The organism is Iamia sp. SCSIO 61187, from assembly GCF_019443745.1.
Taxonomy (GTDB): Bacteria; Actinomycetota; Acidimicrobiia; order Acidimicrobiales; family Iamiaceae; genus Iamia.
The window spans coordinates 1,529,619-1,585,780 of the sequence record NZ_CP050948.1; the positions used below are offsets into that span (position 1 = coordinate 1,529,619).

The 56,162-nt window shown below is 75.1% G+C and carries 51 protein-coding genes, 1 tRNA gene and 1 pseudogene (2 of these 53 cut by a window edge); 27 read left to right on the top strand and 26 right to left on the bottom strand.

Going from position 1 to position 56,162, the window contains the following annotated elements; all coding sequences use genetic code 11:
* A protein-coding gene (locus tag HC251_RS07460; protein WP_219944672.1) for a SpoIIE family protein phosphatase crosses the window boundary here: on the top strand, nucleotides 1–90 show its 3' end. 1,080 nt of this gene lie to the left of the window's left edge; the window shows 90 of its 1,170 coding nt (coding positions 1,081–1,170); the start codon falls outside the window, past its left edge; it ends in the stop codon at nucleotides 88–90.
* On the opposite strand, the gene HC251_RS07465 is transcribed toward HC251_RS07460, so the two are convergent.
* A complete protein-coding gene (locus HC251_RS07465) occupies nucleotides 77–529 on the bottom strand; it encodes an ATP-binding protein (RefSeq protein ID WP_219944673.1) in 453 nt (150 codons plus the stop codon). The two genes, HC251_RS07460 and HC251_RS07465, sit on opposite strands and share 14 nt — an antisense overlap.
* Nucleotides 530–573: 44 nt before the next feature.
* On the opposite strand from HC251_RS07465, the gene HC251_RS07470 reads away from it, so the two are divergent.
* Entirely contained in the window at nucleotides 574–912 is a 339-nt protein-coding gene (locus HC251_RS07470; protein WP_219944674.1) for an STAS domain-containing protein, read from the top strand.
* Between the two features lie 34 nt (nucleotides 913–946).
* Here HC251_RS07470 and hrpA read toward each other — a convergent pair whose 3' ends face one another.
* Nucleotides 947–4,984 (bottom strand): ATP-dependent RNA helicase HrpA, encoded by a 4,038-nt coding sequence (hrpA, locus tag HC251_RS07475; protein ID WP_255566628.1) that lies wholly within the window; start codon nucleotides 4,982–4,984, stop codon nucleotides 947–949.
* 300 nt (nucleotides 4,985–5,284) lie between these two features.
* Here hrpA and HC251_RS07480 point away from each other — a divergent pair, with 300 nt between their 5' ends.
* Complete coding sequence (locus HC251_RS07480) at nucleotides 5,285–5,743, top strand: SRPBCC family protein (protein WP_219944675.1); 459 nt, start codon at nucleotides 5,285–5,287, stop codon at nucleotides 5,741–5,743.
* Between the two features lie 57 nt (nucleotides 5,744–5,800).
* On the opposite strand, the gene HC251_RS07485 is transcribed toward HC251_RS07480, so the two are convergent.
* From HC251_RS07485 to HC251_RS07495, 3 genes are read right to left on the bottom strand one after another with little or no spacing between them, the layout of a single operon-like run.
* A complete protein-coding gene (locus HC251_RS07485) occupies nucleotides 5,801–7,336 on the bottom strand; it encodes a N,N-dimethylformamidase beta subunit family domain-containing protein (protein WP_219944676.1) in 1,536 nt (511 codons plus the stop codon).
* The gene (locus tag HC251_RS07490; protein ID WP_219944677.1) at nucleotides 7,329–8,489 is read right to left on the bottom strand and encodes a DNA glycosylase AlkZ-like family protein; all 1,161 of its coding nucleotides are present in this window, start codon (nucleotides 8,487–8,489) and stop codon (nucleotides 7,329–7,331) included. The genes HC251_RS07485 and HC251_RS07490 overlap by 8 nt, the downstream gene beginning before the upstream one ends.
* Entirely contained in the window at nucleotides 8,486–8,884 is a 399-nt protein-coding gene (locus tag HC251_RS07495; RefSeq protein WP_219944678.1) for a DUF3224 domain-containing protein, read from the bottom strand. Before HC251_RS07495 ends, HC251_RS07490 begins: the two co-directional genes overlap by 4 nt.
* A 63-nt stretch (nucleotides 8,885–8,947) precedes the next feature.
* Between HC251_RS07495 and HC251_RS26190 the strand changes: the two are divergent.
* A pseudogene (locus HC251_RS26190) lies at nucleotides 8,948–9,899 on the top strand (helix-turn-helix transcriptional regulator).
* Here the strand turns inward: HC251_RS26190 and HC251_RS07510 are convergent.
* The 3 genes from HC251_RS07510 to HC251_RS07520 all read right to left on the bottom strand — a co-directional run bounded on the left by HC251_RS07510 (nucleotide 9,896) and on the right by HC251_RS07520 (nucleotide 12,044).
* A complete protein-coding gene (locus HC251_RS07510) occupies nucleotides 9,896–10,498 on the bottom strand; it encodes a TOPRIM nucleotidyl transferase/hydrolase domain-containing protein (RefSeq protein WP_219944680.1) in 603 nt (200 codons plus the stop codon). The pseudogene HC251_RS26190 and the gene HC251_RS07510 sit on opposite strands and share 4 nt — an antisense overlap.
* Before the next feature lie 98 nt (nucleotides 10,499–10,596).
* The gene (locus HC251_RS07515; RefSeq protein ID WP_219944681.1) at nucleotides 10,597–10,791 is read right to left on the bottom strand and encodes a ferredoxin; all 195 of its coding nucleotides are present in this window, start codon (nucleotides 10,789–10,791) and stop codon (nucleotides 10,597–10,599) included.
* A complete protein-coding gene (locus HC251_RS07520; protein ID WP_255566630.1) occupies nucleotides 10,788–12,044 on the bottom strand; it encodes a cytochrome P450 in 1,257 nt (418 codons plus the stop codon). The genes HC251_RS07515 and HC251_RS07520 overlap by 4 nt, the downstream gene beginning before the upstream one ends.
* A gap of 277 nt (nucleotides 12,045–12,321) precedes the next feature.
* Here HC251_RS07520 and HC251_RS07525 point away from each other — a divergent pair, with 277 nt between their 5' ends.
* Nucleotides 12,322–12,633, top strand: coding sequence for an STAS domain-containing protein (locus HC251_RS07525; protein WP_219944683.1), 312 nt, complete (start codon nucleotides 12,322–12,324; stop codon nucleotides 12,631–12,633).
* Between the two features lie 57 nt (nucleotides 12,634–12,690).
* Nucleotides 12,691–12,765: transfer RNA gene (locus tag HC251_RS07530), tRNA-Cys, on the top strand.
* 24 nt (nucleotides 12,766–12,789) lie between these two features.
* On the opposite strand, the gene HC251_RS25950 is transcribed toward HC251_RS07530, so the two are convergent.
* Nucleotides 12,790–13,341: a hypothetical protein gene (locus HC251_RS25950; protein WP_219944684.1), complete on the bottom strand. Its 552-nt coding sequence runs from the start codon at nucleotides 13,339–13,341 to the stop codon at nucleotides 12,790–12,792.
* 79 nt (nucleotides 13,342–13,420) lie between these two features.
* Here HC251_RS25950 and HC251_RS07540 point away from each other — a divergent pair, with 79 nt between their 5' ends.
* The 4 genes from HC251_RS07540 (at nucleotide 13,421) to HC251_RS07555 (ending at nucleotide 19,562) form a co-directional block, all read left to right on the top strand.
* A complete protein-coding gene (locus HC251_RS07540; protein ID WP_219944685.1) occupies nucleotides 13,421–14,545 on the top strand; it encodes a DUF2330 domain-containing protein in 1,125 nt (374 codons plus the stop codon).
* Between the two features lie 41 nt (nucleotides 14,546–14,586).
* The gene (locus HC251_RS07545; protein WP_219944686.1) at nucleotides 14,587–15,021 is read left to right on the top strand and encodes a plastocyanin/azurin family copper-binding protein; all 435 of its coding nucleotides are present in this window, start codon (nucleotides 14,587–14,589) and stop codon (nucleotides 15,019–15,021) included.
* 184 nt (nucleotides 15,022–15,205) lie between these two features.
* Nucleotides 15,206–18,172, top strand: a complete 2,967-nt coding sequence (locus tag HC251_RS07550) for a proline dehydrogenase family protein (protein WP_219944687.1) — start codon at nucleotides 15,206–15,208, stop codon at nucleotides 18,170–18,172.
* A gap of 310 nt (nucleotides 18,173–18,482) precedes the next feature.
* Nucleotides 18,483–19,562 (top strand): hypothetical protein, encoded by a 1,080-nt coding sequence (locus HC251_RS07555; protein WP_219944688.1) that lies wholly within the window; start codon nucleotides 18,483–18,485, stop codon nucleotides 19,560–19,562.
* A gap of 91 nt (nucleotides 19,563–19,653) precedes the next feature.
* Here HC251_RS07555 and HC251_RS07560 read toward each other — a convergent pair whose 3' ends face one another.
* Nucleotides 19,654–20,766: an aminotransferase class V-fold PLP-dependent enzyme gene (locus HC251_RS07560; protein ID WP_219944689.1), complete on the bottom strand. Its 1,113-nt coding sequence runs from the start codon at nucleotides 20,764–20,766 to the stop codon at nucleotides 19,654–19,656.
* A gap of 95 nt (nucleotides 20,767–20,861) precedes the next feature.
* On the opposite strand from HC251_RS07560, the gene HC251_RS07565 reads away from it, so the two are divergent.
* Nucleotides 20,862–23,495, top strand: a complete 2,634-nt coding sequence (locus tag HC251_RS07565; protein ID WP_219944690.1) for an RND family transporter — start codon at nucleotides 20,862–20,864, stop codon at nucleotides 23,493–23,495.
* Between the two features lie 97 nt (nucleotides 23,496–23,592).
* Here the strand turns inward: HC251_RS07565 and HC251_RS07570 are convergent, their stop codons facing one another.
* Together HC251_RS07570 and HC251_RS07575 are read right to left on the bottom strand one after the other, a co-directional pair.
* Nucleotides 23,593–23,979 carry a hypothetical protein gene (locus HC251_RS07570; RefSeq protein WP_219944691.1) on the bottom strand — a complete coding sequence of 129 codons (387 nt, stop codon included), beginning with the start codon at nucleotides 23,977–23,979 and terminating at the stop codon, nucleotides 23,593–23,595.
* Complete coding sequence (locus HC251_RS07575; protein WP_219944692.1) at nucleotides 23,976–24,596, bottom strand: MBL fold metallo-hydrolase; 621 nt, start codon at nucleotides 24,594–24,596, stop codon at nucleotides 23,976–23,978. The genes HC251_RS07570 and HC251_RS07575 overlap by 4 nt, the downstream gene beginning before the upstream one ends.
* Before the next feature lie 55 nt (nucleotides 24,597–24,651).
* Between HC251_RS07575 and ung the strand changes: the two genes are divergently transcribed.
* Together ung and HC251_RS07585 are read left to right on the top strand one after the other, a co-directional pair.
* Nucleotides 24,652–25,320, top strand: a complete 669-nt coding sequence (ung, locus tag HC251_RS07580) for a uracil-DNA glycosylase (protein WP_219944693.1) — start codon at nucleotides 24,652–24,654, stop codon at nucleotides 25,318–25,320.
* A gap of 19 nt (nucleotides 25,321–25,339) precedes the next feature.
* Entirely contained in the window at nucleotides 25,340–26,221 is an 882-nt protein-coding gene (locus HC251_RS07585; RefSeq protein WP_219944694.1) for an LLM class flavin-dependent oxidoreductase, read from the top strand.
* Between the two features lie 94 nt (nucleotides 26,222–26,315).
* Here HC251_RS07585 and HC251_RS07590 read toward each other — a convergent pair whose 3' ends face one another.
* Together HC251_RS07590 and HC251_RS07595 are read right to left on the bottom strand one after the other, a co-directional pair.
* Nucleotides 26,316–26,720: a type II toxin-antitoxin system VapC family toxin gene (locus HC251_RS07590; RefSeq protein WP_219944695.1), complete on the bottom strand. Its 405-nt coding sequence runs from the start codon at nucleotides 26,718–26,720 to the stop codon at nucleotides 26,316–26,318.
* Nucleotides 26,717–26,992 carry a type II toxin-antitoxin system Phd/YefM family antitoxin gene (locus HC251_RS07595; protein WP_219944696.1) on the bottom strand — a complete coding sequence of 92 codons (276 nt, stop codon included), beginning with the start codon at nucleotides 26,990–26,992 and terminating at the stop codon, nucleotides 26,717–26,719. The genes HC251_RS07590 and HC251_RS07595 overlap by 4 nt, the downstream gene beginning before the upstream one ends.
* 70 nt (nucleotides 26,993–27,062) lie before the next feature.
* Here HC251_RS07595 and HC251_RS07600 point away from each other — a divergent pair, with 70 nt between their 5' ends.
* Complete coding sequence (locus HC251_RS07600; protein ID WP_219944697.1) at nucleotides 27,063–28,178, top strand: acyl-CoA dehydrogenase family protein; 1,116 nt, start codon at nucleotides 27,063–27,065, stop codon at nucleotides 28,176–28,178.
* Nucleotides 28,179–28,257: 79 nt separating this feature from the next.
* Here HC251_RS07600 and HC251_RS07605 read toward each other — a convergent pair whose 3' ends face one another.
* A complete protein-coding gene (locus HC251_RS07605) occupies nucleotides 28,258–29,229 on the bottom strand; it encodes a GNAT family N-acetyltransferase (protein WP_219944698.1) in 972 nt (323 codons plus the stop codon).
* 83 nt (nucleotides 29,230–29,312) lie between these two features.
* Here HC251_RS07605 and HC251_RS07610 point away from each other — a divergent pair, with 83 nt between their 5' ends.
* Nucleotides 29,313–29,738, top strand: a complete 426-nt coding sequence (locus tag HC251_RS07610; RefSeq protein WP_219944699.1) for a hypothetical protein — start codon at nucleotides 29,313–29,315, stop codon at nucleotides 29,736–29,738.
* Nucleotides 29,739–30,307: 569 nt separating this feature from the next.
* Here the strand turns inward: HC251_RS07610 and HC251_RS07615 are convergent.
* On the bottom strand, nucleotides 30,308–31,429 hold the full coding sequence (locus tag HC251_RS07615) for an LLM class flavin-dependent oxidoreductase (protein WP_219944700.1): 1,122 nt from the start codon (nucleotides 31,427–31,429) through the stop codon (nucleotides 30,308–30,310).
* A 108-nt stretch (nucleotides 31,430–31,537) separates the two neighbouring features.
* Here HC251_RS07615 and HC251_RS07620 point away from each other — a divergent pair, with 108 nt between their 5' ends.
* Complete coding sequence (locus tag HC251_RS07620) at nucleotides 31,538–31,777, top strand: hypothetical protein (RefSeq protein WP_219944701.1); 240 nt, start codon at nucleotides 31,538–31,540, stop codon at nucleotides 31,775–31,777.
* Nucleotides 31,778–31,783: 6 nt separating this feature from the next.
* Nucleotides 31,784–32,548 (top strand): alpha/beta hydrolase, encoded by a 765-nt coding sequence (locus HC251_RS07625; RefSeq protein ID WP_219944702.1) that lies wholly within the window; start codon nucleotides 31,784–31,786, stop codon nucleotides 32,546–32,548.
* A 45-nt stretch (nucleotides 32,549–32,593) separates the two neighbouring features.
* Here the strand turns inward: HC251_RS07625 and HC251_RS07630 are convergent, their stop codons facing one another.
* From HC251_RS07630 to HC251_RS07640, 3 genes are read right to left on the bottom strand one after another with little or no spacing between them, the layout of a single operon-like run.
* A complete protein-coding gene (locus tag HC251_RS07630) occupies nucleotides 32,594–34,399 on the bottom strand; it encodes a DUF2207 domain-containing protein (protein ID WP_219944703.1) in 1,806 nt (601 codons plus the stop codon).
* A 34-nt stretch (nucleotides 34,400–34,433) separates the two neighbouring features.
* On the bottom strand, nucleotides 34,434–36,224 hold the full coding sequence (locus HC251_RS07635) for a DUF2207 domain-containing protein (protein ID WP_219944704.1): 1,791 nt from the start codon (nucleotides 36,222–36,224) through the stop codon (nucleotides 34,434–34,436).
* A 3-nt stretch (nucleotides 36,225–36,227) separates the two neighbouring features.
* A complete protein-coding gene (locus HC251_RS07640; RefSeq protein ID WP_219944705.1) occupies nucleotides 36,228–36,821 on the bottom strand; it encodes an HhH-GPD-type base excision DNA repair protein in 594 nt (197 codons plus the stop codon).
* A 65-nt stretch (nucleotides 36,822–36,886) separates the two neighbouring features.
* On the opposite strand from HC251_RS07640, the gene HC251_RS07645 reads away from it, so the two are divergent.
* Nucleotides 36,887–37,849 (top strand): hypothetical protein, encoded by a 963-nt coding sequence (locus HC251_RS07645; RefSeq protein WP_219944706.1) that lies wholly within the window; start codon nucleotides 36,887–36,889, stop codon nucleotides 37,847–37,849.
* A gap of 73 nt (nucleotides 37,850–37,922) precedes the next feature.
* On the opposite strand, the gene aceE is transcribed toward HC251_RS07645, so the two are convergent.
* Entirely contained in the window at nucleotides 37,923–40,631 is a 2,709-nt protein-coding gene (gene aceE / locus HC251_RS07650) for a pyruvate dehydrogenase (acetyl-transferring), homodimeric type (RefSeq protein ID WP_219944707.1), read from the bottom strand.
* 263 nt (nucleotides 40,632–40,894) lie between these two features.
* On the opposite strand from aceE, the gene HC251_RS07655 reads away from it, so the two are divergent.
* From HC251_RS07655 to HC251_RS07670, 4 genes are all read left to right on the top strand, one after another.
* Entirely contained in the window at nucleotides 40,895–41,965 is a 1,071-nt protein-coding gene (locus HC251_RS07655; protein ID WP_255566631.1) for a ribonuclease H, read from the top strand.
* Nucleotides 41,966–42,188: 223 nt separating this feature from the next.
* Nucleotides 42,189–42,404, top strand: a complete 216-nt coding sequence (locus HC251_RS07660) for a hypothetical protein (protein ID WP_219944709.1) — start codon at nucleotides 42,189–42,191, stop codon at nucleotides 42,402–42,404.
* Between the two features lie 135 nt (nucleotides 42,405–42,539).
* On the top strand, nucleotides 42,540–44,372 hold the full coding sequence (locus tag HC251_RS07665; RefSeq protein ID WP_219944710.1) for a hydantoinase/oxoprolinase family protein: 1,833 nt from the start codon (nucleotides 42,540–42,542) through the stop codon (nucleotides 44,370–44,372).
* Nucleotides 44,369–45,958, top strand: coding sequence for a hydantoinase B/oxoprolinase family protein (locus tag HC251_RS07670; RefSeq protein WP_219944711.1), 1,590 nt, complete (start codon nucleotides 44,369–44,371; stop codon nucleotides 45,956–45,958). Before HC251_RS07665 ends, HC251_RS07670 begins: the two co-directional genes overlap by 4 nt.
* Here the strand turns inward: HC251_RS07670 and merB are convergent.
* Nucleotides 45,913–46,566 (bottom strand): organomercurial lyase, encoded by a 654-nt coding sequence (gene merB, locus HC251_RS07675; protein WP_370651283.1) that lies wholly within the window; start codon nucleotides 46,564–46,566, stop codon nucleotides 45,913–45,915. The two genes, HC251_RS07670 and merB, sit on opposite strands and share 46 nt — an antisense overlap.
* Nucleotides 46,567–46,666: 100 nt before the next feature.
* Here merB and HC251_RS07680 point away from each other — a divergent pair, with 100 nt between their 5' ends.
* Nucleotides 46,667–47,467, top strand: coding sequence for a transglutaminase family protein (locus HC251_RS07680; RefSeq protein ID WP_219944713.1), 801 nt, complete (start codon nucleotides 46,667–46,669; stop codon nucleotides 47,465–47,467).
* Between the two features lie 41 nt (nucleotides 47,468–47,508).
* Nucleotides 47,509–48,288 (top strand): SDR family NAD(P)-dependent oxidoreductase, encoded by a 780-nt coding sequence (locus tag HC251_RS07685; RefSeq protein WP_219944714.1) that lies wholly within the window; start codon nucleotides 47,509–47,511, stop codon nucleotides 48,286–48,288.
* A gap of 196 nt (nucleotides 48,289–48,484) precedes the next feature.
* On the opposite strand, the gene HC251_RS07690 is transcribed toward HC251_RS07685, so the two are convergent.
* The 3 genes from HC251_RS07690 to HC251_RS25495 all read right to left on the bottom strand — a co-directional run bounded on the left by HC251_RS07690 (nucleotide 48,485) and on the right by HC251_RS25495 (nucleotide 52,293).
* Nucleotides 48,485–49,162, bottom strand: coding sequence for a hypothetical protein (locus tag HC251_RS07690; protein ID WP_219944715.1), 678 nt, complete (start codon nucleotides 49,160–49,162; stop codon nucleotides 48,485–48,487).
* Nucleotides 49,163–49,245: 83 nt separating this feature from the next.
* Complete coding sequence (locus HC251_RS07695) at nucleotides 49,246–49,551, bottom strand: hypothetical protein (RefSeq protein ID WP_219944716.1); 306 nt, start codon at nucleotides 49,549–49,551, stop codon at nucleotides 49,246–49,248.
* A gap of 96 nt (nucleotides 49,552–49,647) precedes the next feature.
* Nucleotides 49,648–52,293: a LuxR family transcriptional regulator gene (locus HC251_RS25495; RefSeq protein ID WP_255566632.1), complete on the bottom strand. Its 2,646-nt coding sequence runs from the start codon at nucleotides 52,291–52,293 to the stop codon at nucleotides 49,648–49,650.
* A 132-nt stretch (nucleotides 52,294–52,425) separates the two neighbouring features.
* On the opposite strand from HC251_RS25495, the gene HC251_RS07705 reads away from it, so the two are divergent.
* Complete coding sequence (locus HC251_RS07705) at nucleotides 52,426–52,710, top strand: DUF427 domain-containing protein (protein ID WP_219944717.1); 285 nt, start codon at nucleotides 52,426–52,428, stop codon at nucleotides 52,708–52,710.
* A gap of 37 nt (nucleotides 52,711–52,747) precedes the next feature.
* Here HC251_RS07705 and rfbD read toward each other — a convergent pair whose 3' ends face one another.
* A complete protein-coding gene (gene rfbD / locus HC251_RS07710; protein WP_219944718.1) occupies nucleotides 52,748–53,608 on the bottom strand; it encodes a dTDP-4-dehydrorhamnose reductase in 861 nt (286 codons plus the stop codon).
* 9 nt (nucleotides 53,609–53,617) lie between these two features.
* Nucleotides 53,618–54,523, bottom strand: a complete 906-nt coding sequence (locus HC251_RS07715; protein WP_219944719.1) for a TIGR01777 family oxidoreductase — start codon at nucleotides 54,521–54,523, stop codon at nucleotides 53,618–53,620.
* Nucleotides 54,524–54,581: 58 nt separating this feature from the next.
* Here HC251_RS07715 and mscL point away from each other — a divergent pair, with 58 nt between their 5' ends.
* Together mscL and lpdA are read left to right on the top strand one after the other, a co-directional pair.
* A complete protein-coding gene (mscL, locus tag HC251_RS07720; RefSeq protein WP_219944720.1) occupies nucleotides 54,582–55,013 on the top strand; it encodes a large conductance mechanosensitive channel protein MscL in 432 nt (143 codons plus the stop codon).
* A gap of 174 nt (nucleotides 55,014–55,187) precedes the next feature.
* A protein-coding gene (gene lpdA, locus HC251_RS07725; RefSeq protein WP_219944721.1) for a dihydrolipoyl dehydrogenase crosses the window boundary here: on the top strand, nucleotides 55,188–56,162 show its 5' portion. The gene runs 429 nt beyond the window's last position; 975 of the gene's 1,404 nt are visible here — the first part of the coding sequence; its start codon is at nucleotides 55,188–55,190; its stop codon lies beyond the right edge, outside the window.

Below are 56,162 nucleotides of genomic sequence, written 5' to 3' on the forward strand. Positions count from 1 at the left end.
GCGGAGATGGTCGACCTCCTGGTGGCCGAGCTCCTGGAGGACGAGAAGACGCGCGACGACGTCTGCCTGCTGTGCCTCAGCCGGACCTGACCTCGGCGTCGCCGGCGTCGAGGAGGGCCCACACCGTCTTGCCGTCGGTCGCCGAGGGGCGGACGCCCCAGCTGGCGGCGAGGGCGTCGACGATGCGCAGGCCGTGGCCCCGGGTGCGCTGCTCGTAGGGGTCGACCGGGGCGGGCACGCCGGGCCCGTGGTCGCTCACCGCCACCTCGACGCGGCCGGGGCCGACGAGCCGGGCCTCGACCGCCGACGCCTCGCCGGAGTGGCGGATGGCGTTGGTGATGAGCTCGGAGACGACGACCGCCAGCTCCTCGTGCTCGCTGAAGCCCCAGCTGCGGGCGGCGTCGACCAGCCGGTTGCGGGCCTCGCCCAGGTGGGCCAGGTCGACGGGGACGTCGATCCGCACCGAGGCACCACCGTCGTCGACCACCGCGCCCAACTGCCCCCCACCCGGGGTCCCAACCCCTGCCATCGGCGTACGATGGGCCACCGAGCACCCGGCGACGAGGAGGATCAGTGGTCGAGGACGGCGGTGACTCCCCGGTCGAGACGAGCGCCCGTGACGACGGCCTTGCGGTGGAGGCGGGCGACGACGGCACCCTGCACCTGGTGGGCGGGCTCGACGCCGTGACCGAGGACGTGCTCCTCGACGAGGGCCGGGCGGCCGTGGCCGCCGGAGCCACCACCCTCGTGCTCGACTGCGCTGGCCTGCGGTTCTGCGACTCGGCCGGCCTGCGCGCCCTGGTGCTGCTCGGCCGGGAGGTCGGCAGCCCGCTCGTCCTGCGGAACGCCTCCTCGATGCTGACCCGGCTCCTCGAGGTGACCGGCCTGTCGCCCGCCTTCGTCGTCGAGTGACCGGCCTGGTCGGGTCCGACCCGGCCGGTGCTGATCAGTCGAGGTCGCCGGACCAGAGGGCCTCGAGCTCCGACGCCACCCGGCGGGGGCTGACCGCCACCTTGGTGCCGAGGGCCTGGGCGAAGAGGCTGACCCGCAGCTCCTCGAGCATCCAGCCGGCGGCCACCACCCGGGCCGTCACCTGCGTCGCGGTGAGGGCGCCCAGCAGCTGCTGGTACGAGCGCTCCAGGGCCACCACCTCGACGACGTGGGACGCGTCCCGGCCCGGTGCCTCGGGCAGCTTGGCCAGGCGGGCGCCGATGCCCTGGACGTAGCGGACCACGTCGGGCAGCCGGGCCGTCCCGGCGGTGGCGACGAAGCCGGGGCGCACGAGGCGGGCCAGGTGCGCCCGGGCGTCGTCCACCGAGGCGGTGAGCGTGGGGGCGGTCAGGCGGTCGAGCGCCGGCACCACCTCGGCCGCCGCCTCGAGGACCCGGCCGGCGTCCCGCAGCGTCCGGGACGCGGTGGTGCGGAGGTCGGCCCGGGCGCCGGCGACGACGGTCGCGAACCCGGCCTCGGTCCACGTCGCCCCGCCGTGGTCGGCCACCGTCGCCGTGGCCGACGCGGTGATGACGTCGCGGAGCAGGGCGCCGACGGTGATGTCGGGGAGGACGACGAGGGCCCGGCGGACGGCGTCGGGGATCTCCCGCTCCAGGCCCCGCACACCGACGGGCACGGCCAGCAGGACCAGCCGGCGGATGCCCGCGGCCATGGCCCGCTCGGCGGCGTCGGGCCGGGACAGCACGCGGACGGCGACGGCGTCGCCCTCGTCGACCAGGGCCGGGTAGCCCTCGACCACGTTGTCGGCGGCGACGTCGGGGGAGGCGTCGGCGCGGACGACGCGGGGCAGGTCACCGCCGGGCCAGGCCGTCAGCCCGGAGCGCTCCAGGCCCGGGTGCGCCAGCGCGACCGCGGCGGCGACGGCCCGCCGGACCCGGGACGCCACCAGGCGCCGGACGGCGTCGAGGTCCTTGCCGAACGCCAGCGTGGTCCCCCCGTCGTCCACCGCGAAGGTGAGGCGCAGGTGGGGTGGGACCTGGCGCACGTCGAGGTCGGTCGGGGCGACCCGGACCCCGGTGAGCTCGCGCAACACGTCGGCCAGGGCCTCGACCATCGGCCGCGCCTCGAACCGCAGCCGGTCGGCCGCCTCCTCGGCGGTGGCGGCAAGCGGGGGCAGGTCCCGGCGCACGGCCTTGGGCAGGGTGGCGACGAGGGCCCGGGCCAGGTCCTTGCGGTAGCCGGGGATCTGCCAGTCGAAGTCCCACGGCTCGACCCGGTCGAGCACGGCGAGGGGGATGTGGACGGTGGCGCCGTCGAGGTCGTCGTCGGGGTCGAAGCGGTAGGTGATCGGCAGGGCCAGGTCGCCCTGGTGCCACACGTCCGGGTGGGCGGCCACGTCCACGTCGGGGTCGTCGCCGACCAGGTCGGCGAGGGTGAGGGTGAGCAGGTCGGGGTCGTCGCGCCGGGCGGCCTTCCACCAGCTGTCGAAGTGGCGGCCCGACACCACCTCGTCGCCGACCCGCCCGTCGTAGAACCGCAGGAGCGTCTCGTCGTGGTCGAACAGGTCGGCCCGTCGCAGCCGGTCGCCCAGGGCCCGGGCCTCGTCGAGGAAGGCCTCGTTGGCGTCGACGAAGCGGTGGCGCGTCTCCCACTCCCGCCGGACCAGGGCGTGGTCGATGAACAGCTCGCGGGCGTGCTCGCGGTCGACGCGGTCGTAGCCGATGGTGCGACCGGGGACGATGGGCAGCCCGTAGAGCATCACCCGCTCGGTGGCCACCGCCCGGCCGCTGCGCTCGTCCCAGCGGACGTCGTCGTGGGACCGCTTGGCGAGAGGCCCGGCGAGGTCCTCGGCCCACTCGGGACGGATCCCGGCCACGCCCCGCGCCCACAGCCGGTTGGTCTCGACCAGCTCGGCCGCCATGACCCACGCCGGTGGCTTCCGGGCCAGCGCCGAGTCGGCGGCGATCTGGAAGCGCGCCCCCCGGGCGCCGCGGAACTCGCGCGTCTCGCGGTCGCGCATCCCGATCTGCGACAGCAGCCCGGCGAGGACGGCCCGGTGCACCTGGTCGGGCGTGGCCTCCTCGCGCCCGGGGACGATGCCCAGGGGGGCGGCGGCCCGCTCCAGCTGGCGGTGGAGGTCGCGCCACTCCCGGACCCGCAGGTGGTTGAGGAACTCGGCCTTGCACTCGCGCCGGAAGCGGTTGGACGTCAGCACCCGGCGACGCTCCTCGAGGTGGTCCCACAGGGCGACGAGGGCCAGGAGGTCCGACCCGGGCACGGCGAAGCGGCGGTGCATCTCGTCGGCCTCGCCCCGCTTCTCGAGCGGCCGCTCCCGAGGGTCCTGGATCGACAGGGCGGCGGCGATGACGAGGACCTCGCGCACGCACCCCTGGCGCTCGGACTCCAGGATCATGCGGCCCAGGCGGGGGTCGATCGGCAACCGGACCAGGCGTCGGCCGATGGGTGTGAGGCGGCGGGCGTTCGCCGGCGCCCCCGGCTGCACGGCCGGCGAGGCGCCAGCCGAGTGGCCCGGGTGGAACGCCCCGAGCTCCTCAAGGAGGGCGACGCCGTCGCGGACCGAGCGGGCCTCGGGCGGATCCAGGAAGGGGAAGGCGGCGACGTCGCCCAGACCCAGGTTGGCCATCTGGAGGATGACCGAGGCCAGGTTGGTCCGCAGGATCTCGGGATCGGTGAACTCCGGCCGGGCCGCGTAGTCCTCCTCGGAGTAGAGGCGGATGCAGATCCCGGGGGCGACGCGCCCGCAGCGCCCGGCCCGCTGGTTCGCCGAGGCCTGGCTGACCTCCTCGATGGGGAGGCGCTGGACCTTGAGGCGGTGGCTGTAGCGGGAGATGCGGGCGGTGCCGGCGTCGACGACGTAGCGCACGCCCGGGACCGTCAGCGAGGTCTCGGCCACGTTGGTGGCCAGCACCACCCGGCGGCCCCGGTGGGGGGTGAAGACCCGGTGCTGCTCGGCCGCGGACAGGCGGGCGTAGAGGGGGAGGATCTCGGTGTCGGGCCGGCCCACCGCCTCCAGGGCGTCGGCGGTGTCGCGGATCTCCCGCTCGCCGCTGAGGAACACGAGGATGTCGCCCGGCCCCTCGCGGGCCAGCTCGTCGACGGCGTCGACGACGGCCTCGGTCTGGTCGCGGTCGTCGTCGATGACGTCGTCGCCCTCCTCGGCCGCCACCAGCTCGCCGTAGGGCCGGTACCGGACCTCGACCGGGTAGGTCCGGCCCGACACCTCGATGATCGGGGCGCCGCCGAAGTGCGCCGCGAACCGGGCGGTGTCGATCGTCGCCGAGGTGATGATCAGCTTGAGGTCCGGGCGCTGCGGGAGCAGCTGGTGGAGGTAGCCGAGCAGGAAGTCGACGTTGAGGCTGCGCTCGTGGGCCTCGTCGACGATCAGGGTGTCGTACCGGCTGAGCAGCCGGTCCCGCTGGACCTCGGCCAGCAGGATGCCGTCGGTCATCACCTTCACGTGGGTGTCGTCGCCCACCCGGTCGGTGAAGCGGACCGTGTAGCCGACGGCCTGGCCCAGCTCGGTGCCCAGCTCCTCGGCCACCCGCTCGGCCACGGCCCGGGCCGCCACCCGGCGGGGCTGGGTGTGGCCGATCAGGCCCGACGCGCCCCGCCCCAGCTCCAGGCACAGCTTGGGCAGCTGGGTGCTCTTCCCCGAGCCGGTCTCGCCGGCCACAACGACCACCTGGTGGTCGGCGATGGCGGCCAGCAGCTCGTCGCGCCGCTCGGTGATGGGGAGCTCGGGCGGGTAGGTCGGGACCGGGAGGCTCTCGCGCCGGCGGGCCAGGCGGGCCTCGGCCGCCGCCACCTCGGCGGCCAGGTCCTCGGGCCGGGCCGGTGCCGGCCTCGGGCCCCGTCGCCGGCGACGGCCCCGCCCGCCCCGGGGGGCGCGACCGTCGAGCAGGTCGGTGAGCCGGGCCCGGTCGTGGAACCCGAGGCCGGCGATGCGGTCCCGCAGGTCCGCCTCGCTCGGTCCGGCGGCGGACGGCACGGTCGGCGGCGGGGGGTCGGTCACGGGAGCGTCGGCAGGGGAGGGGTCGCCGGGGGCGTCACCGGTCGGCCCGCCATCGTACGGCCGGCCCGCCGTCGCCCCCCACGGCGTTCATCGGACACGGATGGTGCCAGGCACCATCCGTGCGAGGGACACGGATGGTGCCAGGCACCATCCGTGCGAGGGCGGGGGTGCGGATCCGATCACGACCCCCGGGACGTGGCCGCCGCACCGTTCTGTCACCGCTGCCGGACACCGATGTCGCCTGGCGCGAACAGAACGGCGGTCTGCCCGGGACAGTCGCCGCGGTGGGAGGGTGGGGGTGTGGCGCTCGCACCGGTGGAGACGGACCGAACCGCCCTGGTCGCCGTCGACGGGGCCCGGCTGTGGGCGGTGCTGGAGGACGTCGCCGCCTACCCGGGGTTCTGGCCGTGGCTGCGGTCGTTCGACGGGGCCGAGCTCCGCCCTGGTGCCGTCTGGCGGGGCGTGATCGTGGTGGCCGGACCGCTGCGGCTGTCCATCGACGTCCACCTCGATGCCATCGCGACCGGTCAGTGCGTGGCCGCCCGCATCGCCGGGGACCTCTCGGGATGGGCCCGCATCGACGTGGCCCCGCACGCCGACGGCGCCACCCTCCGCCTCACCGCCGCCCTCCACCCCGAGCGACGGGACCTCCGGGCCCTCACCCGATGGGCCCGTCCCGTCGCCCAGGCCAGCCACGACCGGGTGATCTCCCGGGCCGTCGCCCAGCTCGCCGACCACGTGGCCGCCCCGCCGGTCTGACCCCGGCCCGGCGCCGGGCCGGGCTCGGCAGTCGCCGCGGGATCGCCGTCCGGGTGGCTAGCCCAGGCGGTCGAGGATGGTGCGGGTGACGGTCTCGACCTGGGGGTCGCCGTCGGCCAGGGCGGCGGCCCACTCGGTGCAGCCGACGGTGACGACGGTGCCGCCCCGGGTGTAGGTGCCGAGGACGGCCGACCCGTAGGCCAGGCGCTCGGTGGTCGCGGCGTCGTGGGAGCCGAGGACCCGCCAGGCGTGGAACTCGGCCTCGGAGAGCTCGTCGTCGGGGACCGGGCGCACCGCGGTCCGCCGGTCGAAGGGGGCGGCCGGCGCCACGGCCACGATCTCGAAGTCGGCCGGCGTGCCGTCCTCCCCGGTTGGCACGGGCCGCCCGTCGGGGCCGATGGCCATGGCGCAGCCGTCGCACTCGTAGCCGACGGCGGTGCCGGCCGCGCCGAGGAGGTCGCCGTACTCGAGCTCGGTGCCCGCCAGCAGCCAGTGCTCGGGCCGCACGACGGTGTAGGCGCCCGCACCCATCGGGGACCGCCTGCCGATCCGGTGGTAGCCGCCCCGGGCGAAGCTCACCCCGGTCATGTGGTTCTCGGGCCGACCGATCAGGGTGTCGGGCCAGATGGAGGTGAGGAGGTGCTCCCGGTCGGTGCCGAGCACCGGGTCCTCCTCGAAGCGCTGCTTGTAGGCGGCCATGGTGTCGCCGTCCTCGCCCTCCAGCCGCACCTGCCACCACGACGTGTTGCCCGACAGGAAGGCCACGTTGCCGCCGCCCTCGACGAAGGCCTCGACCGTGTCCCGCATGGGCCACGACCAGTACTCGTCGTGGCCCACGCTGAGCAGCAGGCGGTGGCCGTCGAGGGCGTCGGGCCGCTCCAGGTCGGCGTTGGTGCAGACGTCGACGTCGTAGCCGGCCTCCTCGGCCCAGGCCAGGAACGGGGCCTCGTAGTTCGGCCACCCCGAGGAGCCGGCCCACTGGGTCAGGGCGTTCTCGAGCAGGTACGTGACGTGGGTGTGCATGCCGACATCGGGCGGGTCCAGCACGGGGACCCGGCGCCCGGCCCCGCCCGGCTTGTGGAGCAGGCCGCGGGCCAGCGGCCGCCGGAACGAGGCGGTGACGTTGCCGGTGTAGGTGTTGCCGCCCCCGACGTCGTTGTAGGCGTTCCACGTGTTGGTGCTGAGGGCGACGAGGATCGGCGCCCGGGTCGCCGGGTCGTCGGCCGGGCGGACCACGAAGAAGGCCCGGTTGTGGGGCGACCCGACCACCCCGACCGGCTGCACCACCACGTCGTAGAACCCGGACCGCCAGGCCGGGTCGACCGGGATGGTGGCGGCCACCGGCCAGTCGCACCCCACCAGGTCGGCCTCGGGCGGCAGGAGGTGGTCGCCGGCGGCCACCTCGCCCGACCAGACGACGTCCCGGGTCGCCCCGACCCGGGCCACCTCGACGTGCACCTGCGGCACCGGCGACGACACGTGCAGCCCGACCTCGCCGGCGGCGCCCGCTCCCACCGACAGCGGCCAGCAGTACGCCATCACCCCCACCGCCCCCTCGGCCTCGACCTCCAGATCCGCAGCTGCCTCAGTCACCCCAGGAGACTCGCACGTCGTCGCGGTCGCGCAGGGTGGCGACGAGCCGGGCCTCGGTCTCGACCTCGGCCCGGCGGGCCTTCGGGATCGACGTGAACGGGGTGATGGTGACGTCGAGGCGGGTGGCGGTGGCCCTGGTGCGCCAGGCGCCGACGACCTCGCCGTCGACGAGCACGCCGCCGGGGTGGCCGAGCATGGGCCAGAGGACCTTGTGGTGGGCCTTGTCGGGGACGGTGAGCGTGCGGTCGCGGGCCAGCAGCCACGGGTCGCCGCGGGGGAGGAGGCGGGTGACCCGGGGCGCCGGGGCCTCGGCCAGGGCGTCCAGCACGGCCGGGAGGGTCACCGCCTTGCGCCCGTCGACGGTGACCTCCTCCAGGTCGTCGGGCCAGGCGTCGGCCAGGGCCTTCTGGGTGGTCCCGAGGTAGGTGGCGACGTCGCCCCTCGGCGTCGGTCCGTTGAGCGTCAGGTAGGCGGTGATCAGGTCCTCGGTGCCCGCCCGCCCCTCGGGGAGGCCCGGCCAGCCGGGGATGGGGGCGAGGGTGGCGGTGCCACCGGGCACGAGCCGGGCCCCGCCGGGCAGGGCGGCGACCCGCATCAGCTGGTCCGACAGGTGGTGTGCCTGGCAGCCCCGGCACCACGAGACGGCCACGTCGGGCACCCGCTCGGTGAGGGCGGCGCTGGCCTCGCCCTTGGGCATCTCGTCGGTGACGACCTCCCCGTAGGCGGCGGCGGTGAGGCGCACGACCTCCAGCGAGTCGACGCCGCTCTTGCGGAAGGAGGTGCCGGTGCCGGCCAGCCGGGCGGCGGCGTCGTCGGCGTCGATCGGCCAGAGGGCGGCGGCGAGCGCCCGCAGGTCGCCGCGGCGGTGGACGTGGGGCGCGCCCCGGACGCCCCACACCGACGTCCACCGCCGCCCGTCGGAGGTGTCGACGCCGCCGGCACCCCCCGCACCGTCGCCGGCGGCTCCGTCGGGCAGCCGGGCGGCGAGCGACTGGGCCGCCGAGCCCGCCGGTGTGTCCTGGACGCCGAGGTCGACGATGGCCAGGGCGGTGGCCGTGGTGGGGCCCGCCCGGTCGAGCTGGTGGGCCGCGACCCGGTGGGCGAGGACCCGGTCCCGGCCGACGTCGGGGACGGCACCGCCCGTCCGGCTCACGTGAGCGACCACTCCCACTCCTTGGTGCCGTGGCCGAGCTGGTAGGAGCCCGACCCGGTCAGACCGGCGAAGGCGCCGGTGCCCGACCCCTCCACCACCGTGTGGGTCGACCGGACGCCGTCGGCGTCGAAGTCGTCCACGTGGTGCAGCACGAAGGTGCCCTCGGCCCCGTCCCGGGTGCCGGTGACGATCTCGAACCCCTGCGAGGTCCCGGTGCCGTCGGCCCGGTAGTAGAGCGCGAAGTGGGCTTCGGAGGTGGCCTCGAGGTCGCCGGTGTAGGCGAAGACGACCTTGGCGTGGGCCAGGCGGGGGACCGGGGCGTCGTCGCCCCAGCCGGGCTCCTCGTCCCACGAGGTGAAGGTGGAGGTGGCGGTCAGAGGGGTCATCGTCGTCATGTCGGGGACCGTAGGAGCCGATGCGGACAGCTTCGGTCCGCATCAGCGACGAAGATGGTCCCCGTGGCCGACACCTCGGCGCGCCTCCTGCGCCTGCTCTCGCTCCTCCAGGCCCGGCCCACCTGGACTGCGCCCGAGCTGGCCGAGCGGCTCGAGGTCACGCCCCGCACGGTACGCCGCGACGTCGCCCGCCTGCGCGACCTGGGCTACCCCGTCGACGCCGAGGTCGGCCCGCACGGCGGCTACCAGCTGGGCCGGGGCGGCCGCCTGCCGCCGCTGCTCCTCGACGACGACGAGGCCGTCGCCGTGGCCCTGGGCCTGCGGGCGGCGGCCGACGGCAGCGTGAGCGGCCTCGACGAGGCGACCGTCTCGGCCCTGGCCAAGCTCGAGCAGGTCCTCCCGGCGCCGCTGGTCGAACGGGTGCGGTCGATCCAGAGCGTGACCACCGAGCTCCACGGCCGCCCGCCCGACCGGGTCGACGCCGGGCTGCTGGTCGAGCTGGCCCGGGTGTGCCGCCAGTCCGAGCGCATCCGCCTGGGCTACGTCGACCGGGAGGGCCGCGAGACCGAGCGCCGGGTCGACCCGTACCGCCTCGTGCGCATGGGGCCGCGGTGGTACCTCGTGGCCCGCGACGTCGACCGGGACGCCTGGCGCACGCTGCGCGTCGACCGCATCGGCGAGGTCCGCACGACCCGCCACCCCGTCGATCGTCGACCCGCCGGACCCGGTCGCCCTGGTGCAGCGGGCCAACGCGGTGGCGCCCTACGCCGTGCAGGCGACGGTGCGGCTGGCGGTCCCGCTGGCCCACGCCCAGACGCTCATCACCCGCACCACGGGAGTCCACCGGCCCGACGGGCCCGACGCCACGATCGTCGAGCTCGGTGGCAGCAGCCTCCCGCACATGGCCGCCTGGCTGGCCGGGCTCGGCGTGCCGGTCGAGGTCCTCGAACCGCCCGCGCTCGGGGCCGCCCTGCGCGCCCACGCCGAGACCCTCCTGGCCGCCAACCGACGCTAGGGCCCGGGCCCGTCGCGTCGGGCGTCGGCCAGGACGGCGAGCAGGGGGCCGGGGACCCGGTCCAGGGGCAGGGCGTCGACCAGGGCCCGGGCGGCGACGACCTTGCGGCCGCTGCGGGTGCCGAGGAAGCGGTGGAGCTGGGCGGCGAGCGGCCGCTCCCGCTGGGCGGGCTGGCGCTGGAAGCGGCGGAAGCCCGCCGCGTCGCCCATGGCGTCGAGGACGCCCACGGCGCCGTCGGGGCCGACGGCCCGGAGCAGCTCGCCCTCCAGGTCCGGGTGGCAGACGTGGAACGTGGCGTCGTCGACGCCGGCGCCGGCCAGCCGTCCGCCGACGTACCAGGCCTCGGCCTCGTCGCACAGCCCGGCCAGCCGGAGGTCCCGTCCCGCCGGGCCGAAGAGGGCGAGGAACCGACCGATCCCGGAGAACCCCTCCATGGGCGCGACGGCGATGCCCTCGGCGTCGAGGTCGCGGCCCTGCCGGACGGCGAGGGCGGCGAGGGCGGCGTGGTCGCTGGCCCCCTCGACGAACACCACCGCCCGCAGGTCGTCCCGCTCGGCCAGCACCTGCGCCGCCCCCACGACCCGCCGTCCCTCGTCCACCACCCCAGCCTGGCGCCGCTGGTGCCGCGACGCCGACGCGTTGCCGGAGGACGACCTCCAGGTCCGGCGGGCCTGGCGGCAGCCCGCGACCGACGGGTCTACGAGCGAAGCTCGATCGCGTACTCGGGGCAGTTGTCCACGGCGAGCTGGGCCTTGTCGTGGAGCTCGGGGGGCACGTCCCCGGTCACCAGGAGGATGGCGTAGCCCTCGTCGTCGACGTCGAAGAGCTCGGGGGCCAGGAGGTAGCAGCGGTTGTGGCCCTGGCAGGCCTCGCGGTCGTAGGCGATCCTCATGCGCCCACCCCGGCCGGCTCGGCCGTGCGGAGCAGGCGGAGGGGCAGCTCCCGCGGCCCCCGGACCTGGCCGGTCGACCAGCGCACGGTCGTGTCGGGGGCCAGCTCGAAGTCCGGCACCCGGGCCATCCACTCCTCGAGGGCGACCCGCAGCTCCATGCGGGCCAGGTTGGACCCGAGGCAGCGGTGGATGCCCAGCCCGAAGGCGGAGTGGCGGTTCTTCTCCCGGTCGAGGACGACCTCGTCGGCCCGGTCGAAGAACTCGGGGTCGCGGTTGGCGGCGGGGAACGGCAGCAGCACCCAGTCGTCCTTGGCCAGGTGCTGGCCGCCGATCTCGACGTCCTCGGCGACGATGCGCGCCATGGTCACCGGGGCGTAGGCCCGCAGCATCTCCTCGACGGCGAAGGGCATGACATCGGGGTCCTCGACCAGGCGCTGGCGGTGCTCGGGGTGCTGGGCCAGGTGCCAGATGCTGGCGCCGATGGCCGACCAGGTGGTGTCGATGCCGGCGATGAGGAGGAGGGCGACGGTGCCGACCACGTGGTCGTCGGAGAGGGGCTTCCCGTCGAGCTCGAGGCCCAGCAGGTAGCCGATGAGGTCGTCCCTGGGCTCGCGCCGGTGATCCTCGATGACCTTGTCGAGGTAGAAGATCATCGTGTCCTCGGTGTCGGTCGGGCCGTTCTGGCCCGGCTTCTCGAGGATCCGGTGGATGAAGAGGCGGAAGCGGTCGCCGTCCTCGGGCGGGACGCCGAGCATGTGGGCGATGACGCCGACGGGGATGTGCTGGCTGTACGCGGTGGCGGCGTCGACGACGTCGCCCACGCCGGCCTCGCCGAGCATGGCGTCGATCAGGCCCCGGCACAGGGCCCGGGTCGTCTCCTCCAGCGGACGGATGGCCTTGGGGGAGAAGGCGGGGAGGAGCAGGCGGCGGGCCACCTCGTGGAACGGCGGGTCCGACGTGATCGGCGGGGCGAACCCGACCGGGGCGGGGATGTGCGGCTTGAAGTCCGACACGATCACGCTGTTCGACGTGAAGTGGGTGGTGTCGTGGGCGATGGCCGACACGTCGTCGTGCCGGGTCGGGAGCCACGCCCCGCCGAAGCGGTCGGTGTGGGCGACCGGGCAGCGCTGGCGCAGGTCGTCCCAGATCTCGGGCGCGGCGGCGGCGTAGTCGTCGTGGGTGTGGTCGAAGTCGGTGGCCCAGTCGGCCGGGCTGGGCCTCGGCGCCGGCCGAGCCCCGTTGTCGTCGCTCACGCGGCAGTCCCCTGTTCGGTGTGTGCTGGAGGTCACGGTAGCGGCTGACCTGACCCGCGGGTCAGGCGGAGGGGGGCGGTCGTCGACTGGTCCGGGTGGGCCACCTCCGGGGGTCCGGACGGGCCGGAGGGGTCGAGAGGCACGGAGGGGACCCGACGGGCGTCGAGACCGCCGCCACCGATGCCGGCGAGGGCCGTTTCCCCCGGCCGCCGAGCGGGCACGAGGGGCAGCGGTGAAGGTGTCCCGGGCTGCGGAGACGTCCGGCCCCATCGGGGTCGTGATCGACGTCGACCGCTCGCGCCTGGCCCAGGGGGTGGTCGTGGTGGCCCTGTCGGGCGACGTCGACGTGTTCTCCGTGCCCCGCCTCCGCTCCGTCCTCACCGAGCACATCGGCACGGTCGACGTCGTGCTCGACCTGGCCGGGGTGGCCTTCTGCGACTCCAGCGCCCTGCGGGTGTTCGTCGACGCCCAGCGGCGGGCCGCCGCCGGGGGGCGCACCCTGGAGATCGCCCACCCCAGCGCCCCGGTGCGGAACCTGTTCGACGTGAGCGGGCTCCGGGGCGTGCTCCGGGTGACCACCGATCCCTGAGCCGCCCCATCTGTCGGTGGGTGGGCGCGGGGGTGGCGGCTAGGGTCACCGACTCCTGGCGTCGTGGCCGAGTGGCTTAGGCAATGGACTGCAAATCCATCAACCCGGGTTCGATTCCCGGCGGCGCCTCCAACGATCCCACCGGCGGGCGGGCCCTCAGCGGCCCCCGCCGAACGGGCCGGTCCGGCCGTCCCAGTCGGGGGGCGGGGCCGTCGGCGGCGGGACGGCCACGGTGGCGTCGGTGTGGAGGAGCTCGCCGCCCGGGGCGATGACGCCGTGCGCCAGGGCCCGGGTGATCTCGTCCCGGCGCTCGGTCGCGGTCCGCCAACCGACCTCCTTCCAGCGCAGGTGGGTGCCGTCGGCGGCGAAGGCGTCGATCACCCACGGTCTCCGGAACAGCACCTTGGCGACCAGGCCGAGCAGGAGGGCGACGAGGCCCAGCACGACCTCCACGGCGATGACCAGGACGGGCAGCACGAAGATGGCGAGCAGCACGATCACCACGAAGGCCACCAGGGCGAAGAGGATCTCACCCAGGTCCGGGACGCACCCGACGCCGTCGGCCAGGTCGAGGTTGCTGCCCGAGCGGCGGAACCGACGACCGACCCGGCGGCCGAAGGTCTCCCGGCCCAGCCGGGTCACCCACCGGCGGTGCACCTCCCACGGGGCGGCGCCGGCGACGGTCCAACCGGGGGGCAGGCTCGGCATCGGCGCAGCGTAGGAGCCGGGAACCAGCGGGGGGATCGGTCCGTCGGACCCGTGTCGCCCACCCCCGGAGGCCCGGACCATGCGCACCGACCCCGCCCACCACCGACCCCACCACCCGGGTCGCCGTCGCCGCCTGGCCCAGGCCGTCGGGGCCGTCGCCGCCGCCGGCGTGGCCACCGCCCTGGCCGCCGGCCCGGCCGTCGCCTGCGGCGGGCTCGTCGGCGAGAACGGCACCATCGAGCTGGTCCGCACGACGACGCTGGCGGCGTACCACGACGGCGTGGAGCGCTACGTCACCTCCTTCGAGTTCACCGGCGAGGGCGAGGAGGTCGGCAGCATCATCCCCCTGCCCGACGTCCCCAGCGAGGTGGTGCGGGGCGGCGACTGGACGCTCCAGCGGCTCCAGCAGGAGGTGGCCCCGCCGCCCGACGAGGACCTGGCCTTCTCCAGCGGGGCGGGCGGGGATGCCGAGGAGGGCGCCCAGGTGATCCTCGAGGCCGAGATCGACGCCCTCGACATCACCGTCCTCGAGGGCGGCGGCGACGAGGTCGGGGAGTGGGCCGTCGAGAACGGGTTCCTGCTCACCCCCGACGCCCCCGAGGTCCTCGACTTCTACGCCGAGCGCAGCGAGATCTTCATGGCCGCCCGCTTCGACGCCTCCCGGGCCGCCGAGCTGGGCCAGCAGGCCGGCGACGGCACCCCGATCATGCTGACGATCCCCACCGACGACCCGTGGGTCCCGCTGCGGATCCTGGGCCTCGGCCTCGACGAGGACCAGGAGGTCGCGGCCGACGTCTTCCTCCTCACCGACGACCGGCCCCAGCTGCTGGCCGGCGGCGAGGGGCTGGAGCTGGCGCGGAGCGAGGAGGCGGGGCCCGACCTCCTCGACGACCTGCGCTCGGACGTGGGCATGGAGTGGGTGCCCCAGGAGATGTGGTTCACCCACCTGCCGCTCGAGGCCGACGCCGGCGAGCTCGACTACGACCTGGCCGTGTCGACCGACGACGACGCGGCTCCGGAGGTCGCCGACGCCGGCATCCCCGCCCGCGAGGCGGTGCCCGTCGAGGGCGACGACGGCGGCATCGCCTGGTGGCCGGTGGCCGTCGGGGCGGCGGCCGCCGCCGCCGTGCTCGGGGGCGGGCTGCTGGTGCGGCTCATGGCCACCCCGGCCGGGCCGGCCGTCCGCCAGCGGGAGTCGGCGTGAGGGGCGTCGGCCGGCCGGCGAGGCGCCAGCCGAGTGGCCTGATGGGAACCGCCGCCGCCGCCCTGCTCGTCGGCGGGGCGGTGACCGGCGGCGCCTACGCCGTGGACGCCGCCGAGGAGCCCACCGGTCCCATCCGGGGCCCGGGCACCACGACGGTGACCATCACCATCGAGGACAGCCGCTTCCACCCCGACCGCATCCGCGTCTACGAGGGCACGCAGGTCCGCTTCGTGGTCCGCAACACCGACCCCATCGGCCACGAGCTGGTCGTCGGCCCCGAGTCGGTCCACCTGCGCCACGAGCGGGGGACCGAGGAGGCCCACCCGCCCGTGCCCGGCGAGGTCTCGCTCGGCCCCGGGCAGACCGGCGCCACCGTGTTCGCCTTCGACGCGGCCGAGCCCACCCGCATCGTCTGCCACCTCCCCCGCCACGAAGACTTCGGGATGGTCGGCCTCGTAGACGTCGTCGAGACGTGATCCCGTCGCGACCCCGTCCGCCGACGCCGCCGCTCAGGGCGGCGGGTGGGGTCGGCGGACGTGGCATGACCGGCCTCGTCGAGGTCGTCGACGTCTGAGCTCGAGCTCGGTGGCATCCGTCGGACGGACATCCGACATCTGCCACCGAGTTCGGGGAGGGGGTGGCGTGGGTAGCGTGCCGCGCGTGCCGGATGCGCTGGAGGACAGGGTCGCCGCCACCGCCCGCCGCATCGCCGCCCTGGGCGACGACGGCGGCAGCGCCGTCTACCGCATGTCGTGGTGGAGCGAGCGGCTCCTCGACTGGGCCATGGACCACCCCGAGTTCAAGGCCCAGCTCTTCCGGTTCGTCGACGTGTTCCCCGCTCTCGACGGCGACGACGACGTGGCCCGCCACCTAGGGGAGTACATGTCGGGCGTCGGCGTGCCCAAGGCCCTCGACCTCGGCGTCGACGTCGCCGACCACGTGCCCTTCGGCAAGCGGGTCGAGGCCCGGGTCGCCCGCCGGAACATCACCCGGATGGCCGAGCAGTTCATCCTCGGCGAGACCGCGGCCGAGGCCGTCGAGGGGGCGAGCCGGCTGTGGGCCTCGGGCATCGCCACGACCGTCGACCTGCTGGGCGAGAAGACGATCGTCGCCGCCGAGGCCGACCGCTACGCCGCCCGGGTCATCGAGGTCCTCGACGCCCTGGCCGACGCCGCCCCGGGCTGGACCGACCAGCCGCTGCTCGAGGCCGACGACCTCGGCCCCCGCCCGCGGGTCAACGTCAGCGTCAAGCCCACCGCCCTCGCCGTGCACTACGAGCCGCTCACCCGGGCCCACGGCCTGGCCTCGGCGCGCGAGCGGCTCCGCCGGATCTGCCTGCGGGCGGGGGAGCGGGGCGCCACCGTCCACGTCGACATGGAGCACGCCGACGTCAAGGACCTCACCCTCGGGCTGTTCCGCGACCTGGCCACCGACCCCGAGCTGTTCCACGTCGACCTCGGCGTCGTGATCCAGGCCTACCTGCGCGACAGCCGCGACGACCTGGCCGAGGTCATCGCCGTGTCGTCCCTGCGCCAGCGCCCGGTCACCGTCCGGCTGGTGAAGGGCGCCTACTGGGACACCGAGACGATCCAGGCCCGGGCCGCGGGCTGGCCCGTCCCCGTGTTCGAGGACAAGGACGAGACCGACGCCAGCTACGAGCGCTGCGTCCGCCTCCTCCACGACCACCACGGTGCGGTGCGGGCCGCCTTCGCCAGCCACAACCTCCGGTCGCTGGCCTACGCGGTCGAGTACGCCCGGGAGTCGGGCATCCCCGACGAGGGCTACGAGATCCAGATGCTCCACGGGATGGCCGAGCCCATCCACCACGCCATCCGGCGCATGGGGTTGCGGCTGCGGGTGTACGCCCCCGTGGGCGAGCTGGTGCCGGGCATGGCCTACCTCGTGCGCCGCCTGCTGGAGAACACGAGCAACGAGTCCTTCGTCCGCCACCGCTTCGCCGAGGGCGACGACCTCGACAGCCTGATCGCCGCCCCCGACGTGGACACGATCCCGGGCCTGGACACCGTCGACCGGCGCGAGACCGACCCCTCCGATCCCGCCCCCTACGCCCCCGAGCCGCTGCGGGAGTGGCGCCGGCCCGCCCCCCGGGACGCGTTCGCGGCCGAGGTGGCGACGGCGGGCGAGGCCGACGTGCTCACCGTCCCCGCCGTCATCGCCGGAGAGCGGGTGCGCACCACGGCCACCATCGACTCGGTCGACCCCGACCGGCCCGACCGGGTCGTCGCCCGCGCCGCCGCCTGTGGCGCCTCCGAGGCCGACGACGCCGTGGCCGCCGCCGTCGCCGTCCAGGAGCGGTGGCGCTCCACCCCCGCCCCCGACCGGGCCGCCGTCCTGTTCCGGGCGGCGGCGTGGATGCGGGCCCGGCGCGACGCCCTCGCCGCCCGCCAGGTCCACGAGGTCGGCAAGCCGTGGGACCAGGCCGACGCCGACGTGTGCGAGGCCGTCGACTTCTGCGAGTACTACGCCCGCGAGATGCTGCGGCTCGACGCCGGCGGCCCGGTCCAGTCGCCGCCGGGCGAGGCGAACCGCCTGCGCTACGTGGGCAAGGGCGTCACCGCGGTCATCGCCCCGTGGAACTTCCCCCTCGCCATCCCCTGCGGGATGACCGCCGCCGCCCTGGTGGCCGGCAACCCCGTCGTCCTCAAGCCGGCCGAGCAGTCGCCGGGGGTGGCGTGGTCGCTGGTCGAGGCGTTCGAGGCGGCTGGGCTGCCGGCGGGCGTGCTCGGGTTCCTCCCCGGGCGGGGCGAGGACGTCGGCGCCCGCCTGGTCGAGCACCCCGACGTCGCCGTGATCGCCTTCACCGGGTCGCGCGAGGTGGGGCTGGCCATCAACGCCGCCGCCGCGGCCGTCCGCCCCGGCCAGCACCTGGTCAAGCGGGTGATCGCCGAGATGGGCGGCAAGAACGCCCTCGTCGTCGACGCCGACGTCGACCCCGACCAGGTCGTCCCCATCGCCCTGCGGTCGGCCTTCGCCTACGCCGGGCAGAAGTGCTCCGCCCTGTCCCGGCTGATCGTCCTCGACCGGGCGTGGGAGGCCGTCGTGCCCCGGCTGGTCGAGGCCACCCGCGAGCTGGTCGTCGGCCCCGCCGCCGAGATGGGCACCCAGGTCGGCCCGGTGATCGACGCCGACGCCTGGGAGCGGCTGCGGGGCGTGGTGGCGTCGGCCTCGTCCCACGGGACGGTGGCCCTGGCGCGCCACGACGTCCCCGACCGGGGCTGGTACGTGGGCCCCACCGTCGTCACCGACGTCGACCCGGCCTCGTCGCTGGCCCGGGAGGAGCACTTCGGGCCGGTCCTGTCCGTGCTGCGCGCCGCCGACCTCGACGACGCCCTGCGGCTCGCCAACGACACCCCGTTCGCCCTCACCGCCGGGGTGTGCAGCCGCTCGCCGTCGACGGTCGAGCGGTGCGTGCGGGAGCTGCGGGCCGGCAACGTCTACGTCAACCGGGACATCACCGGCGCCGTCGTGGGCCGGCACCCCTTCGGCGGCTACGGCCTGTCGGGCGTCGGCTCCAAGGCCGGCGGCCCGGACTACCTGCACCAGCTCCTCGACCCCCGGGCCACCAGCGAGAACACCGTCCGCCAGGGCTTCGCCCCCGAGCCCTGACCCCCCGCAACCTTGTCCGGAACCCTGCCGAGGAGGGGGACTTCCGGACAAGGTTCGCCGGGGCCGCCGCAGCTTTGTCCGGAACCCTGCCGAGGAGGGGGACTTCCGGACAAGGTTCGCCGGGGCCGCCGCAGCTTTGTCCGGAACCCTGCCGAGGAGGGGGACTTCCGGACAAGGTTCGGGGTGGGGCGCCCGAGGTGGCGTCGACGGGTGGGCAGCGGGCCCGATCCGGGGTAGACGGTCTCCTGTGAGCGATCGCAGCTGCCCCTCGTGCCACGAACCGGTCCTCGCCCACCAGACCCTGTGCCCCGTGTGCCGCACCCCCGTGCCCTCGGAGGCGGGTCCGGTGGCGGCCGAGAGCACCGCCTTCACCTTCACCGCCCCGCCGCCCCGCCGCACCGCCCCGGCGGCGCCCCCGCCCCCCACCGCGGCGGGCGCACCGGGCGCGCCGGTGCCGGAGCCGACCGACGAGCCCGGCTACGTGGTGGGCACCGCCCCCGTCCCCGCCTGGGCCGCCCCGCCGGCGGCCGACCCGGCGGCCGGAGCGCCGGGCCCGGCCCCCCGACCGGAGCCCGAGCCCGTCCCGCCGCCCGAGCCCGGCCCATCCCCCGCTCCCGGCCCTGGGCCCCGGTCGGAGCCGGAGCCCTCGTGGGCCCCCCCATCGACGGGTGAGCCCGTCTCGGCGGAGCCGGACGCGGAACCGGTCGACCCGGGGACCGTCGGCCCGTTCGTCGTGGGCCCGTCGACCGCTGCCAGCACGGCCACCGCCCCCGAGCCCACCGCCCCGGCCGCCGACGCCACCGCCGTGCTCGGCGCCCCCGCCCCGGCGTGGGCCCCCGAGGCCGACGCCACCGCCGTGGGCCCGTCCCCGGCGGCGGCCCCCGCCGCAGCCGAGGCTCCGCCCGCCTGGGACCGCCCGGCGTGGGACCCGCTGGCGCCCGCCTCCCCGGGCGCGCCCGTCTCGGCCGGCACGCTGGGGACGCCGGGGGCGGCCGTGCTCGACGAGCGGGGCAACCTGCCCGGCGGGATCGTGGGCCTCGTCGCCGCCGCCCTCGTGACCATCGGCGTGTTCCTGCCGTGGATCGCCGTCGAGGGCCGCGACGTGTCGGGCTGGGCCGCCAGCGGCGACGCCAAGGTCCTGCTCGGCATCGCCGGCGTGGCCACCGTCATCGCCGCCCTCCTCATCGGCGGGGCCCGCTCGCTCGTCCTGCGGGTGGCGATGGTCGGGCTCGGCGTCGTGGCCCTCGGCCTCGGTGCGTTCGAGATCAGCAGCGCCAACGGCATCGAGGACTTCGACGTCAGCCTCGGCACCGGCCTCTTCCTCGTGCTCGGCGGCGGCCTGGCCCTCGCCCTCGCCGGCGCCCTCACCCGCCACCGCCGCTTCCTCTGACCCAACCCGGCCGCGTGCCGAGGACGGACCCGGGTGCCCGGGTCCCTGCGATCGTCCCCGGCGGAGGGACGGGCGACGGCGAGGACGGGGGCTACAGGGCGACCAGGGCGGCGAGGGCGGCGTCGACGTCGGCCTCGTCGTTCCAGCCGGCGGGGGAGAACCGCACGCCCGGCCCGCGCGCCGACGCCACCACGTCGGCGGCCGCCAGCCGCGCCACGACCCTGTCGGCCGGCTGACCCGGCACGACCACGGTCACCAGGGCGGAGCGGGCGCCGTCGCTCCGGGGCGAGACGACGTCGAGCCCGGCGGCGGCGCACCCGTCGGCCAGCCGGGTGGCGAGGTGGTCGACCCACGCCCACACGGCGTCGGCGCCGGCATCGGCGAGGAGGCCGAGCGCCGCCCCCCACGCCGCGACACCGGCGTGGTTGGGGGCGCCGGACTCGAGCCGGGCGGCGGTCTCCCCGGCGGCGAGCGAGCCCTTGCTGGCCGTCACGAGGGCGAGGCGCTGACGGAGGGACGGGGTGACGGCGAGGGCGCCGATCCCGTGCGGGCCGAGCAGCCACTTCTGGGACCCGGCCGCCGCGGCATCGACGCCCCACGCCGCCAGGTCGACCGGCAGCACGCCGGCGCCCTGGATGAGGTCGACGCACAGGACGGCCCCGTGGGCGTGCACCACCTCGGCCAGGGCGGCCAGGTCGGTGCGCTCGCCGTCGTGGGCCTGGACCCACGACAGGGTCACGACCCGCACGTCGGTGCGGCCGTCGAGGGCGGCGGTGAGGGCCTCGGCGACCGACCCGCTCCCAGCGGCGACCCGCTCGACGGTCGCCCCCCGGTGGGCCTGGGCCTCCCACGGCAGGATCGTCGTCGGGTGGTCGTCGGCGGGGACGAGCACCCGGTCGCCCTCCCGCCAGTCGAGCCCGGCCGCCACCAGCCCCAGCCCGTGGGTGGTGTTGGCGACGAGGGCCACGTCGTCGGTGTCGGTCCCCAGGAGGGCGGCGGCGCGGGCGCGGAGCGGGGCCCGGCGGGCGAGCCGGTCGTCGAGGGCGAGCGCCCCCCGCCGGGACGCGTCGCGGGCGTCGGCGGCGACGGCCTCGGCGGCGACGACGGGGAGCGGGCTGGCGTAGGCGCTGTCGAGGTAGACGAGCCTCTCCGATGCCGGGAACTGGTCGCGTGGGAGCGGCGGCCGGGTTGGTGGAGGGGGCACGTGGCTAGTGTGCCGCCCGTCCCGCGAGGTGAGCGCGGGCCGTCGCCGGGCACCGGAAGCGGGCGGGCGGCGGACGCCGACATGAGGAGCCCCACGTGCAGCGATTCTGGTCATGGCTCGCGGTGGAGCTCGGGAGGCGGGCGGGCCTGGTCTCGATCGTGGGCCTCGTGGTCACGGTCGCCCTGGGGCTCGGCATCACGCAGCTGGAGTTCGCCACCGGGCAGGACAGCTACCTGAACAAGGGGGACCAGGTCGCCAAGGACAACGTGGCGTACCAGGACCTCTTCGGTGGCCAGATCATGATCGTGCTCTTCACCATGGAGGAGGGCTCGACGGTCGTCGACCTGACGACCGGGGAGAACCGCGAGACCATCCTCGAGGCCACCGAGGAGATCGCCGCCAACCCGAACGTCGAGTCGGTGGTGACCCCGCTCACTGGCCTGGAGTTCTCCGACCGCCTCATCCAGAACTCCTACGCCGACCCGTCCGAGCGGGCCGGCCTGCCGACCGAGTCCGTGGCCGGCACCGTCCTCCAGGCGGCGATCGACGCCGAGGAGCCGGGCAGCGAGGAGCAGATCCTCCGCTACCTGGACCAGGATCGGACGGCGTGCCGCCTGCTGGGCATCGCCAACCCGCTGATCACCCCCGAGCAGGTGCCCGACGAGCGACGGGAGCCGTGCGACGAGCCCGGCTTCGACGCCGACGGCGACCTCGCCCCCGAGCCCGACGTGGCCGTCCTCACCAACCCCGAATGGGTCGACTTCCTGCTCCACGACAACACCGGCGAGATCCGCAAGTCACTGCGGACCTTCTTCCCCGACGACACCCACGCCCAGATGATCGTGCGGCTCAAGGGCAACGCCGACATCGAGGTCGAGGGGGCGGGCGCCGTCGCCGTCAAGGAGGTCTGGGAGGACCGTGAGATCGAGGGGGCCGAGCTCACCGTGACCGGCGCCCCCGTCCTCCTCAAGGACATCAACGACTACCTCAAGGGCGGGATCCTGCGCCTCGGCGCCATCGCCGTGGCGATCATGGTCCTGATCCTGCTGGTCCTCTTCGACGTGCGCTGGCGGCTGCTGCCCCTCGCGGTGGTGCTCGTCGGCGTCATCTGGGCCTTCGGCCTGGCCGGCTACCTCGGCATCCCCCTGTCGGTGGTGACCATCGCCGGGCTGCCGGTGATGCTCGGCGTGGGCATCGACTACGCGATCCAGATGCACGCCCGGATCGAGGAGGAGGTGGTGATCGACCGGGCGTCGCACCCGATCCAGGAGACGGCGCGGAACCTGGGCCCGGCCCTGCTGGTCGTCACCTTCGACGCCGTGTTCGCCTTCGCCGCCCTGCGCTTCGCCAAGGTCCCGATGATCCGGGACTTCGCCCTGCTCCTCTGCATCGGCGTCGCCGTGATCTGCCTCGGGTCGATCATCCTGCCGCTGGCCGCCCTCGGCATCCGCGAGTACCGGTCGCCGACCACCGGCCGCGACTTCCGCGAGGGCGCCCTGGGCCGCCTCACCGTGTGGCTGGGCTCGCTCTCGCCGCGGGTGGCCCCGCCGCTCATGGCCGCCAGCCTCGTGATCTTCGTCGGCGGGATCGTCGTGGAGGACAAGCTGACGCTCCAGACCGACCCCGTCCAGTGGGTCAACCAAGAGTCCCAGAACCGCAAGGACATCGCCACCCTCGAGGAGGAGGTCGACTCCTCCAGCGAGCTCGGGATCTACGTGACCGGCGAGACCGAGGAGGAGCTGTTCACCGACGAGAACGTCGAGTACCTCCACTCGTTCACCAATGAGACGCTGGCCGAGTACCCCGACCTGTTGAACCGTGCGTCGAGCATCCTCACCCCGATCAGCTTCCTGACCGAGATCGAGGGGACCTCGGACGTGGCCCCGACCGGTGAGCAGATCCGCACAGCGTACGAGGCGGCCCCGGACGCGGTGAAGACCTTCACCGTGGCCAACACCGGCGACGACCACGCCATGAACATCCTCTTCACGACCCGGCCGAGCTCGCTCGACGAGCGGGCCGAGATGGTGAACGAGATCCGGGAGACGGCCGACCCGCCGGGCGACGTGCGGGCCACGCCCTCGGGGCTGGCCGTGGTGGGCGTCGGGCTGCTCGAGAACCTCGAGTCGAACCGGGTCCTGCTGACCTACCTGTCGATCCTCTTCGTCTTCCTCTTCCTCACGGTCCGGCTGCGGAGCATCGTGCGGTCGCTGCTGTCGCTCGTGCCGGTGCTGATCGCCGTGGGCGCGGCGTCGCTGGTGGCCTTCGCCCTCAGCCTGAAGCTGAGCCCCATGACCGCGGTCGGGGGGCCGCTCGTCATCGCGGTCTGCACCGAGTTCACGTCGCTGATCCTCCTGCGGTTCCTCGAGGAGCGGAAGCGAGGCCTGACCCCGCAGGCGGCTGCCGACGTGGTCGCCGCCCGCACCGGGCGGGCGTTCATCGTCTCGGCCATGACTGCCATCGTGGGCGTCGGGGTGATCGCCACGTCGTCGCTGCCGCTGCTGCGCGACTTCGGGATCATCGTGGCCATGAACGTGCTGGTCGCGCTGCTCTCGGCGCTCGTGATCCTGCCGCCGGTGATGGTGTGGGCCGAGCAGCGGGGCTGGGTCTCGCGGGGGATGATCGACCCCGAGATCATCGCCCACGCCACCAAGACCCACGACGAGTCCCAGCCCGACACCCCCGACCTCGGCGGCGCCGAGGTCACCACTCCCACCCCGACCGGCTGACCCGCACGGGTGCCTGGCACCATCCGTGCACCGCCCGGGCACCATCGGACCCGAGGACGTGGCCACCACCAAGACCTGACCCCCACGAATGGTGCCGTCAGCCGGCGTCGCGGAGGTCTTCCTTCCACGCCCGGAAGCGCTGGTGGCTGGCCCCCGACGGCCCGACGCCGTCGCCGGTCCCGTCGGCGAACATCCGGAACGTGTGGGTGACGCCCAGGTCGTCGGCCCGGCCCGCCCACATCCGGGCGTCGCCCTTGTTGGGCGGCCCCGCCCGCCACAGGATCCACGGCCCGATGCGGCGGATGTAGCGGGCGACCGGGGCATCGGGCAGGTCGGCGCCCAGGGCCAACAGGTCGGCGGGGGCCTCGACCCACGCCGTGGCCGGGATGGCCCGGTCCCGGATCGGCGTGGCCGGCAGGTCGTCGGTGTGGACCGGCGTGTGATCGAGGGGGCGCTGCGGGGAGGGCAGGGCGGGGCCGCTCACCACCCGCGCTCGGCCCACTCGTCGAGGTGCGGCCGCTCGGTGCCGATGGTGGTGGCGTCGCCGTGTCCGGGCAGGACGACGGTCTCGTCGGGGAGGGTGAAGAGCCGGTCGGTGAGCGACCGCATGATCGTGACGAAGTCGCCGCCCTCGAACGAGGTGTTGCCGGGCCCGCCGGGGAACAGGGTGTCGCCGCTGAACAGCAGCGGGGTGCCCTCGACGGTGAAGCAGACCGACCCCGGCGTGTGCCCCGGGGTGTGGAGGGCGTGGAGGCGGAGCCGACCGACCTCGATGACGTCCTCGTCGTCGATGGTGGAGTCGTAGCTCGGCAGCATCCCGGCGTCGGCCTCGGTGACGGCGACGTCGTAGCCGGCGTCGCGCAGGGCGGGGACGGCCTGGATGTGGTCCCAGTGGCCGTGCGTCTCCAGGACCCGGCGGACGCCGAGGGCCCGGCACAGGTCGAGGAGCCGCTCGTGCTCGTTGGCCGCGTCGAGCAGGACGGCGTCGCCCGTCTCGGTGCAGCGCACGACGTAGACGTTGTTGTCCATCGGGCCCACCACCACCTGGTGGACCTCGAGGCCGGTGGCGGACCAGATCTGGGTCTCGGAGGGCGGGGCCATGGCTCCAGTCTGCCGCCGATCCGGGCCCGGGGCGGCGCCTAGGGTCCGAGGCCGCATGGCGACCACCGACTGGAACCCGATCCTGCGGGCCGAGCTCGAGCAGCCGTACTTCGGGGCGCTGCGGAGCTTCGTCGACGACGAGCGCCGACGCCACGAGGTGTTCCCCCCGGCCGAGGACGTCTTCGCCGCGCTGCACCTCACCCCGTACGCCGCCGTGAAGGTGCTGATCCTCGGCCAGGACCCGTACCACGGGCCGGGCCAGGCCCACGGGCTGTGCTTCTCGGTGCGGCCGGGGGTCGACGTGCCGCCGTCGCTGGTCAACATCTACAAGGAGCTCGAGTCGGACCTCGGCATCCCCCGACCCGACCACGGCTGCCTCGACGCCTGGGCCCGCCAGGGCGTGCTGCTGCTCAACGCCACGCTCACCGTCCGGGCCCGCCAGCCCGCCTCCCACCAGGGCAAGGGGTGGGAGACCTTCACCGACGCCGTCATCCGGGCCGTCGACGCCAAGCCCGAGCGGGTCGTGTTCATCCTCTGGGGGTCCTCGGCCCGCAAGAAGAAGGCGCTGGTCGACACGTCCAGGCACGTGGTGATCGAGGCGCCCCACCCGTCGCCGCTCAGCGCCCACCGGGGCTTCTTCGGCAGCCGCCCCTTCAGCCGGGCCAACGCCGCCCTCGAGGCCGCCGGCCGCGAGCCCGTCGACTGGTCGATCCCGCCGCGCTGAACGGGTCTAGGTTCCGCCGATGGACGTCGGCGTCGCCCTGCCCACCATGGCCCCGGGCTACGGGCCCGGCACCACCGTCGACTGGAGCCGGGGCATCGACACCGGCCCCTTCTCCAGCGTGTCGGCAGGGGAGCGGATCACCTTCGACAACCCCGAGATCGCCACCACCCTGGCCGCGGCCGCGGCGGTGACCGAGCGGGTCGAGGTCATCGCCAACATCTGGATCCTGCCGATGCACCCGCCGACGCTGGTGGCCAAGCAGGTGGCGACGCTCGACCACCTGGCCGACGGGCGCTTCACCCTGGGCGTCGGGGTCGGCGGCCGGGGCCACGACTACCGGGCCGCCGAGGCGTCCGACGAGCGCCGCCACGCCCGCCTCGACGAGTGCGTGGCGTCGGTCCGTGCCCTGCTGGCCGGCGAGCCGCCGTTCCCCGGCGCCGACCCGGTCGGCCCGCCGCCGGTCCGCCCCGGCGGGGTCCCGATCCTGGGCTCGCCCATGGGGCCGCGCTCGATGGCTCGGGCCGCGGCCTGGGCCGACGGCGTCACCGGCTTCAGCGTCGCCGGCCGGGGCGACGAGATGCGGCGCACCAACGAGCTGGCCGACCGGGTCTTCGCCGAGGCCGGCCGCCCCCCGCCCCGCAAGCTCAGCGGCTGCTTCTACGTCGTCGGCGTCGAGGAGCCGCTCGCCACGCTGCGAGCGTTCGCCGCCCGCTACCTGGCCATCTTCGGCGCGGACTTCGCCGACGCCATGGCCGCCGAGTGCTGGGTCGCCACGCCCGACGACCTGGGCCGGGTCCTCGACGACGCCGAGGCCGCCGGGGTCGACGAGCTCGTCCTCGTCCCCGGCACCGTCGACCGCCGCTGCCTCGACGCCACCGCCGAGGTCGTCGCCGCCCGCTGACCCGGCGCGCGGTCGGAGTGGGTCAGACCCACTCCGACCGCACGGTGGCGACCCGCCGGCCGGCTGGTCGATCTCGGCGCCCGTGGCGTCCCGGCTAGGTGCTGACGACGTCGAAGCCGAGGGCCAGGGCGACGGGGATCTGGCGGGGGTCGAAGGTGACGAAGGTGACCGGCGGGGGGAGGCGGTCGGCGGCGGCCAGGTGGAGGGCGTCCACGGTGCGCAGCGGCTGCTCGCGGGCCAGCTCGGCGGCCCGGTCGAGGCAGAGGGCGTCGACGGGGACGACGTGGGTGCGCTCCCAGTCGTCGCGGAGGGCCCGGCGCAGGCGGTCACGGTCGACGGGGTTGTCGGTGACCCGGTCGACCAGCGGGAGGGCCTCGGCCAGGGCCAGGGCCGAGGCGCACCACACCGGGTCGGCGGCCATGGCGTCGACCACCACCTGCCGGTGCGGCCCGGTGAGGAACCGCCCCAGCAGCGCCGTCGTGTCCAGCGCCAGCGTCACGAGCGGACCTCGGCGACGAGGCGGTCGAGGCGGCTGCCGAAGGCGTCGACCCGGACGTCGGGCGGGGGCCGGTCCGACCGTCGGGCCGGCACCACCAGCCCCCGGGCGGCCAGGTCCTCGATCGTCGGGACGTCGCCGGCGGGGTCGAGCGGCCCGAGCTGGGCCACCGGCCGCCCGGCGACGGTGACGACGATGCGCTCGCCCCCCTCGGCCCGGCGCAGGAACGTGGCCGCGTTGGCCCGGAAGGTGCGGACGGGGACGGTCTCGGCCATCGTCGGAGTGTACGCGCATGTACACAGGGGCGGCTCGCCCGGACCCGACCGCCCGGTCAGGATCCCGTCCATGAACTTCGCCTTCAGTGACGAGCAGGAGGAGCTGCGCAAGGTCGTGCGCCAGTTCCTCGAGAACAAGTCGAGCGAGACGGCCGTGCGCGAGCAGATGGACACCGAGCAGGGCTACGATCCCGCCGTGTGGACCCAGATGGCCGAGCAGCTCGGCCTCCAGGGCCTGGCCATCCCCGAGGAGTACGGGGGCTCGGGCTACGGCTTCATCGAGCTGGTCGTCATCTTCGAGGAGATGGGCCGCCGGCTGCTGCCCGCCCCCTACTTCGCGACCGTGGCCCTGGCCGCCACCGCCCTGCTCCAGTCCGGTGACGAGGAGGCCAAGAAGGCCCACCTGCCCGGCATCGCCTCGGGCGAGACCATCGCCACGCTGGCCTTCACCGAGGCCAACGGCAAGTGGGACGAGAGCGGCATCACCGCCACCGCCTCCAAGGACGGCGACGCCTACACCATCACCGGCGAGAAGATGTTCGTCCTCGACGGCCACGTCGCCAACCTGATCCTGGTGGCGGCCAAGACCGACGCCGGCACGTCGCTGTTCGCGGTCGACGCCGAGGCCTCGGGCCTCACCCGCGAGGCCCTGCCGACCATGGACCAGACCCGCAAGCAGGCCAAGGTGACCTTCGACGGCACCCCGGCCACGCTCATCGGCACCGACGGCCAGGGCTGGTCGGTCCTGGAGAAGACCCTCGACCTCGCCGTGGTGGCCCTGGCCGCCGAGCAGGTCGGTGGCGCCCAGCTGTGCCTCGAGATGGCCGTCCAGTACGCCAAGGACCGGGTGCAGTTCGGCCGGCCCATCGGCTCGTTCCAGGCCATCAAGCACAAGTGCGCCGACATGCTGCTCGAGGTCGAGTCGGCCAAGTCCGCCGCCTACTACGCCGGCTGGTGCGCCTCGGAGCTCAACGACGAGCTGCCCTCGGTCGCCTCCCTGGCCAAGGCCTACTGCAGCGAGGCGTACTTCCACGCCGCCGCCGAGAACATCCAGATCCACGGTGGCATCGGCTTCACCTGGGAGCACCCGGCCCACCTGTACTTCAAGCGGGCCAAGAGCTCCGAGCTGCTGTTCGGCGACCCGACCTACCACCGCGAGCTGCTCGCCCAGCGCATCGGCCTGTAGGCCCGATCTGACCTGACTGCTGCGAGCTCGGTGGCAGATGGGGGACGACCATCCCCCATCTGCCACCGAGCTCGTCGCGTCAGGGGTGGGGGCGGCGCATGGCCTGACCTCGTCCGACCCTGAACCCCAGGTCGAGGTAGAGACCCGACCCCGCCGGTGAGGCGTTGAGGGTCGAGGATTGCACGCCGGCCTGGTCGAGGTGGGAGAGCAGGAGCGCCATGGCGGCGCGGGCCGCGCCTCGCCGCCTCCAGGCCGGGTCGGTGGCGACCGAGCCGACGTGGGCCACCCGACCGTCGGGCCGGCCGGGACCGGGCGGCGACGGGTAGGTGACGGCGAGGGCCGAGGCGACGGCGCGCCCGTCGGGTCCGGGCACCACGGCGCCGGACCACCGGCCGGCGGCTCGCTCCCCGGGCCACATGGCGACGAAGGGCAGCACCCAGTCGCCCTCGTCGACGACGTCCATCCCGGCGAACATGACCTGGCGGAGGCGCGCCAGCGCCGGGCCGTCGTCGACCGTGGCGGGCCGCGCCGTCGGGGGCCCGGCACCGGCGTCGTCCGGGCCCGGAGGGGGAGCGGGAGCGGACGGGGCGACCATCGTCATCGAGCCCTCGCCGTCGGGGCCGACGGCGACGAACCCGAGCGACAGGTAGAGCCCGGCGGCCCGGACGTTGGTCAGGGCGACGCTGAGGCTGACCCGGGCGTGGCCGTGGGCGGCGGCCAGGTCGAGGGCGCCCAGCATGAGCGACCGGCCCAGGCCGCGGCCCCAGGCCCCGTCGACCACGGCGACCGAGACCTCGGGCGTGGCTGCGTCGACGAAGCCGTAGCCGGGGCGCTCCGGGGTCATCAGGCGCAGCCAGCTGGCGCCCATCCGCCGCCCGTCCTCCCAGGCCACCAGGCCGACGTCGCCGGCTCGGCCCCAGCCGTCGAGGTAGCGCCGGAGGTGGTCGTCGGCCAGCAGCTCGGGCGGGTGCTGGCCGCCGTCGGGGAAGGCGGCCTGGGCCAGCATCTCCCACAGGAAGGGCTCGTCGTCCGCGGTCGCCGGGGCCAGCACGCCCCGATCCTGGTCCACGACCGCCGGTCCCGACCCCCGAGTTGGCAAGATCAGGGCGTGAGCGAGAGCGACGAGCGGCCCCGATGACCACCGTCCTGGTGGTGCTGCTCGTCCTGGTCGGGTTGGCCCTCGTCGTCGGGATCGCCTTCTACGCCGTGGGCCGCGAGGTGGTGCTGCTCGAGCAGCGGGTCGCCCCGTCGGTGTACGAGCTGGAGGAGGCCATCGCCTTCATCGCCGACCGGCTGCCCGACGACGTCGCCGCCCGGATCAGCCACGACGACGTCCGCTGGGTGCTGCGGGTCGACGCCGAGGAGCTGGAGGCGGCCACCGCCGAGGAGGTGGCCGACGGCGACGAGGACGAGGTCGTCGACCCCGACGGCGCCGTGGGCCGGGTCCTGGCCCGCGTGGCCGACGAGCGCCCCGAGCTGGCCGACGAGGACGTGGTCGCCGTCCTCGACACCCGCTTCGAGTACCTCCGGGCCATCGGAGCCGTCGGCGACGAGGCCTGACGCCCCAGGTCAGCGGGGTGGGCGCCCCTGCGTAGGGGTGTGACCGACGCCCTACGTAGGTCCGTCCGTCAGAGATACGTCATCCGTCCGATGTGACGGGGTGCTTCAGAGCCCGATGATGATCCCTGTCACCGGACGGACCGGTGGCACCGGAAGGAGGCATCGTGATGACGCACGACGCACTCGACACCTACGTTGCCGACCGCCGGCAGGCACGGGAGCAGGCCGCCACCACGGCCCGCACCGGCCGTCTGCTCCGTCGGGCCCGCGCCGCTCTCGCGGCGGGCCCGACCGGTCCGGCCCAGCCGGTGCCCACGTCCCCCGCCAGCTCTCCCGTCGTCGCCGCCGCCACCGCGCCGACGGCGGGAACCCCTCGCCGGGCTCCGGCTGCCGCTGTCCTGCGAACCGCAGCGCCGGCCGGTGCCCCGGCGGCACACGACGACCCCGCCGCCGCCTGAGCCCCCCCACGCCCCATCACCCCCACCGCCGCTGGCGACCGGACCCGGACGGGAGACCGTCGGATCCGGTCGCCAGCGGCGCGTCCGGGGCGTCCGACCGGAGGGGCGGCGTCAGCGGAAGGTGCTGAAGGTCGCCTCGGCCGCCGTCGGCAGCTCGGGCACCAGGCCCCGACGGCGCAGCTCGGGCAGGAGCCCCTCGCCGCACCAGTACGCCTCCTCCAGGTGGGGGTAACCGGAGAGGATGAACTCCTCGAAGCCGACCCCGGCGTACTCCTCGATGCGGTCGGCCACCTCGGCGTGGCTGCCGACCAGCGTCGTGCCCGCCCCGCCCCGGACCAGGCCCACGCCGGTCCACACGTTGGGGTGGACCTCGAGGCCCCGGACGTCGCTCGGGTCGAGGCCCCGGTGCAGCTCGGCCATGCGGCGCTGGCCCTCGGAGGCGGTGGCGGCGAAGTCGGCCTGGGCGGCGGCGATGGCCTCGGGCGAGATGCCCGCCAGCAGCCGCCCGGCCGCGGCCCACGCCTCGTCGGCGGTCGGGCGGGTGATGACGTGGAACCGGATGCCGTAGCGGAGGCGGCGGTCGTGGGCCGCGGCCCGGGCCCGCATGCGCTCCACCCGCTCGCCCACCATGGCCGGCGGCTCGCCCCACGCCAGGTAGACGTCGGCCCAGCGGGCGGCCACCTCCTCGGCCTCGGGTGACGCCCCGCCGAAGTAGATCGCGGGCTGGGGGTCGGGCACGCCCCGCGTGGTGGCGTCGGTGACCTCGTAGAACTCACCGGTGAAGGTGAACGGCTCGCCGCTCCACGCCCCCCGCACGATCTCGAGGAACTCGGCGGCCCGGGCGTAGCGGGTGGCCTTGTCGATGCGGGGCCCGAAGCGGGCCGACTCGGCGTCCTCGGCGCCGATCACGATGTTGAGCAGCACCCGACCGCCGGAGAGCCGCTGGTAGGTCGACGCCATCTGGGCGGCCAGGGTGGGGGAGAGGAGCCCCGGCCGGAAGGCGACCAGGAACCGCAGCCGCTCGGTGACCGGGACCAGGGTCGCGGTGGCGATCCAGGCGTCCTCGCAGGCGGTGCCGCACGGGGTGAGGGCGGCGTCGAAGCCGAGGCGGTCGGCGGCCCGGGCGACCTGGGTGAGGTAGGCGTGGTCGGGTGGGCGCTGGTCGTCGGGCCCGGCGGCCACGACGTCACGGGAGTCGCCGCCGGTGGGGAGGAACCAGTGGATCGCCAGCATCCACCAATACTGCACCGGATTGGTCAGGAATCGCCATCTGGGCCCCGCTGACCCGGCCCGCCCCGCCGGTTCGGCCCCACCCGTCTGCCCGCCGTATCCTCGGCGACCATGGAGCGCCCCACCCGGTTCGAGCACAGCCGCTGGGTCGGCGACAAGCGGGACCAGCGGGTCCACGACCTCGACCACTGCGAGCCCGCCGTGATCGAGGAGCTGATGGAGGCCCGCACCTACCTGGCGTTCGGGCCCGACACGCTCGCCGAGGCGCGCAACCGGGGCTACCGCCTGTGTCGCTGCCCCGGGACCCGGGCCGCCCACCGCGCCCAGGTCGACGTCGACGCCGAAGCCTGACGGCGCGTGGCCGTCGACGACCACCCGGTCCGGTCGGGGCCGCTGACCCTCGTCGGCCACCTGGCCCGCCCCCGGGCCCGCACCAGCACGGCCAGCCGACCGGGCCTCGTCCTGACCCACGGGCTGCCGCCTCCCACGGCCGGCGCCGCCGACGCCGGCAACGACCTGCCCGAGCTGGCCGATCGCATCGCCACCACCCTGGGCTGGATCGTGCTCGCCCTGCGCCTCCGGGGCGCCGGCGGATCAGAGGGCGACTTCTCGCTCGGTGGCTGGCGCTCCGACATCGCCGCCGGCCTGGCGTCGCTCCGGGCCGTGCCCGAGGTCGAGCGGACCTGGCTGGTCGGCTTCGGCACCGGCGGCGGGCTCGCCATCTGCGCCGGGGCGGCGGACCCCGACGTGGTCGGCGTGGCCGCCCTCGCCGCCCCCGCCGACTTCGACGACTGGGCCAGCCACCCCCGCCGCCTGCTCCAGTTCTGCCGCGAGGTCGGGATGATCTCCACCCCCGGCTTCCCGTCCCAACCCGAGCTGTGGACCCGCGAGCTGCGGGAGATCCGACCCGTCGCCGTGGCCCGCCAGCTCGCCCCCCGCCCCCTGCTCGTCGTCCACGGGGCCGACGACGAGGCCGTGCCCCAGTTCGACGCCCGGTTCGTCGCCGACTCCCACGGCTCGGCCGAGCTGCGCATCGTCAGCGGGGCCGGCCACCAGCTCCGCCACGACCCCCGTGCCGTCGCCGTCCTGCTCGGCTGGCTCGACCGCCAGGCCAACACGTAGGCGTTCGCTCGGGGTCAGACCCCAAGTGGACGCGGGCGGGGTCAGCTACCAGCTGCCGCCGCCTCCACCTCCGCCGCCGCCGCCGGAGAACCCGCCGCCGGAGAACCCTCCGCCGCTGAAGCCGCCGCCGCCGGAGGAGGGCGGTGGAGGGGCGGTGGTGGTGGACGAGAACGACGAGAGGTAGAGGGCGGGCATGAGCACGCCGTTGGTAGAGGACACCTCGACCGGCGGGATCGACGAGGCACTCAGGGCCCGGTTGAAGGCGTCGGCCTCGCCCAGGGCCACGGCCCACGCCGCGTACTCCCGCAGGAGCCCGTGCTGCCAGGCCCACTCCACGTGCTGGGCCTCGCTGTGGTGGAGGAAGCGGCGGAACGACTCGGCCCGGAGGGCGATGGCCGAGCCCCGGGCCGACAGGCCCCGGGTCAGCACCGAGTAGAGCGCCAGGGCGACGGCGCCCACGACGATCACGGCGACGGCCACGGCGGCGAAGCCGGTCCGGAGCCCCACGGCGAGACCGCTGCCGCCGGCCAGGACGAGGAAGGCGGCCGGGACCAGGCAGCCCGACAGGGGGCCCAGGCCTCCGGTGCGCCCCGAGGACCCGTAGCGCGGCGGGCGCCGCCGGAACACGCCGGAGGACAGCACCCAGGCGTCGATGGCCCGCCCGGCCTCCTGCCAGGCGGCGGCGAAGTCGGCGTCGTAGGTCCCGAGGGGGACGGCGTTCCCGGTGCCGAAGGCCCGGTTGAGGATCGGCGCGGCCACGGCGTCGGCCTCGGCCGCCTTGGGCCCGGTCCGGAGCACGCCGCCGCCGGCACCGTCGATGGTGACGATGTCGTGGGCGGCCAGGCCGGAGAAGAAGGCACCGACGGTGCGGTCGTCGATCTTCTCCCGCAGCACGACGGCGCCCTGCCACGGCTCGATCCCGCCCGGTGGCACGAACTCGACGCCGGCCAGCTCACCCATCTTGGTGTCGGCCACCATGGTGCTGCCGGGCACGCTCGGCGGGGGCTCGGTGGGGGCGGCGTGCTCGGGACCGAAGTCCTCGGCGCCGTAGGCGAAGGCTGCGTCGGTGGCCCCGCCGGCGGCGACCTCGTTGCGTCCGATCCGTCGGCACAGCAGGTACACGGCCACGGCGACGGTGGCGCCCAGGACGCCCACGATGGCGGCCCAGCGGAGGCGGGCGGCGTCGTCCCGGTCCTCGAACGGCGGCGGCTCGGGGACCTCGGCCGGGCCGGTGGCGACGACGTCGCCGGCGACGGTGACGGCCTCGTGGTCGCCGAGGTCTTCGACCTCGGTGCGGTAGGCGGTGCCGGTGCCGTCGATGGCGCAGCGCTCGTCGGACCCGTAGGGGCCGGTGAAGCACTCGGACCGGGCCAGCTCGGCGCCGAGCACGGTCACGGTGACGTCCTCGCTGGGCACCGGCCACCGGTCGCCGATGGCGTTGAGGGCGAAGCGGTCGTCGCGGACGGTGTCGGGCAGGACGTAGGAGATGACGTAGCGGTGCCGGCCGCTGATCTCGCGCCCCTCGTCGCCGATGCGGATCTCCGTCTCGCCGCCGAGGCTGTTGACGGTGAAGGCGTCGGGGGCGGTGGGCGACGAGACCTCGATGTCGGTCGGTGCGCCGCCGCTGGCGGGGATGGTCCGGAAGATGCCGTGCCGCTGGTCGGCGCCGAAGTCCCAGTCGATCACCTCGCGGACGGCGACGGTCCGGTCCTCCCGGATCACGGCGACGACGTCGTAGGCGGTGATGCGCTCGGACCCCACCGCCGGCCCCAGGCAGCCGCCGAAGGCCAGCCCGGCCAGCACCACGACGAGCAGCGCCAGCGCCGCGTGCCTGCCGCGCAGCGAGCTCACCACGATCCGCCTCCACGGCCTCGGGGGCTCCTCGTCACCATGATCCGCCTCCCCCGCCCCCGTCGCCGCCGCCGACGGATCCCCCTCCGCCATCGCCGCCGCTGGAGCTGGGGGCGGTGTGGGTGGCGCTGACGCTGGAGGCGTAGACGGCGGGGACCATCACCGAGGAGGCGCCGTCCTGCTCGACGGGGGGGACGGCCGAGCGGGCGAGGGCGTCCTTCCAGGCCCGGGCCTCGCCCAGGGCGACCGCCCAGGCCGAGTACTCACGGAGGAGCCCGTGCTGCCAGGCCCACTCGACGTGCTGGGCCTCGCTGTCGTGGAGGAAGCGGCGAAACGCCTCGGTGCGGAGGGCGATGGCCGACCCCCGCCAGCTGAGGCTGCGGACGAGCCGCCAGTAGACGGCGAGACCGACCGCCAGGGGCACGACCACGGCCAGGAACAGGGCGATGGGCACGCCGAGGACCCCGACGGCCCGGCCGAGGAAGTACAGGCCGACGACCAGCGGGATGCCCACGCCGAGCCCGACGCCGAGCACCAGACCGAGGCGGGCGCCGCCGACCAGGCTCGACCGCCGGGGCGGGCGCCGCCGGAACACGCCGGAGGTGCGGACCCACGACTCGACGGCCGTGCCCGCCTCCTTCCACGCCCCGGCGAACGCAGGGTCGTAGCCGCCGAGGTCGATGCCGGGGCGCCCGGCCAGGGCCCGGTTGAGGATGGGGGCGGCGATGGGGTCGGCCGTGGCCGCCGCCGGCCCAGGCCCGAGGCGCAGGGCGCCCTGCTCGTCGCCCCCGAACGAGACGATGTCGTGGGCGGCGAGGGAGGAGAACCAGGCGCCGACGGTGCGGTCGTCGATGGCCTCGCGCAGGACCGCCGCCCCCTGCCACGGCTCGACGCCGCCCGGTGGCACGAACTCGACACCGGCCAGCTCGCCCATCTTCTCGTTGGCGACCATCCGGGTCCCCGGCGGCGAGTCGTCGACGTCGTGGGTGGTCCCGAAGGTCTCGTTCCCGTAGGCGAAGGCGGCCTCGGTGGCCCCGCCGGCGGCGACCTGGTTCCGCCCGACCCGACGGCAGACCAGGTAGGTGGCCAGCCCGACGAGGAGGCCGACCACCGTCACCAGGGCGGCCCACCGGAGCCCGGCGCTGCCGTCGCGCTCGGCCATCGGCGCCAGCTCGGGCAGGGTGGCCTCGGTGCGCGCCCCGACCCGGCCCTGGACGGTGATGCCCTCGTGGGGGTCGAGGTGGTCCGCCGTCGTGCGGACGCCGCCGTCGACCTCGGCGACGGCGCACCGGTCGCGGGACCGCTCCCGGCCCCGGAAGCACTCGACGTCGGAGAGGTCGGCGCCGACGATGCGGGCGTCGACGCCGTCGATGGGCACGTCCCACTCCGGCCCGATCAGGTTGAGGGCGACGAAGTCGTCGCGCACCACGGAGGGGAGCGTGTAGCGGATCTCGTAGCGGTGCCGGCCCCGGACGGTCTGGTCCGCGTCGCCGATGCGGATGCGGAGCGAGGCCCCCTCGATGGTGGTCTGCACGTCGGCAGGGGCGTCCGGCGACGACACCTCGACGTCGGCGGGCCTGCCGCCTGCGCCCAGGGGGATCTCCCGGAAGATGCCGTGCTTGTCGACGGCGAGGACGCCGAAGTCCCAGTCGATGACCTCCCGCACCCGCACGCTGCCGTCGTCCTGGACGGCCGCCACGACCTGGAACCCGGTGATCCGCTCCGTCCCGATGACGGGCCCGACGATGCCGAGGCCGACGAGGGCGGCGACGACCAGCACCGACGCCACCACGGCGAGGTGCCGGAGCCCCATGCGGAGCGGCACCGGCTAGGCCTTCGTCCCAGCCGCGGCCTTGGCCTTGGCCTTCTGCTCCTTCTTCCAGGCCCGGACGCGGTCGAAGGCCTCCTTCGAGTCGACGTCGGCCACCGAGAGGCGGCGGCCGTCGCCGAAGGCCCCGGCGGCCTCCTCCCACCCGGCGGGGGTGACCCCGAGCCGCTTGGCGAGGAGGGCGACGAAGATCTGGGCCTTGTCCGACCCGAAGCCGGGCAGGGCGCGCAGCCGGCGCAGCAGGTCGGGGCCGTCGGCCGCCTCGGTCCACAGCGCCTCGGCCCGCCCGTCGTACTGCTCGACGAGGGCGGCGCAGACGGCCTGGGTCCGCTCGGCGAACGCCTTCGGGAACCGGTGCAGCGCCGGCGGCCCCTTGAAGATGCGCACCATCTCCTCGGGGTCGGTGCCGGCGATGGCGGCGGCGTCGAGGGGCCCGCCGCCCATGCGCTCGGCCAGGTCGTAGGGCGACCGGAACGCCTTCTCCATCGGGATCTGCTGGTCCAGCAGCATGCCGATCAGCAGGGCGAGGGGGTCGTCCAGCAGCAGGCGGTCGGCGGCGTCGTCGCCGGTCACGGGGAAGCTGGGCTCGCTCACGAGCACCGACGGTAGCGGCGATCGCTGGCGCCGTCCGCGGCGAGCCGTCGCCTACGGTCGGGTCGATGCCCCGCCTGCCCCGCCGCTCCCCCCGGCGCTGGCCGGCCGTGGTCGTGGCCGCCCTGCTCGTGCTCGGCGCCTGCTCCGGCGACGGTGACGGCGAGGGATCGGCCGGCACCGACCCGGCCGACGCCAGCGGCGGCGACCGCGTCGCCGTCAGCGCCGCCGACCTCGGTCCGTTCACCGAGGTCGATCCCGACGACCTCGCCGGCCCCGGCACCCCGCTCGGCGCCGGGCTGTCCGTCCCCGAGGGCGCCTTCCTCCAGGGGACCACGTTCCCCGACCTGGTCGGCGGCGGCTACCGGGCTTTGCTCCTGGTCACCGGCGACACCGTCGCCGTCTTCGACGCCCTGGCCGGGCAGGCGTCGAGCCTGGGCATGGAGGGCGACGCCGGGTGCCTGGGGGGGTTGGCCGAGATCGGGTGCGAGGCCGAGCTCGTCGACGGCTCCGACGGCGAGAGCCTGCACCTCTCGGCCGTCCGCCGGGTGAACCCCCTCATCGGCGTGGCCTCGGGGGTCGGTCTGCTCTACCGCCCGCCCGGCAGCGACGACGGAGGCGCCGACCCGGGGGGCACCCCCCCGACCTCGCCGCTGCCGGAGGTCGTCCTGCCCGACCCCGTCCCCGCCCCGCCCCCGGAGGACGTGGCCCTGGCCGTGCGCAACCTCGAGGGCCCGGCCCGCCGGCTCGAGCTCGGCAGCTCGCTCGTCGGCCTGCCCGGCCCCTGCGCCTGCGCAGGCGGCGGCTGGTCGATGGTCGTGCGCCTCGACGGCGTCGAGCGCGACGTGCTGCACGGCTACGTGCGCCAGCTCTCCGACCTGGGCGAGGCCCCCGACCTCGAGGACCGCCACCGCGACGACGTGACCGTCCTCGGCGTCCGCGTCGGCGAGGGCGCCGCCACCGCCGAGATCCGCGCCACCGTCCCCGACGACGGCCAGGCCTACGCCATCATCACCGTCCGCCCCGGCTGAGGGGTTTCTCAGCGTCGCGGGAGATCTGGGTGCTCGGCATGGGAGCGTCGTCTGCCCCGCGAGTGACTGAGACTCACCTGGTCCAGGGGGCGGCGACGTCGGGGTCGATGCCGTGGCGGGCGGCGGCCTTGACGGCCTGGTCGGCATCGATGTGGCCGGCCCGGGCGAGCGACGAGAGGACGGCGACGACGACGTGGCCGCTGTCGGTCTCGAAGAAGCTGCGCAGGGCCTCGCGGGTGTCGGAGCGGCCGAAGCCGTCGGTGCCGAGGGCGGTGTAGGGGCGGGCGACCCAGCGGGAGATCTGGTCGGGGACGGCGGCCATGTAGTCGGTGACGGCCACGACGGGAGCGGACCCCTCGCCGAGCAGCTGGGTGACGCGGGGGACCCGGGGTGCCTCGGTGGGGTGGAGCCGGTTCCAGCGCTCGACCTCGAGGGCCTCCTCGCGGAGCTGCTTCCAGCCTGGGGCGCTCCAGAGGTCGACCCCGATGCCGTGCTGCTCGGCCAGCTCGGCCTGGGCCGCGGTGGCGGCGAGGTGGCTGGTGCCGGAGAACAGGATCGAGGCCTGGGCCTGGGTGCCCTCGGGGGCGTCCTGCCAGCGGTAGAGGCCCTCGACGATGCCCTCGACCGCCCCGTCGGGCATGGCCGGCATCGGGTGGTTCTCGTTGTAGAGGGTCAGGTAGTAGAAGACGTCGCGCCCGTCGGGGCCGTACATGTCGTGGATGCCGTGGCGGACGAGGGCGGCGACCTCGTAGGCGAAGGCGGGGTCGTAGGCCTTGCACACGGGCACGGTCGAGGCGAGCACGAGGCTGTGGCCGTCCTGGTGCTGGAGGCCCTCGCCCATCAGCGTGGTGCGCCCGGCGGTGGCGCCCATGAGGAACCCCTTGGCCCGGTGGTCGGCGGCCTGCCAGATCAGGTCGCCGACCCGCTGGAAGCCGAACATCGAGTAGAAGATGAAGAACGGCATCATCGGCACGCCGCGGGTGGCGTACGACGTGGCGGCCGCGGTCCACGAGGCCATGGACCCGGCCTCGGTGATGCCCTCCTCGAGCAGCTGGCCGTCGAGGGTCTCGGTGTAGCTGAGCAGCAGGGAGTGGTCGACGGGCTCGTACTTCTGGCCCTGCGAGGCGTAGATCCCGAACTCCTTGAACAGGGAGTCCATGCCGAAGGTCCGGGCCTCGTCGGGGATGATCGGGACGATGCGGCGGCCGAAGCCGTCGGTGCGGGCCAGGGCCCGCAGCAGCCGGGTGAAGGCAGTGGTGGTGCTGGCGGCCTGCTTGCCCGAACCGGCGAGGAGCTCGGCGAAGGCGTCGTCGGGCGGGAGGGTCAGCGGCTTCTTGACCCGCACGACCCGCGACGGGAGCGAGCCCCCGAGGGCCTGGCGGCGCTCCATCAGGTAGGTGTGCATGGCGCTGCCGACCTCGGGGCGGTAGTACGGCGGCTCCCGGTCGTCGGCGAGGGCCTCCTCGGGGATCTCCTCGTGGAGGTAGAGGCGCTCGCGCAGGCTCCGCAGCTGCGTCATCGTCATCTTCTTGATCTGGTGGGTGGCGTTGCGGGCCTCGACGCCCTCGCCGAGGGTCCACCCCTTGATCGTCTTGGCCAGGATCACCGTCGGCGCCCCGCGCTGCTCGGTGGCGGCCCGGTAGGCGGCGTAGAGCTTGGCGTAGTCGTGGCCGCCGCGGGGCAGGTTGCGGAGGTCCTCGTCGCTGAAGTCGTCGACCATGGCCCGCAGGCGGGGGTCGGGGCCGAAGAAGTGGTCGCGGATGTGGGCCCCGTCGCTCACCGCGTAGCGCTGGAAGTCGCCGTCGACGGTGCTGTTCATCTTGTCGAGCAGCACGCCGTCGACGTCGCGGGCCAGCAGCTCGTCCCAGCGGGAGCCCCAGATGACCTTGATGACGTTCCACCCGGCGCCCCGGAAGACGGACTCGAGCTCCTGGATGATCTTGCCGTTGCCGCGCACCGGGCCGTCGAGGCGCTGCAGGTTGCAGTTCACGACCCAGACGAGGTTGTCGAGCCGCTCGCGGCCGGCGAGGGCGACGGCGCCGAGGGTCTCGGGCTCGTCGGTCTCGCCGTCGCCGACGAAGCACCAGACGCGGGTCTCGTCGGTGGCGTCGATCTGGCGGGCGTGCAGGTAGCGGTTGAACCGGGCCTGGTAGATCGACGAGATCGGGGCCAGGCCCATCGACACCGTCGGGTACTCCCAGAACTCCGGCATGAGCCGGGGGTGCGGGTAGCTGGACAGGCCCCGGCCGGACAGCTCGCGGCGGAAGCCGTCGAGGTCCTCGGCCTCGAGGCGGCCCTCGAGGAAGGCTCGGGCGTAGATCCCGGGCACGGCGTGGCCCTGGATGTGCACGGCGTCGCCGGCCCGGCCCCCGTCCTTGCCCCGGAAGAAGTGGTTGAACCCGACCTCGTAGAGCGACGCCGAGGAGGCGTAGGTGGCCAGGTGGCCGCCGATGCCGTCGGCCGCCTTGTTGGCCTTGATCACCATCACCGCCGCGTTCCAGCGGATGTAGGCCCGGATGCGCTGCTCCATGGCCGCATCGCCCGGGAACCAGTACTTGAGCGCCTGCTCCGACGACGGGATGGTGTTGATGTACGGCGTCCGCACCGGGGCAGGGATGCCGAACTGCAGCTCGTGGCTGCGCTCCAGGAGCTTCTGCATCAGGAACTCGGCCCGGCTGCGGCCCTTCACGCTGGCCACGGCGTCGAGCGACTCCAGCCACTCGCGGGTCTCGTCCGGGTCGACGTCGGGGAGGCCGCCGACGAAGTCGTCGCTGATGCTCATGCCTGGTGTGCCTCCGATGGGGGGATCGACGGGCGTCCCCCCACTCTCGCACCGGCGCCCCCGGTTCGCACCGGACCGGTGTGAACCCCGTGCGAACTCGGTGGCAGATGTGGGACGTTCATCCCACATCTGCCACCGAGTTCGGGGCGCGGCCGGGCGTTTCTGCGATGCTCGCCCGATGCCGGGGCCGCCGACCATCGTCTCCACGTCCTCCGACCCCGCCCACCACCCTGGCCGCGGTCGGCGGGCGGGCGGCTGACGCCGTGGGGGCGCCGACCATCGTCTACACGGATGGGGCCTGCTCGGGGAACCCCGGTCCGGGGGGGTGGGCGTGGGCCGTGCCCGGCGGGGCGTGGGCCCGGGGCCACGCCGCCCACACGACCAACCAGCGCATGGAGCTCCAGGCCGTGCTCTCGGCCACCGAGATGCTCGAGGGCGAGCTCGACATCGTCACCGACTCGACCTACGTGGCCAACTGCTTCCGCGACGGGTGGTGGCGGGGCTGGGAGAAGCGGGGCTGGAGGAACGCGGCCAAGCAGCCGGTCGCCAACCGCGACCTGTGGGAGCCGCTGATCGAGGCCCACAAGGCGGGCCGCTTCGGCGTGCCCCGCTGGGTCAAGGGCCATTCCGGCGACGTGATGAACGACCTCGTCGACCGGCTGGCCGTGGCGTCGAGCCTCCAGGGTGACGACGCCTCGGGGGACACGCCGCCGTCGCCCGACGAGCTGGGCCCGGCCGACGCGCCGTCGGTCCGGTCCGCCACGGGCCCGGCCAGCCCGCGCCTGGCCGAGCTCGACCCGGCCGCGCGGCGGGCCGAGCGCCGCAAGCGGGACGGTCGCATCCCCGAGGGCACGCTCCTGGTGGCCGGCGGCATGCGGGACCTGCCCGACGACGACGCGGGCCACGCCGCGCTCCGCCGGCACCTGGCCGAGCTCTTCGCCGGCTACGCCCAGCTCCACGACGACCTCCGGGTGCTCACCGGGCTGCGGGCCGGGGCCGAGGCGCTGGCGGGCGAGGCCGCCCTGGAGGCCGAGGTCGACTGGGTGGCGGTGCTGCCCTGGCCCGACCCCCAGGAGCACATGCGGTCGGCCGACCGCGACCGCTTCGTCGCCCTCCGGCGGCTGGCTCCCGCCGAGGTGGTCCTCGAGCGGAAGGTCCCCGCCACCCGCCAGGACCGGGCCAAGGGCCTGAACCGGCGCGACGCCTGGCTGGCCTCGGTGGCCGACCTGGCCGTCATGGTGTGGGACGAGGTCGACGCCGCCGGGCGGGAGATGACCGTCCGGTTCGAGAAGGCCATCCCCGACGACGTGGTGATCATCCCCCCGACGCCGTGACACCACCGTTCTGTCAATCCCCATGCGCCTCAGGTGCGCATGGGGATTGACAGAAGCGGAGCGCGGGTGCCGGCCCCGCTGACGGGAAGAGGCGGGCCCGGCGGCGGGTTGGGTGGGGTAGGCCCCACCACCCCTGGGGAGCGCACCCCCGTGACGTTCGCTTCGATCGAGCAGATGATGGGCAGCGTCCCCGCCGAACCACCACAGTCCAAGGTCCCCACCCATGAGCTCAGAGCGCACCAACGTCCTCGTCGCCACCGCCGGCCTCGCCCTCGTCCTGCTGATCTCGCCGCTCTCCCTGCTCGTGACCGTGGCCGTGGTGGCCACCATGCTCGGCGTCGCCCTCACCTACCGGCTGACGGCCAGCCCCGTGCAGGTCGTCTACGCCGAGGTCCCGGCCGAGGTCCCCCGGCGCCAGCGTCTCACCCCCCGCCGCTGACGCCGGGCCCGGGAGCGCTCGTCGCTCCCGACCCGGGGTGCCTCAGGCGCCCCGCCCGCTGGCCCCGAACCGGCACCGTCCCCCCCGGTGCCGGCGACGGGGCCAGCGTCGCGTCCGGGCTGCCATGCTCGGTGGGTGACGTCCTCGCCCGATGCCCGCTCCCGCGTCGGCGTCGACACCGGGGGCACGTTCACCGACGTGGTGGCGGCCGACGGGTCGGTGGTGAAGGTCCCGTCGACGCCGTCGGACCCCGGTGAGGCGGTCCGCGCCGGCATCGGCGCGGTGGCCGGCGCCGCCGACCGGCCCGGCGTGCTCGCCCACGGCACGACGGTGGCCACCAACGCCCTCCTCGAGCGACGGGGCGCCCGGGTCGCCCTGGTGACCAACGAGGGCTTCGCCGACCTGGTCGAGATCGGCCGCCAGGACCGCCCGTCGCTCTACGATCCCTTCGCCGACCGCCCCGTCCCGCTGGTCGATCGGGTCGACCGCCACGAGGTGCGGGCCCGCGTGGCTGCCGATGGGAGCGAGGTCACTCCGGTCGACCTCCACGGGCTGGCCGACCTCGGCCTCGGCGAGGCGGAGGCGGTCGCCGTGTGCCTGCTCCACGCCGACCTGGCCCCCGACCACGAGGTGGCCGTGGCCGAGGCCCTCCGGGCCGAGGGCCACGACGTCAGCGCCTCGCACGAGGTCTCGCCCCAGTTCCGGGAGTACGAGCGGACGGTGACGACGGTGGTCAACGCCGCCCTCCGCCCACCGTGCCGGACCTACCTGCGGGGCCTGGCCGGGGCGGCCGACGAGGTGCTGGTCATGTCGTCGGCCGGGGGCCTGGTCCCGGTGGAGCGGGCCGCCGACCTGCCGGCGACGCTCCTGCTCTCCGGCCCCGCCGGGGGTGTCGCCGCCGCCGCCGAGGTCGCCGTGGCGTGCGGGTTCCCCGACGCCGTCACCTTCGACATGGGCGGGACGAGCACCGACGTCTGCCTGGTGCGCGACGGGATGCCGGAGCCCGCTGGGGAGCGGGTGGTGGCCGGGTTCCCGGTGCGCCTCCCGTCGCTCGACGTCCACACCATCGGCGCCGGGGGCGGCTCGATCGCCGCCATCGACCCCGGCGGGGCGCTGGTCGTCGGCCCCCGCTCGGCCGGCGCCGTGCCCGGTCCGGCCTGCTACGGCCTCGGCGGCACCGAGCCGACGGTCACCGACGCCGACCTGGTCGCCGGGCGCCTCCCGGCCGACATGGAGCTCCCCGGCCTCGGCCGGGTGTCGGTGGAGGCCGCCACCGCCACCCTCGAGGCCGCCGGGGTGACCGCCGAGGGCGTCATCACCGTGGTCGAGGCGGCCATGGAGCAGGCCGTCCGGGCCGTCACCGTGACCCGCGGCGTCGACCCCCGCCCGCTGGCCCTGGTGGCCTTCGGCGGGGCCGGCCCCCTCCACGCCTGCGGGCTGGCCGACGCCCTCGGCATGGCCACGGTGATCATCCCGCCCCGCGCCGGCGTCCTCTCGGCGGTGGGGCTGCTGTGCGGTGCCCGCCAGCACGACGAGGTGCGATCGTGGCCGACCCCCCCCGACCACACCGGCCTCGACGAAGCGACCGCCGACCTGGCCCGGATCGCCGAGGAGTCCCTGGTCAGGGGCCACCCTCGACCTGAGGTCGAGATCGAGGTGAGCGTCGACTGCCGCTACGCCGGCCAGAGCCACGAGCTCCGGGTGCCCACGGTCGCCGCCTTCGCCGCCGAGCATGAGCGGCGCAACGGCTACACCCGGCCCGACACGCCCGTCGAGGTCGTCGCCCTCCACGCCACCGCCCGCCGGCCGGCCCCCCTCGCCGTGGGCGACCTGCCCCCGGTCACCCGGGCCGCCGCCGTCGGCCCTGCGGTGATCGCCGAGGTCGACTGCACCGTGTTCCTGGCCGAGGGCTGGCGGGCCGAGCCCGGGCCCCTCGGCGCCCTCGTGCTGACCCGGGTCGATCGATGAGCCTCGATCCGGCCGGGCTCGCCGTCCTCATCGCCCGCCTCACCGGGGTGGCCGAGGAGATGGGCGCCGTGCTGCGCCGCGGCGCCTTCAGCCCCAACATCAAGGAGCGGGCCGACTGCTCGGCCGCCCTGTTCACCGCCGACGGCACCCTGCTGGTCCAGGCCGAGCACATCCCGGTGCACCTGGGGTCGATGCCGGCGTCGGTCGCCGCCGCCATCGCAGTCGCCGGACCTGACCCCGCCCCGGGCGAGCAGTGGATCGTCAACGACCCCTTCGCCGGCGGCACCCACCTCAACGACGTCACCCTGGTGGCCCCGTGCCACACCGCCGAGGGACGCCTGGTCGGCTGGGTCGCCAACCGGGCCCACCACGCCGACCTGGGCGGCGCCGCCCCCGGGTCGCTCCCGGCCGACGCCACCGAGATCCAGCAGGAGGGGTTCCGGGTGCCGCCCATGCGGTTCACCGCCGAGGTCCGCCAGCTGCTCGTGGCGTCGTCGCGGACGCCCGACGAGCGCCGGGGCGACATCGACGCCCAGGTCGGGGCGAACGTCGTCGGCGTCGAGCGCCTGGCCGCCCTGGCCGACGAGCCCCTCGACGAGGTCATCGCCTACGGCGAGCGCCGGATGCGGGCCGCCATCGCCGCCCTGCCCGACGGGACCTGGACGGCCGTGGACCAGATGGACTCCACCGGCGCCGGGCCCGACCAGCGCGAGCCGGCGACGGTGGCCGTCGCCGTGACGATCGGCGGCGAGGATGTCACCTTCGACTTCACCGGCACCGCCCCGCAGAGCCGCGGCAACGTCAACGCCGTCGAGGCCGTCACGGTGAGCGCCGCCGTGTTCGCCCTGCGCTCGGCCATCGACCCGGGTGTGCCGGCCAACGGCGGCGGCCTGCGGGTGGTCGAGGTGATCGCCCCCCCTGGCACCCTGGTCGCCGCCCGGCCCCCGGCGGCCGTGGGGGCGGGCAACGTCGAGGTCAGCCAGCGGGTGGCCGACGTCTGCCTCGCCGCCTTGGCCGGCGCCGCCCCCGACCGGGTCGGCGGGGCCTCGCAGGGGACCATGAACAACCTGCTCGTCGGGGGCGTGGGCTGGGTGTACTACGAGACCGTCGCCGGCGGCCAGGGGGCCCGGCCCGGGCGTGCCGGCATGAGCGGCGTCCACACCGGCATGACCAACACGAAGAACACGCCGATCGAGGCGCTGGAGCGGTCGTTCCCGCTGCGGGTCGTCGCGACCCGGCTCCGACGGGGGAGCGGGGGCGCCGGCTCGGCGGCCGGCGGCGACGGCATCGAGCGCGACCTCGAGGTGCTCGAGGACGTCACCGTGAGCCTCATCACCGAGCGCCGGACCAGCCCGCCCCCCGGCCGGGCGGGCGGTGAGCCCGGTGCGTGCGGGGAGAACTGGCTCCTCCCCGCCGGCGACGAGGGCAAGGCCGAACAGCTCCCCGACAAGTGCACCCTCCGCCTCAACGCCGGCGACGTCCTCCGGATGAAGACCCCCGGCGGCGGTGGGTGGGGGAGGCGCTCGGAGCGCGCCGGGCGTCAGAGACCCCAGAACGGGCCCGACAACCCGACGGAGCGGAAGTAGTCGCGAGCCGCGTCGGGCTCGCGCCGCACGTAGCCGCGCTCGAGGCGGCCGGCGTACCAGCCCCGGGCGAGCCGCCACAGCGTCGCCAGGTCGAAGACGTCGCCCTTGTCGTGCCCGGTGACCTCCAGCCAGCGGTCGACGCAGTCCTCGGCGCAGAAGAGCCGCTGGTTCCCGCAGGTGTGGACCACGTCGTCCCAGATGTGCGCCGCGGGCACGAGGAAGTGGGCGACCTCCTCGCCCTCGGGCGGATCCTGGCGTCCGACGACCCAGGCCAGGGCGGCGTCGCAGCCCGGGCACCGGGTGGCCACCAGCACCTCGGGCTCGTCCGGCAGGAGGTGGGGCACGGCGAAGGAGTCCCAGGCGCACCCGCCCCACCACAGCGTCTCCCGTCCCATGACCGAGAACCCCAGGGGGATCGCGGCGAAGGGGTGGGCCATCACGATCCGCCCCTCTCGGAGCACGACGTGACGTTGGTCGGCCAGCACGTCGAGGGCGTCGTCGACGGAGGCCTCGTCGGTGGCGAGCGCAGCGGCGAGCGATGCTCGGTCGGGCAGGACCCCGGCCGCGAACTGGTGCACGACGGCGAGACGGACGTCCTCGACCTCGATGGTCACCTCTCCATCGTCGCGCGCCGTCTGCGGGCTCGCGATCTGACGCCAGGCTGGATGCCGGTTCGCCCGGCGGCGGTGGAGGTGGGACGGTGGGCCCATGGATCGCTCGGTGTCGTGTCACCTGGAGGCCGACATCGAGGGCGTGGCCGACGTGACCCTGTCCGTCGCGGTGGCGGCCGACGCCGAGCGGGCCGAGGAGTCCCTCGCGGTGACGCTCGATGGCCGCCCGGTGCCGGCGACGGAGATCCTCGACGACCACGGGACGCGGCTCCACCACCTCGAGCGTCTGGGGCCGGGCCGGCTGCGGGTCGACTACGCGGCCACCGTCACCGGCACCGCCCCGGCGGCCCCGGTCACGCCGGTGGACCTCATCCGCTACGTCCGACCCAGCCGCTACTGCGAGTCCGACCAGCTCGGCGCCGTGGCCCGGGCCGAGTTCGCCGGCCTCCACGACCGCGACCTCGTCGACGCCGTGTCCAGCTGGGTCGGGTCCCGGGTCGCCTACATCTCCGGGTCGAGCCGCCCGACCGACGGCGCCGTCACCACGCTGCTCTCCCGCCAGGGGGTGTGCCGGGACTTCGCCCACCTGGTGATCGCCCTGCTGCGCGCCTGCGACGTGCCCGCCCGGCTGGTGTCGGTCTACGCCCCGGGCCTGGCCCCGATGGACTTCCACGCCGTCGCCGAGGCCCACGTGGGCGGGGAGTGGCTCGCCCTCGACGCGACCTGCCTGGCGCCCCGCCCCGCCATGGTGCGCATCGCCACCGGGCGCGACGCCGCCGACACCGCCTTCCTCACCACCGCCGGCGATGCCGTCCGGATGGGCGACATGGAGGTCGTGGCCGTGGCCGACCCCACCCTGCCGATCGACGACATCACCCAGGCCGTCCGTCTCGGCTGACGCTTTCCCAACTAGACCGCCCGGTCAATAAGGTGCGGGCCATGGAGATCAACGGGATCAGCGCAATCGTCACCGGCGGGGCCTCCGGCCTCGGAGAGGCCACCGCTCGGCTGCTCGCCGAGAGGGGCGCCAAGGTCGTGGTGGCCGACATGAACGCCGAGAAGGGCGAGGCCGTCGCCAAGGACATCGGTGGCGTGTTCGCCACCACCAACGTGGCCGACCCCGACGCCGCCATCGCCGCCGTCGAGGCCGCCAAGGAGCTGGGCCCGCTGCGCGCCCTGGTCAACGCGGCCGGCATCGGCTGGGCCACCCGCACCATCGGCAAGGACGGCGAGTACGCCTCGGCCCACGACCTCGACGTGTTCAAGAAGGTCATCGAGGTCAACCTGGTCGGCTCGTTCAACATGATCCGCATCGCGGCCACGGCGATGAGCACCCTCGACCCCGTCGACGAGCACGGCGAGCGGGGCGCGGTCGTCAACGTGGCCTCCGTCGCCGCCTTCGACGGCCAGATCGGCCAGGCCTCCTACTCCGCCTCCAAGGGCGGCGTGGTCGGCATGACCCTCCCCATCGCCCGTGACCTCTCGGCCGTCGGCATCCGGGTGAACTGCATCGCCCCCGGCCTGATCGACACCCCGATCTACGGCACCGGCGAGGCCTCCGAGCAGTTCAAGGACCGCCTCCGCGCCGGCGTGCTGTTCCCCAAGCGCCTCGGCACCTCCGAGGAGTTCGCCACCCTCGCCCTCGAGCTGCTGAGCAACAGCTACCTCAACGCCGAGACCGTCCGCATCGACGGCGGCATCCGCATGCAGCCGAAGTGACGCCGTTAGGCGGCGCTGCGGCTGCATGCAGCGAGGACGGGTCGGCGCAGCCGACACCGCTGGGCGTGGCGGGTGGGTGAGCCGAAGTGAGCCCGAAGGGTTCACTGCTGTCCAAGTGACGTGACGCGGGACGACCCGCAGCCAACCGGGCTGCGGGTCGTCCCCTGCCCCAGGACGGGGCCCTCGTCGAGCGGGACTACTCGACGATCATCCCGGCGTGCATGCCGTGGGTCAGGTGCGGCGGGCCGGCACCGGGGATCTCCGGTGGTCCCTCCTCCGACGGCGGAGCGTTGAGGTACGCATCCGGGTCCACACCCGTGGGGATGAAGCAGACCACGGCGTAGCGCCCGGGCTCGGCGAGGGTGCCGTCGCCGACGGCGTCGATCTGCTCGCCGCCGGGTGGGGCGAGCAGCACGGTGGCGGGCGGTCCCTCTCCGAAGATGGCGCCGATCTCCTCCTCGGGCAGGGTCACCAGCTCCTCGACCGGGCGGGTCTCGTCGTCGGGGATGCGGAAGGCCACCAGCTCGTGGAGCTCGGCCGCGGAGTCGTTGGTGATGGTCAGGCGGGTCCCGGCGGGCACCCGCTCGGGCAGGTCGAGGAAGGAGTAGTCGACGAGGCGGACCTCGACGACCGGGCCCTCCTCGGACGGTCCGCTGCCGGCGTCCTCGGCGGCCGCGCCCTCGGGCGGTCCTTCGGTGGTGGTGGACGCCTCCAGCTCGGTGGTCGTCTCGGCGTCGGTCGCGTCGTCGTCCTCGTCGTCTCCGCACCCGGCGAACACGACGGTGACGACGGCGCAGCCGAGGACGAGCCGAGCGGCCCAGCGCAGGGCGGTGTGGTGGGTGGTCCGGCCGGGCGGCCGGGTCGGGGTGGTCATGGTGATCTCCTGGGGTGCGTGGTGGTGCGGGGGGCGGCGGACGCTCGTCGCGTGGCCGCCGCCGTGGGGCGCGGGCGCTCGGCTCAGGCCGGGTGGCTGCCCTTGTCGGCGGGGTTGGCGACCTCGTAGATCGAGGTGATGGGCTCGACGCTCGGGTGGCTGCCCTTGTCGGCCGGGTTGGCGAGGTCGTGGAGCGAGTGGGCCTCGTCCACCCGGGCGGCGACCGGGGTGACCTCGGTGCCAGCGGTGGGCTCGGCGGTGTCGTCGTCGCCGCACGCGGTGCCGAGCAGCAGCGCGGCGGCGAGGCCGCTCGCGGCGAGGGACCGGCCGACGGTGCGCAGGCGGGGTCGGTGTCGTCGGGCGGTGGTGGGAGTGGCGGTGGTGGTCATGGCGCTCTCCTGGGGTCGTGGGCGTCCATGGCCTGATGTGGCCACGGACGCCGCCGCCCCACATCGGCACCCCCTACCGAGGTCGCCGGCCCCCGATCAGCGACCGTCCGTGGCGCGAGTGGGCGTCGGAGGGCGGAGCAGCCGCGCCAGCTCGGCCCGGTCGCTGGTCCCGAGCTTGGCGTAGGCGTGGTTCAGGTGGCTGTTGACGGTGCGGAGCGAGAGCCCCAGGGCGGCGGCGATCTCCCGGTTCGTGCGCCCCCCGGCGGCGATCAGCGCGATCTCGCGCTCCCGGGCCGTGAGCTCCTCGGCCACGTCGGTGTCGTCGAGACCGACCAGCAATGGCGTGACTGCGCCCTGGCACCGGGTGCGGAGCTCCTGGGCCCGCCGGCGGGCGGCGGCCTCCTTCCGCCGCATCCCCTCCCCGGCGTGGGCGACGGCGGCCTGGGCGGATGCCTCCGCCGCGGCCAGCAGGGCGCCGGTGCCGACGAAGCGGGTCGCAGCCTCGTCGAGGGCGTCCCCGTCATCGCGGGCGAGGCCCCTGGCGAGGATGGCGGCGGCGGCCGGAGTGGGCTCGCCGAGGCGGCGGCCCAGCTCGGCGAGGCGGTCGGCGGTGCGCCGGGCGGCCCCGATGCGGGTCGCGTCGAGGAGGGCCAGCACCTCGAGGCCGTGGGCGCCGGCGCCGGCCATCCGGTCGGCCACGTCCAGGGCGCGGTCGGACCCCGTGGTGAGCTCGCCGCGGCCGGCGGCCAGCCAGGCCTCACCCAGGTCGAGCAGCGCGGCGGCGTCGGGGATCCAGGAGTCGCCTCGGGCCCGGGCGACGGCGAGCGAGCTCTCGGCCGCGCCCACGTCCCCGGCCTGGGCGGCGGCGGCGACGGCGGTCCCGCCGGCGGCCACGGCCCGCCCGAACAGGTAGGACTGATCGCCGATGAGCTCCACCGCCTCGCGGGCGCGAGCGGCGGCGTCCCCGACGCGACCCCGCTCGAGGTCGGTTCGGGCCAGCAGCTGGAGGGGCTGGGCCCGGTGCACCCGGTCGTCGGGGACACCGTGCTCGACGAGCCCGGCGAGGAGGGCGCCGGCCTCGTCGAGCCGCCCGGTGAGGGTCGACGCCAGCTGGTAGGCGGTCGAGAGGAGCACGCCCGGCATGGGGTCGACGTCGAGCAGCTCGAGGGCCGGTCCGGCCAGGGCGTCGAAGGCGTCGACCACCGGCTGGCCCTCGCCCTGCAGCGCCCGGGCGAGGGCCTCGGCGGTGCGACCCGAGCTATCGTGGAGCGGCTCGGCGTCGTCGGCGACGACGGCCAGGCCGGCGAGCGTGCGGGCCCGGTCCAGGAGCAGGCCCTGGACGGCGAGGCGGGCGCCGGTCGACGCCACCCGGGCGGTCACCTCGGGGGGAAGGGTGGCGAGGGCCGTGTCGATGGCGTCGATCCAGGGCGGGCCGGCGCGGCTTCTCCACCACAGGCGCACGGCGCGCAGGTCGACGACCTCGGCGGACTCCTGCGGCGTCTCCGCCCGGCTGGCGGCCAGCTCGACGGCGGCGTCGAGCTCGGCGAGGCGCCCCTGGAGGCCGATGGCCCGAGCGTGGGCGAGGATCGCCAGGGTGCCGCCGCCGGCGTCCTGGGCGGCCTGCGCCAGCCGGGCGGCGAGGGGGTGGTCCTGCAGGTGCATGGCCCGGGTGGAGGCGGCGGTCAGCAGCTCGGCGTCGCCGGGCTCGCCCCCGGCCTCCTGCAGCCAGACCGCGACGCGGAGCGGCTCCCGCTGCTCGAGCCCGTGGGCCAGGGCGGCGGTGGCCAGGTCGCGCTGGTGGGCCCGGGCCACCAGCCGGGGCGTCGTGGCGCGCAGCACCTCGGAGTAGAGCGGGTGGCCGAGGCCCACCACATCGGCCTCGCCCCGGCGGGCCACGCCGACGAGGCCGGCGGTCTCGAGCCGAGCGATGACGTCGACCGGGACGAGCTCCTCGACCAGGGCGAGGGGGAGGGGCTCGCCGAGGGCGATCAGCTCCAGGACGCGCCGGTCGTCGTCGGGCACCCGGCCCATGCGCTCGCTGACGAGGTCCGAGAGGCGGGCGGTGCCGACCGCCCCGTCGGCCAAGCGCCACACCCCGGCGGTCTCGGAGAGGTGGCCCAGCTCGAGGGCGGCCTCGGTCACCTCCCGCAGGTAGAGGGGGTTCCCGGCGGATAGCTCCCAGAGCCGCCGGCGGGCCACGGAGTGCACGCGGCCGCCGAGGCGGTGGGTGAGCAGCCGGGCGCACTGGTCCTCGGTGAGGGGCCGGAGGTCGATGCGGGCGCCGGTGCCGTCCCTGCCGAGCGCGGTGACCGAGTCCGGGCACGGCTCGCCGCTGCGGACGGTGGCGACGAGGCGGGCGTCGGTGTGGTGCACGAGGTGGTGCACGAGGGCGGCTGACCCGTCATCGAGGAGGTGGGCGTCGTCGACGAGGACGGTGATCGGCCCGTGCTCGAGCAGGCGGTCGGCCACCGCTCGCAGCGTGCCGAGGCGGTCGTGGGCGGGGTTGACGGTGGCGGGGGACCAGGGGGCGAAGGCGGCGAAGGGCACCGACGCGCTCGACCGGGTGGCGACCACCGCGGCGGTGGGCCCGTCGACGGTGCCCAACCAGTCGCTGACGAGGCGGGACTTCCCGACGCCGGACGGACCGACGACGACCACCGGACCGGCCCGCGCCCGGGCGGCCAGGAGCGTCATCTCCTTGTCTCGTCCCACGAGAGGCCACCCGGTGGCGACGTCGGCCACGGCGTGACGCTACCCATCGGCGGTCGGCCGTGCGCCGGGTCCGAGCTCGGCGCGGAAGACCGGGCCGGCCGGTGCGGTTCACCCTCGCACGCCGCCTCACGCCGGGGGCGGCCACCATCCGAGGAGGACCCCATGGCCACCGCCACCTGGAACGGCACCGTGATCGCCCGCTCCGACGACACCGTCGTCGTCGAGGGCAACCACTACTTCCCCCGCGAGGCGCTGACCGCCGAGACGCGCGACAGCGCCGACACGTCGGTCTGCCCCTGGAAGGGCACCGCCAGCTACCTCGACCTCGTCGTCGACGGCGAGGTCAACCCCGGCGCCGCCTGGTACTACCCCGACCCCAAGCCGGCGGCGGCCGAGATCAAGGACCGCGTGGCCTTCTGGCGGGGCGTCACCGTCACCGACGACTGACCGATCCCGATCCCGACGCAGGAACGCTGGCGGGTGGTCAGGTGCCAGCTTGGATGGCGTCGACGAGGGCGTCGAGCGAGGGCCGGACCGGTGGCATGGGCGGGTCGCCGGCGGCGCGCAGGGCGGCGCCGTCGAGGACGGACCGCCGCGGGCGCGGCGCGGGCCGAGGCGGGTCGAGCTCCGCGGTGGAGATGGGGCTGACGAGCGACCGCTCGTAGCCGCCGGCGTCGAGGATCTCGCCCACGAAGGCGTACCAGCTCATGGGGCCGACGTTGCTGACGTGCCAGACCCCGCCGCGACGGTCGGCGCCGAGGTCGAGGAGCCGGGGCGCCAGGTCGGAGACGAAGGTGGGTTGACCGACCTGGTCGTCGACGAAGCGCAGCGGCTGGCCCTTGGCGGCCAGGCCGAGGACCGTGCGCACCACGTTGCGGCCGTGGACGCCGCACACCCACGACGTCCTGACGATGGTGGCGTCGGGGCCGGCGGCCGCCTCGCCGGCCAGCTTGGAGCGCCCGTAGCCCGAGAGCGGGTTCGGGGCGTCGGTCTCGACGTAGTCGCCGTCGGTCTCGCCGTCGAACACGTAGTCCGTGGAGACGTAGACGAGGTGGGCGCCGGCCTCGTCGGCCGCCTCGGCGACGTTGGCGGTGCCGCCCTCGTTGATCGCCCGTGCCCGGTCCGGTTCGAGCTCGCACCCGTCGACGTCGGTCATCGCTGCGGCGTGGATGACCACGTCCGGCCCGAACTCCGTGACGGCCCGCTGGACACCCTCCGGGTCGGTGATGTCGCACGGGTCGGGGCCCTGGCGCGCCAGGCCGGCGGTCTCGTGGCCCTGGGCCCGGGCCAGGTCGAGGACCTCGCGGCCGACCTGTCCGGCGCTGCCGGTGACGAGGATGCGCACGCGATCCCCTCAGGCGGCCGGGCGGTCGAGGAGGGAGCGGAGGGCGTCCTCCAGCTGGTCGTGGTGCCAGGTGAAGCCGGCATCGGTCAGCACCTGCGGCAGGACCCGGCTGCTGGAGAACAGCAGGTTGTCGACCAGCGGGCCGACGCCCAGGGGCAGCTTCCGGGCGAAGCCGGGGATGGGGATGACCGTGGGCCGCCCGAGCACAGCGCCGAGGGTGCGGACGAACTCGACGTTGCGCACCGGGTTGGGCGCCGTCAGGTTCACCGGTCCCTGGACGTCGGCGGTCAGCAGGAAGCGCATGGCCCGCACGTGGTCCTCGAGGCTGATCCACGGGAGCCACTGGTCGCCCTTCCCGGCCTTGCCGCCGAGGCCGAGCTTGAACGGCAGGAGCTGCTTGCCCAGCGCCCCGCCGTCGGCCGAGAGGACCACGCCGGTGCGGAGGTGGGCGACCCGGACGCCAGCGGCCTCGGCCGCCGAGGTCTCCCGCTCCCAGGCGACGCACACCTCGGGGAGGAACCCCTCGCCCGGCGGGCTGGTCTCGACCAGCTCCTCGTCGCCCCGGTCGCCGTAGTACCCGATGGCCGAGCCGGACAGGAGCACCGGCGGGCGGGCGTCGAGCTCGGCGAGGGTGCGGCTGAGCAGGGCCGTCCCCTTGGTGCGGCTCTCGAGGACCGCTCGCTTGTGGTCCTCGGAGAAGCGGCCCGAGGCGATGCCCTCGCCGGCGAGGTGGACCACACCGTCGAGCCCCTCGAGCCCGGTGGCGTCGACGGTCCCGGCGTCGATGTCCCACCGCACCGTCCCCGGCCTCCCGCCGGAGCGGACGACGCGGACCACGTCGTGACCGTCGCCCTCCAGCGAGGCGCACAGCGCGCTCCCGATCAACCCGCTGGACCCGGTCACGGCGATGCGCATGGCGCCTCCCTACCCCCGGCGGTCCCCGACGCACAAGGGCGCGAGGAGTACCCTGCGTGTGACCCACACCACGGAGGTTGTTGCTGTGCTCAAGGAGTTCAAGGACTTCATCATGAAGGGCAACCTCGTCGAGATCGCCGTCGGGCTGATCTTGGCCCTGGCCTTCAAGACGGTCGTCGACAGCCTGGTGGCCGACGTCATCACCCCGATCATCGCGGCCATCGGCGGCCAGCCGAACTTCGACAGCCTCACCCTCGACATCGGCGACGGCGAGATCCGCTACGGCGCCTTCCTGAACACGATCATCTCGTTCCTGATCATCGGGTTCATCCTGTTCCTGATCGTCAAGGCCTACAACAAGATGGTCGAGATGTCGCGGCGCAAGGGCGAGACCGAGGAGACCGAGGAGGACTCGGCCGAGGTCGTCCTGCTGCGGGAGATCCGCGACTCCCTCGCCGGCCGCCCCGGCGGCGGCGCTCCTCTCCGCTGACCCCGACGTCCTAACGTCGGCGGCCCATGAGTACCCGCCGACTGATCGCCGCGGCCCTGTGCTGCGGGCTGGCCATCCTGCTGGCGTTCGCCCTCCAGGTGGTCCTGGCCAGCCGGTAGACGGGGCCGCCTCCGGCGGGTCGCGCCCGGCGGGGGCGTTGGTAGGGTCGGCCGCATGGCCAGTGAGCAGCACGATCTCGTCATCATCGGTGGTGGTCCGGGTGGCTACGCCGCCGCCCTCTACGGCGCCGCCGCCGGGCTCGACGTGGCCATGATCGAGAACCGCCGCATCGGCGGCACCTGCCTCAACCGGGGGTGCATCCCGGCCAAGGAGCTGCTCCAGACCGCCGAGGTGGCTCGCACCGTGCGGGAGTCGGACCGCTTCGGGGTGAACGCCTCGGGCGACATCACCCTCGACTTCGGCACCTCGACCGACCGCATGTGGTCGGTCGTCGACCAGCTCGTGAACGGGCTGGGCAGCCTGCTCAAGAACCGCAAGGTCACCGTGTTCGACGGCACCGGCACCCTCGGCGCCGACTCGACCGTGACGGTCAAGGGGGCCGACGGCGAGGAGACCACGATCGACGCCGCCAACGTGATCCTGGCCTCGGGCTCGGTGCCCCGGACCATCCCCGGCTTCGACGTGAGCGACCGCATCCTCACCTCCGACGAGGTCTTCCTGCTCGAGAAGCTCCCCGACCGGGTGGTCGTCGTCGGCGGCGGCGCCATCGGCTGCGAGTTCGCCTCGACCTTCGTCGACATGGGCAGCGAGGTCACCATCCTCGAGGCCCTGCCGGCGATCATGCCCGGCGTCGACTCCGACGTGGTCAAGGTCGTGAAGCGGGCGCTGGAGAAGCGGGGCATCACCATCAAGACCGGGGTCAAGGTCACCGGCCAGACCGAGGTCGACGGCGGCGTCCGGGTCGAGCTCGAGGGCGGCGACAGCGTCGAGGCCGACACCGTCGTCGTGTCCGTCGGCCGGCGCCCACTATCGGACTCGCTGGGCCTCGACGGCACCGGCGTGGAGGTCGACGAGCGGGGCTTCGTCAAGGTCGACGAGTACTGCCGCACCGGCGTCGACGGCGTGTTCGCCGTGGGCGACCTGATCGCCACCCCCGGCCTGGCCCACGTGGCCTACGCCGAGTCGATC

Bases quoted from the DNA above. Each gene is read 5' to 3' on its own strand.
- HC251_RS07465 (WP_219944673.1), bottom strand. From the start codon at position 529: ATGGCAGGGGTTGGGACCCCGGGTGGGGGGCAGTTGGGCGCGGTGGTC.
- HC251_RS07495 (WP_219944678.1), bottom strand. From the start codon at position 8,884: ATGACGACGATGACCCCTCTGACCGCCACCTCCACCTTCACCTCGTGG.
- HC251_RS07515 (WP_219944681.1), bottom strand. From the start codon at position 10,791: ATGAGGATCGCCTACGACCGCGAGGCCTGCCAGGGCCACAACCGCTGC.
- HC251_RS25950 (WP_219944684.1), bottom strand. From the start codon at position 13,341: ATGCCGAGCCTGCCCCCCGGTTGGACCGTCGCCGGCGCCGCCCCGTGG.
- HC251_RS07540 (WP_219944685.1), top strand. From the start codon at position 13,421: ATGCGCACCGACCCCGCCCACCACCGACCCCACCACCCGGGTCGCCGT.
- HC251_RS07545 (WP_219944686.1), top strand. From the start codon at position 14,587: ATGGGAACCGCCGCCGCCGCCCTGCTCGTCGGCGGGGCGGTGACCGGC.
- HC251_RS07575 (WP_219944692.1), bottom strand. From the start codon at position 24,596: ATGGCCCCGCCCTCCGAGACCCAGATCTGGTCCGCCACCGGCCTCGAG.
- ung (WP_219944693.1), top strand. From the start codon at position 24,652: ATGGCGACCACCGACTGGAACCCGATCCTGCGGGCCGAGCTCGAGCAG.
- HC251_RS07585 (WP_219944694.1), top strand. From the start codon at position 25,340: ATGGACGTCGGCGTCGCCCTGCCCACCATGGCCCCGGGCTACGGGCCC.
- HC251_RS07595 (WP_219944696.1), bottom strand. From the start codon at position 26,992: ATGGCCGAGACCGTCCCCGTCCGCACCTTCCGGGCCAACGCGGCCACG.
- HC251_RS07600 (WP_219944697.1), top strand. From the start codon at position 27,063: ATGAACTTCGCCTTCAGTGACGAGCAGGAGGAGCTGCGCAAGGTCGTG.
- HC251_RS07610 (WP_219944699.1), top strand. From the start codon at position 29,313: ATGACCACCGTCCTGGTGGTGCTGCTCGTCCTGGTCGGGTTGGCCCTC.
- HC251_RS07615 (WP_219944700.1), bottom strand. From the start codon at position 31,429: ATGCTGGCGATCCACTGGTTCCTCCCCACCGGCGGCGACTCCCGTGAC.
- HC251_RS07620 (WP_219944701.1), top strand. From the start codon at position 31,538: ATGGAGCGCCCCACCCGGTTCGAGCACAGCCGCTGGGTCGGCGACAAG.
- HC251_RS07645 (WP_219944706.1), top strand. From the start codon at position 36,887: ATGCCCCGCCTGCCCCGCCGCTCCCCCCGGCGCTGGCCGGCCGTGGTC.
- aceE (WP_219944707.1), bottom strand. From the start codon at position 40,631: ATGAGCATCAGCGACGACTTCGTCGGCGGCCTCCCCGACGTCGACCCG.
- HC251_RS07660 (WP_219944709.1), top strand. From the start codon at position 42,189: ATGAGCTCAGAGCGCACCAACGTCCTCGTCGCCACCGCCGGCCTCGCC.
- HC251_RS07670 (WP_219944711.1), top strand. From the start codon at position 44,369: ATGAGCCTCGATCCGGCCGGGCTCGCCGTCCTCATCGCCCGCCTCACC.
- HC251_RS07680 (WP_219944713.1), top strand. From the start codon at position 46,667: ATGGATCGCTCGGTGTCGTGTCACCTGGAGGCCGACATCGAGGGCGTG.
- HC251_RS07685 (WP_219944714.1), top strand. From the start codon at position 47,509: ATGGAGATCAACGGGATCAGCGCAATCGTCACCGGCGGGGCCTCCGGC.
- HC251_RS07690 (WP_219944715.1), bottom strand. From the start codon at position 49,162: ATGACCACCCCGACCCGGCCGCCCGGCCGGACCACCCACCACACCGCC.
- HC251_RS07695 (WP_219944716.1), bottom strand. From the start codon at position 49,551: ATGACCACCACCGCCACTCCCACCACCGCCCGACGACACCGACCCCGC.
- HC251_RS07705 (WP_219944717.1), top strand. From the start codon at position 52,426: ATGGCCACCGCCACCTGGAACGGCACCGTGATCGCCCGCTCCGACGAC.
- HC251_RS07715 (WP_219944719.1), bottom strand. From the start codon at position 54,523: ATGCGCATCGCCGTGACCGGGTCCAGCGGGTTGATCGGGAGCGCGCTG.